We start from the raw sequence: 57,671 nt of genomic DNA, 5'->3' as shown, positions 1-57,671 counted from the left end.
ATTATTTTCTCTTCCTCTGCTCTTTCCTTCTTAGAAATAATTTCAATTTCACCTTGATTGGTAATATATAAAACTGTTAATTTTAAATGTTCATGTATTAACTGGAGAATTCTTTGTTGTGGGTTTGCCGAAAGAAGAAGCTGGTTTAACCTATTTGAGTAATCTTCTAAATCAGTCAAAATTCTATAATGCTTTTTAATCAAGAGGCTATGTAATTCCTGTGTAATGTCAATAAAGCGAACTTTTTTCTGAAAAACGATTAAGGGAAAGTCATTTGTATTGGCTAGTTGTAAAGCGGCTTCTGGTATCTCGGAGATGTATGTTCCTAACTCAATACAAAGACCAGCTGCGTTAGCATCAATGGATTGTTGAATTAATGAAGTAAAAGTATTTTCACCTCTTTTCCATCCAACCCCTGTAGATAGAATCAATTCATTCCCATTCAAGAGGCTTTCAATTGAATCTACCTCCATAACATGGACCCATCGAACTAGCCGATCAAGTCCTCCTTTGCCAGCCAAAACCTTAGCACTTGCAAAGTGTTTATTTTTTAAAATTTCATTTACAGATAATTTAACTTCAAAGTTCATTGACAACTTCCCCCTTTAGTTTTAAGCAAGCAATAACCATTCTTTTCCCCTCACTGAAGTTGTCTAAAAAACCTTTCAATATTCCTCCCACACTTTGAATAATTAGCATAAAAAGTTGGATGAAACGTAACACAATGTTATCTCTTCTTAACTATAAAAACATTATATTCTGAAAACTAAACTCCCATCAATATTCTTGTCATATTTTCTGACACCATTTTTTCAAAAATCTATTTGAGTAATCATAGAAGTGACATAAAACCTTATTTATCAACGTTTATATATTTTCAAAAAGAGAGCATCCATAATTTAAAAACAAAATATTTATCACTAATACAGACCTGTATTAAAGCGCTTACAATTATCTCAAAATAGTTTTAACGAAATACTTTGCTAACTCTTAATAGTCTTGCATTCTACCTTACAGAGTAAAATTTTCATTAAAGTAAAATTGATTACCTTAAGTATAAGAAATCATTATGAATTAGTAAATTGAATGTTTATAATAGTAAACATGAATTAATTCGATAGATGAGGGAGAATTAAATGACACTTAATCGGTATGAAGCCTTTAATGCTGTTGTGGAATCGGGAAGTCTGACAGGAGCTGCAAAACTTTTAAATTTAACACAATCAAGTATCAGCCATGCAATTTCTAGTTTGGAAAACGAATTAGGTTTTTCTTTACTTACACGAGGGAAAGCGGGGATTTTTTTAACAAGCAATGGTGAACGCATGCTTGAATATATTCGGGATATTCTAATCCTGAACGATAAAATGAAACAAGAAGCTTCAGAAATAAATGGTATAGAAACAGGCGTAGTCAGGATAGGTACCTTTACAAGTGTTGCTGCACAATGGCTGCCTTTTATTATAAAAAAGTTTCAAGATGCCCATCCAGGAATCATCGTAAAGTTATTTGAGGGTGATTACCTTACCATAGAAAATGAGGTTTCAACCGGAGGCATAGATTGTGGATTTCTCACTTCACCTATCACAAAATCGTTGGAATTTCTTCCTTTAAAAAAGGATAAAATGCTTTGTATCCTGTCAGATCAGCATCCTCTTCATACATCAAATACTATTTCTTTTGAACAAATTGAAACTGAGCCTTTGATTATGCCCAAAAAGAGCTGGGGCAATGAGATAGAGCAAATTTTTAAAAAGAATAATATAAAGCCTAACGTACTATTTGAGGTATCGGATGATCAGGCGATTATTGCAATGGTACAAAATAATTTAGGCATTAGTATTAGACCTGAAATGACTTTGTCGGGCATTCCTGCCAATATTGGTATTCTTAATTTAGAAATTGAATCTTTTCGCTTTATAGGCCTTGCTGTAAAACCGAATATGTCACCTGCAACTAAAAAGTTTGTTGATTGTGTCCACTCATGGTTAAGTGACAACAATTTACTTGATTTTTAACATTATAGCGTCTTTTCGCGAATAAAATTAAATGACTCAAAAAGGGGGGTACCCTTTTCGAGCCACTTAATTTTATTATAATCTGAGAACGTGCACGGAAATTAAGTCGTACAGACGAAAATTGGAGCAGCTAAATTTGAACTAGCTTAGAGATTTACGAATTCTGCAGACTAGAAGATTAATCTGATAGGGCCGTGATATACTGAGAATATGGAAAAAAACTTACCTCTAAGTTGGCGTTAAAGCTTACCTTAAGTGAAGAAGAAAATATTTCACGAATTACAAAGGAAATTTTTTCAAATTAAATACTATACTTTTCATTTTAGATATGTTTCAAGTTTCTCTTTATCAAAAACAGAAATCCATGGTAAATCCTGATTGACTTCATTAATACCTGGTTGGATAACGCGGCTATTTAAGAGGTCACAAATACAATCATTTATTAATTGGATATCCTGGTCTGATATTTTCCGGTTATATGTAGCGGCTCCTGTTTGTGTGTTCATCCCCCCTATCAAGCCTCTTTGATTTAATGAACTCCTGATCACTTCTCTGATAGCCTCTAGACTAGTCAACGGAAATACATCAAGGTGCTTAACAATCATTCTAAAAATATCCTCTCTAGATAAATCCTGTTCAAAATGTTGTCTCAAATAATCCACCCCCATTTGTCAAAACATTCTCCAAATGAAACGTAAAATCCTCCTTTTTCCCTAAAAAGGACGATACACAATTCCCTTTTGTGTACCGCACTGACCCTTTATTCCAAATATAGAAATTAACACATAAAAACCAGATTCACTGACGATTTTCCGCAACAAATACAGCGCCTGACCGTTTTGCAAAGGATGCTTCATTGTATAGAAACTCATCTGCCATAACTGAATTGATTTTTTCTTTGAAAATTAACATTCATATTTTTGGTAAATATTTGTATTATAATAAAATAAATATTTAATCTGTTACATTTTGATAAAGATTATTTAACGAAGGGAAGATTGCTTATCTTTAAGACCATTCTGTTCATTCACATTTGCGCTGGAGCAATATGTCTTATTAGTGGAATAGGTGCTATGTCTTCAAAGAAAAAAAGAGGTATGCATACAATTTGTGGTGAAATTTATCACAGTGCATATGTTGTAGTCTTTGTCACATCCCTGACTATGGCAATATTGAATTGGGAAAGCAGCGCATATTTATTTTTCATTGGAATATTTTCATATTCTTTCGCATTTATAGGCTATGTAGCTGGTAAGAAGAAATGGAAAAACTGGACTGTATCTCATATTAGCGGGATGCTCGGTTCCTATATCGCTATTTGTACAGCAATTCTTGTAGTAAATGTATCCAATATAACTATCTTCAATGAATGGAACCCATTAATTTTTTGGTTTCTTCCAAGCATTATAGGTTCCCCTCTGATATTGTTGGTTGGAAAGAAGTATAAAAAATCCAATTCGATCTAAGTTCAGTCCAAATACCTCATATTAACAAAAACCATTTAACAAATCCCAAAACAAAAAACCCTTCTCAATTAAGAGAAGGGCTTTTAACAATGGAGGAGTACCACTTAGGGGGTAGTACAATAATATAATTATCGCCAAACGAATACATTTATATTCACCCCCTTCCTCAAGTTGGTGAAAACGGCCTTACGTGACATTGAAAATTGACGCCTTAGTCGTTCCCACTCTGCCCTTCCATTACTTTTTTGCTTTGTTCCATGACCTTTCTTAAATCCTTCTTCAATAAGACGTTTTATTATAGCGGCTCTTTAATGGTTTCGAATGGAAAATAGCGTTTTATCTCCTTTGATCGGAGTGTCGTGATTGGCATTATATTAACGGATTCAAATGATTAAACGGATGGATGGTCCTATCTTTTGAATTATGGATGCCTCTTACACTATTTAATTTTCACCATGTTTCTGATATGCTTTTATCAATTGAAATAAGAAAGGTGTAGTTACAATGTTAAAGGAATTCAGGGAATTTATTACCAAAGGAAACGTTCTCGATCTTGCGATAGCTGTAGTAATGGGTGCTGCTTTTGGAAAGATCGTTTCATCACTAGTAGATAATATTATCACACCGCTAATTGGAATTTTATTAGGTGGGGTCAATTTTTCTTCGTTATCTATCACAGTTGGAAAAGCAGTTGTTCAATACGGTAAATTTGTCCAAGCTGTGATTGATTTCTTGATCATTTCATTTGCGATTTTCATGTTTATGAAGATAGCGAATTCTCTTATTAGAAAAAAACAAGCGAACGAGGAAGAGGTATTGGAAGCGGTACCGGCATCCGAACAATATTTAAAGGAAATCCGTGATTTTTTACAAAAAAATTCACGGCAGGATGAAACATCATAAGTATAATACTGAATCAGTAAAAGGGTAGAAATAGCCAAAAATTCACTAAAGAATTATATAAAGCCCCTCTCTTAATTGAGAGGGGCTTTTTAATGTCATAATGAACTACGTATCCGTTACTATAACAAGATAGGCGACACTTATTAAATAACAATCAAAAGAGGCTCTCTATCAACCCAATAGCAAGTATTAGCTGGAACTGCTGTAATAATTTTTATTATATGAACAGAATTATACAACACCCCTGCTTCTACATATTATTTATCGGCAATATTTATCCCGTAAGGCAAGGGTATACTTAACCGATTGTACTGTACCTTTTTCTTGATCTTCAATCATTTGTTCTAAAAGTTCTTTTGGAGGATAATAGTAATCTAATGGTTTAATGACTTTTAAATCATATGGAGGTTGTTCGACTTTGAAAGCTCCTTCTCCAACCGCAAAGACTCCGCCAGCACCAAGCTCTCTCTTAAAATTGATGGCATATGGAAAACACATTTCAACGTTGGCTCTAGTTAGGGTAGATTTCTCAACAAGTATTTTAAAACACTCTTCTGTATCAATATTGCCTGTCCCTACTGGTACTCCACATACCCTATAATCCTCGCCATCATGAATGATAATATGATCTTTAAAATGGGTTGTGAATGCATATGGCGCTAATTTTCTTACAGCTTCAACTGGATCCTCCCATGCCATCATTCCGTTGCCCACATCACAATGAGCGCTAACCCAAGGGTTGTTGACTTCATTTATTATTTGAATAACCTCATCTGTTAACTCTTCCTCATGATTTTCCACAGCTAGTTTTATCCTGTATTTCTCCAATAATGGTACAATCTGTTTAATATCTCCTGGTGCTTTTTTCAATCTTTCCGGATCATACTCTCCTAAGCATGTATACGTGCGAATCACATCCGCTCCGATTCTATGTGCTGCCTCAATGACCTTTTTTAGATGTTCCGGATCGCTTCCATTTGTGTCTATTTCAGCGAAAAATCCATACTTTTGAATTTCTTTTCTTACTCTCTCTAAATATTCCGGCTCAAATGATTCTAATGTACCCCATCCTGACAACCCTGGCCATGGAACAATATTGATCATGACTCCGTCTAATCCCAATTCAGCTGTTTTTCTGATAAAACCGAAAATATCCATTCGACCCGTAATAAATTGCAAGTGATAGCTTTCTGTTTCTAATCCAATTTTCATTTTTTCCCCACCTTTAATTAAGCATTTAGTTTTTTTTTGTTTACGATTTTAACTAAGCTGCTTATAATAAAACTTTTGACACCGAACGCAATCATTGACAAAAGACAAGTCTTTTGCCTTCTATTCCTGGTGATTGATTCAAAATGCTTCCATATAGAATAAATGAAAACATGGAAGGGGCATATCCAACTAAGCAGTCTGCTATAGAAACTGTTGCACCGCTTACATAACATTTTGGTTAATTTGCTAATCAATTTGAGAATTTATGGAAGAAAACACTTCTTTACCTATGGACCCTAAATAGAATGACTCCCACACCTTACGGGAGTCAACTATTTGTCTAAAAATTAAGGTCGTTTTTTTTAAGTTTAATGTCAAGAAGTTATTTTGATTCCTATAGCCCCTGCAATGATACACATAATGAATAGGTTTAATCTTAAACTTCTAGGTTCATTAAAGAAAATCATTCCTGCTAAAACACTTCCAACAGAGCCGATACTTGTCCATATTGCATAGGCAGTCCCGACTGGAAGAGAAGTTAATGACAAGGATAGAAAATAAAAGCTTAAACTCCCCAAAAAAAGACACGCTACAGAAGGGAGCAATTTTTTAAAGCCGTCTGCACGTTTCAGGCTTATAACACTATCGATTTCGGCAAATCCGGCAATAATAAGAAAAAACCAAGCCATTGAATCATCCCCTATATCAGTTCATTTCCTTTAATGTTTAGGCTCTGCTGGATTGACTTTTATTCCAATCATCCCCAATATCATTAATGCCATAAAAAATACTTTCAGTGGATTAATGGTCTCACCCAAAAAAAGCATCCCAGTTACTACAGTTCCCACCGTTCCCAATCCAGTGAAAATGGCGTAACCAGTTCCTAAGGGTATTGAATGTAAAGCTTTTGAAAGTAAAAAGAAACTAAAGATTATAATAACTACCGTAACAATACTAGGTATAATTTTGGTGAATCCGTGTGAATATTTAAGACCGATCACCCAGACAATTTCCAAAAGTCCTGCCATTATGATATATATCCATGCCATTTTATCGCTCTCCCCTTTGGCATTGACACTTATTTTTGAACCACGAAGTTCTCCATATATCGATGAATCGCATAAGCTACCCCATTTTCATCATTTTTAAGGGTTGTCGTTGTACAAGCATTTTTTATGACATCTTTTGCATTTCCCATCGCTACGCTGTATCCAACTTTCTGAAACATGGATAAATCATTGTTGCTGTCCCCGATTGCCATAGCCTTATCTAATGAGCCATTCATCAAGAAAGCCAATTTTTCAAGGGCAATTCCTTTTGAAGCTCTTTTACTGGTAATTTCAATGTTATGATCAGCAGATGAAACGACCATCAACTCACCAAAATTTTCGAATTGGTTCCAGGCTTCCTCTAATTTATTTTCATCAAAAGAACATGCTAAAATGTTATAGAATTCCTCCTCCTGTTTTAAGATATCATTATAGTTTTCAACTAAAACATATCCAAACTGGTCAAATTGCCTTTCCGCTATTTCAACTAATTCTTTCATATCTGGATTCAAATCTGCGCTTTTCAAACTTTTAATCTCATTATGGAACTGTTCTCTTCCTTTTTTAAGAGTATAGATGGCTTTATCAGTGAACACTTCGTAATAATAATTCCGTTCATCTAACCATTGGAGAATAGATTCAACACGATCTTTAGTTATCGTAATAGAAGAAATGCACTTTGCGCTTTTTGAATGAATGGTTGCGCCATTTGTCCCGATTACAAATGGGGATATCCCGGCTTTTTCACAAATTGTTTGAACGTCAAAATAAGCCCGTCCTGTTGAGATAACTACTTCAAAGCCTCTATTTTGGGCATATTGAATCGCCTTTATATTTTCTTCACTAATTTCATTCTTGTCGTTTAATAATGTTCCGTCTAAATCTATCGCAATGAAACTCATGCTATATAGCTCCTTTTCTCATTCTATCTATTAAATTTTCTTTCTAGCTTTTTTTCTGCTATCAACAAAAATCTATTCAAAAAGAGAGTACTCCCTCTTCCATCTCGATATATCCTTTTATGGGCTATGCTTGAATCCAATTGATTTCCTCTAATTTAGAATCATTTCTCCATTCCTCTGGAAATGGTTGCTCGCAGACAATCACATCTACTTTTTCTAGAGGACAAACTTTACAAAAGGTGTCGACACCAATTTTAGAGTAATCCGTTAGCAATATGACGTGCTTTGATACCTCGACCATTTTGCGTGAAACTAATGTTTCACGTAAATGATAATTACTAACGCCACTTTGAATGGAAACGCCACCAGCTGAAATGAACGCTTTATCAATATTAAATTGATTTAACATTTGTTCAGTGAGACCCCCGCATATGGATTGATGCTTTGGATCAATTTGTCCTCCAAGTAATAGAATTTGTCCTGTAAATTTATTTTGATTGAGCAATTCAGTCAACACAGACGACACAGGAAGAGAATTGGTTAAAATCGTAATGTCTTTTTTATTTTCAATACACTGTGCAAATTCAAGCATGGTTGTACCTACATCAATGGCAATCACATCTCCATTGGAAATGAGTTCCACCGCTTTTTTCCCAACCTTGATTTTCGCTTCTTGATTCACCGTTGTACGCTGTGTAAATGGAGGCTCCTCAAATTCAAAGACTGTTTTAATCGCTCCACCGTAAACCCTCTTTAACAGTCCTTTTTCCTCTAATATCATCAAATCGCGTCGAATCGTTTCCTCTGAAACATTAAATAGATCTACTAATTCTATAACTTTTACTTTTCCCATTTTGTTAAGTTCTTTTAAAATTTCATTCTTTCTTTCTTCAGGCAATACAGACATATTTCTCCCCCTAAATCATCAATACTTTATAAAATAATGCATTCTTTCTTCGGTACAAGAATTTGAACGCGTGCTCCTTGCTCAAACATTTCCCCACGGTGGTGAAGATAGTCTACATGAAAAGCGCACTCCTCTGTTTCTACTTCATACCTTAAAACATTACCTGCCATGGAGACATCCTTAATAAATCCTTTAATCCCCCAATTCTCTTGTAAGTCCAAGCTGTCCTCACCAACAGAAACTAATTGTAAAACTTCTGGACGAATGGCAACTTCATTCCCTTTTAATTCTTTGGTGCGAACAAGTTTTCGGAAAACTTCCATATTACAGACATTATAATTCCCGATAAATTTTGCAACAAATGTATTGACTGGAGAAGTATAAATTTCTGAAGGAGAACCGGATTGTACAACTTGTCCTTTATTCATGACAAAAATTCGATCAGACATCGTCATTGCTTCTTCCTGATCATGTGTAACAAAAATAGTTGTGATATCTAATTCTTTCTGTATTCTCTTTAATTCTTTTTGCAAACTTTTTCTAATTTTAGCATCTAATGCGCTTAACGGCTCATCCAGAAGCAATACTTTTGGCTCCATGACAAGCGCGCGGGCAAGAGCAACCCTCTGCTGTTGTCCACCAGATAACTGATGAGGATAAGACTCTTCTTTTCCTATTAAATCAACCATATCAATCATATTTTTCACTTTTGACTTAAGATTTTTCACCTTTTTCATTTTAAGGCCGTAAGCGATATTATCAAAAACATTCATATTCGGGAAAAGCGCATAAGACTGAAACACCATACCGACTTCACGCTGACGCGGTGATAAATCAGTAATATCTTTTCCATCAATTAAGATTCTTCCTACATCAACGTCTTCAAGTCCCGCAATGGAACGTAATAATGTACTTTTTCCACACCCGCTTTGCCCAAGAAGTGTAGCAAATTCACCTTTTTTTAATGTTAAAGAAATATTATTTAAAACTAATTGACTGTCATATCCCTTAGTCACTTGTTCGATGGTTACATAGCTCATTAGTTTTCACCTTCTAAAGTAGTATTTTATGACGGTATTTTTCTTAAAAAAATGAAGGAATTCGCTTCTTATTTTGACCCGACAGGATTTCTTTTGTTTCTAAACGTAAGCTTTAATACAGTCCCAGTTAAAAGTAAAATCATTGAATAATAGGTTATAACAATTGCACTTGTTAAGTGACCACTGCTGTTTAGTTTGTCGGATAGATAAATTTGAAGGGTTTCGAATCGGCCCCCGACAAGCAAATTGGCAAAAGCAAACTCACTAAATAAAAGAGAGACAGATAATAAGGTAGACACTAAAATTCCAGATATAATATTTGGAAACACCACCGTACGAAAGGCTTGGAATTTTGTGGCACCAAGTAATTCAGCTGCATCAACAAGTTGTACAGCATTAAGCGTACGAAGACTGTTACGAATTCCTTGATACATAAAAGGTAGAATGGTTATGAAATAAGCACCAATTAAAATCCAAGGTGTTCCGGCAATTTGAATCGGTCCAGCAGAATATAGCTTGATTAATCCAACGGCTCCAACAATCGGAGGAACTCCATAAGGAAGCATGGCAGCGGCTTGGAGTAATCCTTCCCATTTACTGAAATATACCGTGATAATAAAAATTGTCGGAAGCATAATAACAACACTAAGACCTACAGACATGACAATTAAAAACAGTGTTCGTCGGAAAGCATCATAAAACCGTTCATCTTGAAACAATTCAATATACCATTTCAATGTATAACTCTCAGGTAAAATCGTATGATCCCATTTACCAGCAATCGAGAATAAAAGTGTTCCTACAAGCGGAATTAATAAATACATAACTAGTAATCCAACAAACAATTTATGAAATGTCAATGAAGACTTCATCGTAAATCCCTCCTAACTTTACGCATCATTCGTTCATTGAACCACATCGCCCCTATCATGGTCGTTGCTAGAAGGACTCCCAATGCACTACCTAGCTGCGGCTTTAATGCAACATCGCTAGCAACTAGAGAAGCAATTTGTAATGACAATATGTTATAGTTGCTGCCGACCAATGCATAGGCTGTAGCGTATGCTCCCATCGCATTAGCAAACAAAATACTGAATGTACCTACAATACTAGGTAAAAGAACTGGAACCCCTATACGAAGCCAAAATGAAAATGTTGTCCCTCCTAATAATGAAGAGGCTTCTCTCCATTGTTGCTTAATTCCTTGATAAGACGGGTAAATGAGCATAACGGCAAGCGGAATTTGAAAATAAATATAAACAAGAATGAGGCCTGTCCAGGAATATAAATTAAAATCTGCAAACAGGTCCCAACCAATCTTGGCAAAAAGTAACGTAAACAACCCATTGTTTCCTAGTAAGATAATATATGAAAATGAAAGGGGAATCCCTTCAAAGTTCGAAGTCATATTGGTAATCATCAGTAGTCGGTTTTGTATTTTTTGAGAGAACTTTGTAAATGAATAGGCTGCAATGACTGCTACAATCACAGAAGTTATAGCAGAAAATAAAGAAATGACCAGGCTATTTTTAATGGCTTGTAAGTAAAATTCACTTTTGAATATGGTTAAGTATTGATTAATCGTAACTTGAATTCCATCATCTGCATAAAAACTATTTTTAATCATTGCCACTAATGGTCCTATCTCAAATCCAATCACAAACATAATAAATGGCAGTAAAAGAGCTAGTAAGTAAACTTTTTGTTTTTTTATTTTTCGCAAGACTTCTCGCTCCTCTATATTCTCTAACAATTTGGGAATTGGTCTAACAGTACATTCGTTCAACCAATTCCAGTCAATCTTCAATCATCATTTAATGTTTTTACAGGGTGACTTTTCCTTTCAGACCTGGAAATTGATATGAAATCATTTTATCGGACGGCTCAATATTTAATAGTTCACAAACGAGTGGTGCAAAAGCTAATTGCGGAACCACTTCACCATAAATGCCAGGCTCAACTTTTGGACTAATGATAAAGAGCGGTACATCACGTTCACCATCAGTTATGCCGCCATGGTTGCCATATTCACTCATGCCATGATCCGATGTAATTAATATGTGGTAACCTTCTTTGATCCAAATTGGCAATAGTTGTGCCAACAAGCTTCCCATTTTTAGGATTTGCTCACGATATTCTTTTGATTCCGAACCAAAAATTTCTCCTTTTACATCTACACCGAGCGGATGAATATATAAAAAGTGAGGGTCATACTTTCTGCGTAAAGCTTCTGCATCCATTAACACATGGCTATCTGGATAGTCATCGTCCCAATAAAATTTTCCGTATTGAATTGGATTGGATTCATCTTCTTGCTCACGGTCTTCAATAAAATGGAATGGCGCACGATTATAAAGTTCGCTTACCCAGTAATAGGACACTGTTCCGTTTCTTAACCCGTTTTCTTTCGTAAGATGAAAGAGACTTTTCTCAGTAGATAAACGAACGGCTTGATTGGACGTAATCCCATTTATTGAAGCCGGCGTACCTGTTAACAACACTTCATATAATGGACGGGAAAGACTTGGAAGCTCCGACTTAACTTTGTAAAGTGACGCTTGATTCGTTTCGACTAAATGCTGAATAAATCCCAGCGCTTCGCATGCTTTATCGTATCTCATACCATCAACAACAATTGCTATTACTTTATTTGACATGGACTAACACCTTTTCTTGCCAAAGCTGCGGTAAACCTTTAGCCGTTTCTTCCCAAGCTTTGTAATCTTCAATTGGTTTCGCATTTTTATACTGTTCTTCTGGAACCATTTTTTCAGCTACTTCTTTCGGAAGTTCTACATCGCGAATAGGTCGGGCAAACCCTTTAGCTAAATTAATTTGTCCTTCATCACTTAAAATATATTCTCTAGTTGCCATTGCCGCATGCGGATGCTTGGCAAATTTGTTAATAATGGTTGCGTAGCCGCTTACGACTGAACCTTCACTTGGAATGATCACTTCAAATTGATCGCGGTCAATTTGGTCAGCGTAACCAAGAGCATTAAAATCCCAAACAAGTGCAACTTCCACTTCCCCTTTTTCGATGTTAGCCGGCTTGGCATCAGTCAAGCTAAGGCGGCCTTGCTTGGCAAGCTTCGCAAAATAGTCAATTCCTGGTTGGAGATTTGTTTCATCACCGCCGTAAGCGATAGCGGCAGCAAGTACCGCCATTTGATTCTGTGTACCACGCTGTACATCTCCAACTGTTACTTTATAATCCCCTTTTAATATGTCATCCCAAGATTTAGGCGGGTTTTCTACTAATTCTTTATTAGTAAAGAATGCAATCGTTCCTTGGTAGCCAACAACCCAATCTCCATTGTCATCTTTTGCCCACTCAGGTACCTCGTCCCAATAGGAAGTTTTATATGGCATCGTTAATTCTTTTTGTTCCGCGATTGGCCCAAAGGAAATCCCTACATCGCCGATATCGGCTGTTGCATTCTCTCCTTCAGATTCCATTTTGGCAATCTCTTCGGCACTGGACAAATCTGTATCATTGTGTTCCAATGAATATTTTTTCATCACTTCATTCCAAGTTTCTCCCCAGTTAGCCCATGAATCAGGCATACCGACACTATTAATAGTCCCCTCTTCTTTTGCCTTTGTTTCAATTTCTTTCAAGGTTAACGAACTTGGATCCTTAACCACTGAAGCAGCCTCCTCATTAGTAGCTCCACAAGCAGCTAATCCCAGTACACTCACCCCTGACATCAAAGCTTGAATAGACTTGTAACAATTCTTCTTGAATGTGCGATTCATAAAAAGTGCCTCCATTTAGTGTGGAATCTTTAATGTTTATTACTGTTTATTACGGTTTAATCATAATCAGAAAACATTAATCCCACATAAACCAAATGTTAAGATTTTGTAAACCTGCTCTTTATTTCTCCAACTCATCAGCTTTTATCTTCATAAGCATTAACAACAGTCCGCAAACAGGACCAAGTAAAGACAAGTCTATAAAAGAGAATGTGAAAAATTTTCATTAAAAACATATCATCCTTTTCCCCTTCTTTTTAGCTCGCCGTTAACAAAACTCCATATTAGCTAAATACCTTTTCATGCAAAAAAAATCTCTTGATACAAGAGAGTTTTACATAGATATTATTAAACAGATAGAATTATCAATGTTTGGCTATAAATAATAATTGGTATCCCGCTTCCTCCCTAACTCTTCACCTGAGACGAATCTCTGATAAACCTTAATTTTTGAATTTTTTTGCAAAATCTCCATAAGGGTGAAGTAGATTCAACGACTGTTCAAAAAAAATTCAATTGAATAAACGCCAATAAAGCGCTCCAAAAATGGAGCGCTTTATTGGCGTTTATCTACCCAAGCACTTTAATCATTGCGTCCCCCTAGCCACTACCTGAGGAAGGGACTGAAATTCCTATAACATGGAATGTTGTATACAATACATATTCTATCGTGGTCTATTTCAAAATATTTAAAATCCTTCCGACCGTGCGCAGAAACCTACTAGAAAGCTTAGATAAATTGGGCTGAAACCACGGTATTTCAAATTTTCATAGCTTTTTGAAGACAAAGATTTTGCTTGATTAATTATACCCATTTTCTTTATTCCAATCACCATTACAACTGCTGAAGCAAGATCGAATTTTCCTCTCTCCTTACATTTACATTTATTAATATAAGGAGGAGGCTCATTTTAGGTTTTCTTTATTTATTTTCACTTTTAAACTTTATGAATTTCGTTCTATTGAAGGAGAAAATTTTAGATACGTAACATTCGATCAATCTTCAAAAGGATGCAATTACATTGATTCATAGTCTTTTATTTCAAATTCATTTAAGGGCCGATTAATCGACTTACTCAATTTTTTAATAAGCTCTTGGTAATCCTTAGTATCATTTGGATCAATACCTTCTCTGACGTTTAGTATCTCGTATCGGTCATACTGTTCTGGAATAAGTTTTCCGTCTACATGGATATAAAGCCTATATTTAATCCTCAGATTCATATTACCATCTCCTTTACTATCAGTTCGATATAGGGAGCTATTTTCCTGCAAGAAAAAATGCCTATATGTGATGCTCCATTAGCTATTCATTTAATAATCAATGTTCGTAGTTCGTATTATCTCTTATTTTTATACATTTTACATTTATGGTGAGCACATATACCGGGAGAATCTTCAGGAGGAATTGTTATATATATTAGAGAACAACATATTAATGAATGTACTGGATTGAATTCACCTGTATACTTTTGTTCTCACTGCATGAATTGTTCAAAACGAAAAAACTATGGAGGTTTTTTAAATGAATCACCCCGAGCAAGAAATGTATAACTATCACGCGTGGGCAAATGGAGTCATCATCGATCGGTTAAATGAACTTCCACAGCACATTTACCATAAGGAAATTCAGACTGGTTTTTCGTCGGTATCAAAAGTGTTGTCTCATATTTATCTCACAGATTTTGCGTGGTTTGACATTATCTCAGGTAAAAGTATGAATGAAGCAATGGCATCTTCTAATCAATTAAAAGAAGCGGTGGAAAAGAAAAGCATTGAGGAAATGAAAAAAACATTTATAGACTTATACGAAAGAAACAAAGTACTTCTGAGTACAGAGGATATGGAAAAGGTAATTGTCGTGGATAACCCGTATGCCGGATTGCTTGAAACTACCATTTCCGAATCGGTATTACACATTGTCACTCACGGATCATATCATCGTGGCAATATAGCTACCATGTTACGGCAAATGGGGCACACTTCCGTTATGCAAGATTTTGGCCTTTATCTTTATGCAAAATAAAACACCAAACTATACCCGATTCCTGATTAAGGAGATTAATAGATGGATGAACTAGTTGGCTCTTGTGTTCGCTGTGCAAGTGATGTATATTGTACGGCTGGTTTCCTGAACGGCATTCTGTTAGATAACAAGAAAATCTTATGTTTTAATTGTAAGGATATTTTAAATGCGATGACCGAAGAAGAAAGATTGGAGGAGGAAAATCAAAACTAGATATTTAAATAGGTCATGCCAAATTATTGGCATGACCTATTTTGCCCGATGAACGGTCAGATTGACCTTGTTGGTTTCACACATGAAGGTTGAGAGATGAACAGGTTCGTCGTTTGCATCGAAAGCAATCTTCACTATTCTAAATAAATTTGCGCCAATATCGCATTCTAAATATTTAGCATAGATTTTTGTAGCACCAATCACGTCGATAATTTTATCGTTACTGACTATTTCTGTATGGTAATCTTCCAAAAGGATCTTATAAGTTGATTCATCCCTTGCAATCTTCTTTTCTAAATCCGGAAAACGAAGTAACGAATAATGAGCGGTATCGTAGAAAAGCGGACGCTCATCTACATACATGAGTCGCTCAAGTTCGAGAACGGGGCTTCCTTCTTCAATGAGGAGATGACCTGCAACTTCTTTTGGTGCGGCTATGACCTCACTTCGTAAAATCCGGGAATTCGGTATCTTCCCCAGCTGATGACTAAACTCTGAGAATCCACTTATGGATAACAACTCATTATGAAACTTATTAGATGCAACAAAGGTACCCCTGCGCGGAATACGTGTCAGTGTTCCATCCTTCACCAATTCCTCTATTGCTTTTCGTATGGTAATGCGGCTAACGTTATAAGTTTCACAAAGCTCTGCTTCGGTTGGGATCTGATCATCTGGTTTGTATTTACCGTTCTGAATATCATTCTTCAACATTTGCCTTATTTGCATATATAGTGGCTGGGGGGTTGAAGGATTTAAATTCATATTAGATTCATCCTTATCCGTCAAATTTTATTATTTATTACCTATTATACATTATTTCCATTCCCAGTCACCACGCACCGAAATAGCTAATTGTTTTCGCAGCAGACTCTGTGCCCAATTCTAAACAATTGCCGATGGAATGGCCTTTCAATATTCCATAAATAAAACCGGAAATGAAGGAGTCCCCCGCCCCCATCGTATCCACCACATTCGCTTCAACGACACCGCATTGATAAAATTGAATGCCGTCATAGGCAAGTGAACCATTTTCACCTAAAGTGGCGACCGCAATTTTAGGTCCTTGATTTTTTACATCCTTTAAAAATTTGCGGATAAAAGCATCGTCCTTCGTATAAGAGAAAAAAGGATAATCAATAAACTGCGGTAAAGTCTTCACTAAATCGTGATCTAGCTGATCTGAGAAATCAAAAGACGTGAGCATTCCTTTTTCTTTAAAAAAGGAATAGTACTTATCCGCATGTCCCCAAATCCCTGAATGTATAAGCTGATATGTTTGAATGTAATGGAGTTCTTCCGTCGTTAAACAGAAATGTTCCATGACACCTTCGTCGTATTCTCCAAACCTGCGGTCATTTCCTACCATTTCAACAAAAGTAACAGCTGTTTTTCCTTCTTTCCGCGAAAGATGGGAAATATCAACACCTTTTTCCTGAATCGCTTTAACCATCTTTTCACTGTATTGATCGGAGCCCACCCAGCCAATATAAGCAGATTCAGCACCTAACCCTTTTAAATAGACAGCCACATTTAAAGGATTACCGCCAGGATAGACCTCCCCGCTCTTTTGATAGACATCCATACAGTTATCTCCGACTGTAACCGTTCTCATCATTTTCCCCCGCTTTCTTTAAAATTAAGAGCACTACTAAGTAGTGCTCCACATATCTTAATATTCCATTTGGCGATAGTATCTTCTAAGTGTTAATGGATGATTTCTTTCACGCTCAAGGTAAACGCTGATTCGACTTAATACCGACCAGTTAATACTAACAGAAAAGTGCTTTCTGAATTCTTCGCTGATACCGTCCATTTCAAAGCTTTTGGTATCAATAACCGTTAAATTTTTAGAGATATTTTCTACAAATCTCTCTACACGGTCCATCAGCGGTCTAGTTTCATCTTCTCCTTTTAGTAAAATAACACTTGTATCTTCTACAACAAGTTCAAGCGTACCATGGAAAAACTCTGCCGCGTGGATGGATTTCGCCTGGATCCATTGCATCTCCTCTAAAATGCACATGGCATATGAATAAGTGTTTCCCCATAGGTTACCAGAACCGACCATCATGTGGTAATCCGTGTCTTTATGTGCAATGGCAAATTCCTCTGCCTTTTTGTCAAAAGATTTAACGGCATCTAGAATTGCACGCGGAAGTAGAGAAACCTCCTTCGTGAATTGTTCATATTGCGGGAATTCATTATTGTTATGCATGAAACGGAAGACGACCATGTACAAAAGCATAAAGAAAGTATCAAAAGAGTGCGTTTCAGAACCTGTCGTTATACAGTAATCTGCAATTTGTGTTAACGGAGTATTTGGCTCTGCAACTAAAGCTATTGTAGTGGCGCCTTTTTCTTTACAATATTCAGCCGCTGCAACTGTTTCTTGAGTAGTCCCGGATACAGATGTAAAAATACAGACTGAATCTTTGCTGAAATGCTTATGATTCATCACCATGAACTCAGCAGCAATTTCTGCATGGACATCGATGGTAGAATTTGACTTTAAAATGTATTCATACGGATACATCATGGCTATGGTGCCACCAGCGCCGATCAGAAAAATATTGCTGTAGCCCCTTTTGGTGATTCCATCTACGATTTCTTCAATCTGGCCTCTAAAAGCAAGGCCCTCTTTTTCTACAAGATTTAGAAATAACTCTTCATCAAACTTTAGCATCAACAGCTTCCTCCCATATCCCTGTATATTTGTTATGTCTTGTATTATATCTAAACATAATAATTTGTACAATTGTTTTATTTTAAATTTTAGTGCGTTTGACAAAAGAAGGCCCAACTTCCCTTAACACATTCTGCTAAGCCACGATATCGCTGTCGTTATTTTTCTTGGATCCATATTTCCTTTCCCAATAATAGTAAACCGGCAGACCTGTTGCGATGACGATCAATGCTGCAATCACTCCTTGAATAGGCGCCCAAGTAAAAGTTCCCCAAGCCAGCCATGATGCTCCAAGAATAGCTAACACCGTCGTTAATCTCCACATTGGCATACGATAGATTGGGTTATAATCATCCCTCTTACGACATTTATAAACAGCGGCAAAGTCCATAATGTTAATAACCAATTGAATCAGTGTGAAATAGCCAAGTAACACCGTTAAATTACTGAAGCACACAAGAATACATGCATACGTAACCTGAACGATGATGGAGAAGCTTGGAGTTTCATATTTAGGATGGACCTTCGCAAAGCGTTGAAAGAATAGTCCGTCCTTTGCCATTGCATACTCAAGGCGGGGCTGAAACATTATGCAAGAGCTCAACGAACCCAAGATAACAATAATCGCTGTAATGGCCACAAATGATGATGCAATATCCGATAATCCCGGAATATATTTTACAGCTTCGGAAACAGCCGCATTGGAGTTGATTAATTCTTCAAATGGCATCAAGCCGATGACACAAATGGCTAGCAGCGTATATAAAGCCAACACGATGAATACCGAACTAATAAGAGCTCGGGGAAGTATTTTCCCTGGATTTTTGAACTCCCCAGCCATGAAACAAATCGCAGCCATTCCCGTATATGCCCATGTGGTTGCAGATACACCGCCTATCAAACTTGACTTCTGAGCACCAGGAGCTGGGGTATAAGCAAAGTTTTCAGGGTTCATATACATTATTCCAAGCACAATGACGATCAGGAAAGGAATGATCTTGATAGCCGTGATAATGACCTGGAAAAGACCTCCTTCTTTTACACTTCGATAATGAATCGATGTGATTAGCAGGATGATTGCAATACCCAATAATTTTCCGGCAACTCCCGAGAAAAATGGGAAAAAGGTTGCTAAATAAGAAACAAGCGCTAAAGCCATTATCGATATGGATGGAGGATCCAACGCCCAGAAAGTGGCCCATCCATATAAAAATGCCAAAGGCCTCCACCCAGCTTTATTTAAATAAACGTAACCGCTTCCATTTTGGGGGTATGCGGTCGATAACTCGGCCAGCACCATTACTTGAGGTATGGCAATCACCCCGCCTATTATCCAGGCTAGAATAGAAATGGAAGGAGTACCCGCAGCCCTTGCAACATCACCAGATGAGACAAAAATACCCGATCCTATAGTAGTTCCAACAGCAATAGCTAGAGCAGACCAAAAACCCAGTTTTCGTGTAAGTGTGCCATTACTCATAAAGAGTTCCTCCAAATTAGATGATTAAATTCCCAATTCCCTTACTTTTTCAATAGATTTCATAATTGCATCGCTTGGATTTTGATAATAATTTGATCCCATAATCTCTAGAGTACAACTTCCTTTGTAACCATGGCTTTTAAGACTCGTTAAATATTCTCTCCAATTTAAAACACCATCATCTAGTGCCAAATGCGTATCTGATTGACCATCTCCATCGATTAGGTGAAAATGGCTTAATTCGGGAAGGAAGGAAAAGTACTCATCAGGTGTTTCACCTGCCAGTTGCATGGAAACTGTATCTATCATTCCTTTTAGCGAAGGAGATTGGATTTCCTCTAACATTTTCTTTAACCCCTTAGAGTCAATTACCAGATTGGATTCATATTTTGTCAATGGCTCTAAAGCAAGAATCAAACCTTCCTTCTCAGCTACTTTGGTTAATTGAAAGATTGAGTCACTTGCATACTTCCATGATTCCTCCTGTGAAACAGAAAAGTCCCCTATTCCAGAAGTGATAAGCATCATGTTTGTGTCTAACTCCAGCGCGGCGTAAAGATTCTCCATAAAATATTCAATGCTTTTTTTTCGCCAATGAGCATCCGAGGATGCAATGTTATAAGGATAGATACATTGTTCTGGAGTATAGCAGATGATTTTCATATTTCTAGATTTAAGTTCCCTTCTCAAACACCTTATATTTCCTAGTATGTTGCGATAAACATACAAATGCGGCTCCCCACCCCATAATTCAATGCTTTTAATCTCAAGTTTGTCCATGCATTCCAAAAAATAATGAAAAGGGAAATGCCTAAAAGTGATATTCATCCCTGCAATATTCAATTCTTTCACCCCCTCAAAACGACTTTTTATTTGTTATGTTTTGTATTATAATTAACCAATACATTGATTGCAATATATATTTTGAATATTTAAAAAATAAACATTCGGAAAATGCGGAAAAGTCGTGATTTTATTGTTCATCACACCTTTTTATAAATTATCTATTTTTTAGTGACTACGAATGATAGAATGTTAAAGTATTTATACCTAGTGCAAAAATTTCTCTGGTACATTGTAAGTATTATGTTGGTGATTATTGTTTGAAATATGATATACCTGTAGAATGGATGTTAGCCTGGGGGATTTCCATGAGAATGTATCCTGAAATATTGTCAAGTTAGTGGTTAATAAAGAATAAACACCTCAAAAAAAGCGTAAATTGAGATTCCTTAAATGGTGTATTTTATTGGAAAATATAGGTTAGTTTTTACACTAATACTTCGTGAGACGAATTAGTTTCTTTAAAAATAGCAGACAGTACAATTTGTACTATCCTAGCGGAAAGGACGTGCCATAATAATGAATCACGAAAAAACAGCCATCACTAAAATTCGTACAGGCCCCATGTTTGCGGTGATGCTGGCTGGTGCTCTAGTCGCTTTCTTAAATCAGACCTTAATCAATATCGCATTGCCTCAATTAATGACTCATTTTGACATATCAGCTGCAACAGCTAATTGGCTTACTACAATCTTCTTATTGGTCAATGGGATTGTCATCCCGATTACCGCTTTCTTAATGGAACGATTCAATACAAGACAATTATATCTTGCTTCGATGGGACTCTTTGCATTAGGAACATTTTTATGTGGGATTGCCCCCAGCTTCTCCGTCTTATTGATCGGACGTGTGGTTCAAGCTGCTGGTGCGGGGATTTTGTTCCCGTTGATTACAAATGTAATTTTCACTTTATTTCCACCTAACAGACGCGGTTTTGCAATGGGCATATTTGGTATCGCGATGAATTTTGCCCCAGCTGTAGGACCAACATTATCAGGATGGATTATCCAAAACTATTCATGGCGGGTTCTGTTTTTTATCATTTTCCCATTCGCCCTGCTTGACTTCATCTTTGCCATTTTCATCATTAAAAAAGTAGGGAAAACCAGCCGGCCTAAACTCGATAAACTGGGTGTAATTCTATCCACTATCGGATTCGGCGGAGTTCTATATGGATTTGCTACAGGCGGCACCAAGGGCTGGGGCAGCCCTGAGGTACTGATGATGTTCCTTGTTGGAGGAATCAGTTTAGCTTTATTTGTCTGGAGGCAATTCACTGTATCTCATCCCATTTTGGAGTTTAGAATTTTCCGGTATCGGATGTTCACTTTAACGACAATCATCAACATCATCGCAACTATGGGTATGTTCTCCGGAATGATCATCATGCCAATCTATATGCAGAATATCCGTGGGTTTACTCCGATGGAATCCGGTCTCATGCTATTGCCTGGCGGGATTTTAATGGGGATCATGTCTCCTATCACCGGAAAGCTGTTTGATCGATTTGGTGCAAGATGGCTTGCGGTGAGCGGACTTGCCATCACTATCATTACAACGTACCTTTTAACGCGGCTTGAAACAGATACGTCCTATTCTTATGTGGTATGGGTATATACGATTAGAATGTTCGGAATGTCGATACTGATGATGCCTATCTTCACAGCTGGATTAAATGAATTGGCACTTAGCCTAAACAAATATGGAACAGCAATGGTCAATACATTGAGAATGGTAGCAGGCGCTGTTGGCATGGCATTCTTTGTGTCCATCATGACAAACCAGGGAACGAAACATGTACAGGAAATCTTATCTCAAAGGAATATATCACCAGATAATACATCACAAATGGCGATGGCCATTAAACAAGGCAGCGTAATGGGAGTGGATGATGCATTCATGATCGCAACAGGTTTGACCATAGTTGCATTCATACTTGCCTTTTATATTCGGCAAACATCACCACAAGAAGATACCATTACAAATCGCCTATCAAAAAAAAGCTTTTAATAATCAAGGCTAAATCAACCTATTTTCCAAGGTAAAAAAATTCTTATATTATTAAACTGACTTGCCCCATGAAGACATATAAATGCAAAAAAAAGAGACACTTTTTAAGAGTGTCTCTTTTTTTTGCCCAAATTACTTCCTGGCCTCCAGGAGACGGCCTTTATTATGACCCAGTGTAATCCCATGTCTCTTCAGAATATCTTCTGAAGAACAAAGCCAACAATTCACAAATTGTACCGGTACTTTAAATATGCTGAGTATATATTTACATTCCTCTCATATATTTTAAGATAATGATTTGGACAAGGGGAATGTATTAATGAAAAAGTTAGTTACTCTGCTTTTTTCAAGTTTTTGCATTGGAATTGGTATTAACCTGTTTATCGTTCCCATTCATCTAATAAATGGCGGGATATTTGGAATAAGTTTGTTAATCAAATATGTGTGGGGAATCCAGGTTGGACATACCATGATTATGATCAATATTCCCATATACCTTCTATCTCTTCTATACGATAAATCTTATTTCTTTAATGCCATCCTTGGGTTAGCTTTTACATCAACCATTATCGATTGGTTAACACCACTAAACGGTTTGATTCATCTACCGATCATAACAAGTGCCATTATCGGTGGAATGACGATTGGGATTGGTGTTGGTTTTATGCTGAGACAACATATTAGCCCCGGTGGAGTGGATTTACTAGCACTATTAATCTCTAAAGCTACAGCAACTAATCCTGGAATTATTATTTTTATCATTGATTCTCTCATAGTAATTGCCGGAATTATTATATTGAAAGACTTAAAGTTAATGTATTCCCTCATCACGATTTCCTGTGTCGGGTTATGCGTCATTTTAATCAATTCTTTTAAATCAATAAACTTTTTTACAAGATAAAGCCATACCTGCATGTGTCAAATACAGTGTTGGCAATGTTCACTATACATATCGACCAAAACCTCAGGAATAAAAGCAGCAAAGCTAATCATGGAATATTCTTGAAATTTTTTATCAAAATGCAGTGGTTAAAGCAGCCACTGCCTTTTACATTAAAGAAAACTCCAAAATCACCTTCAAGCAGTAGACTTTTGGAATAGAACAATTGGGCAAACGATAATCTTAATTCATGATTTTGTGATCAACTCTTTCTTAAGGATGTAAAAGATCAAACGGAGGAAATCCTCTCTAATTTTAAGAAATTTGCGGCACTCCTGCCGTAAAACTGGCTAGCCGAGTACCGTAGACGCTTGCTTTGATGCGGCTTGGCAGACAGTCGCTCGTTTACTCGGATTTCGTGCTACACTGGTGATTTCGCGCCGTTTACTCGTGAATTTTGCTGTTTTACTCGTGAATTCAGCATATTCACTCTTGATATTACCGTTGATGTTAATAATTTGTTACAGAAAGCATTAATAAAAGGAATGTGGAATATGATTAGAATGTCAATCTAAGGGAGGGAATGAGAATAGATGAAAAAAACAAAAATTATATATTGGATTTTCACAGGGCTTTTAGTGGCACTAATGGTTTTGGGTTCTATTCCGGATATAATGTCTGTTCCCGATGCAGTCGCCTTATTTAATCATTTAGGTTATCCTACCTACCTCCTACCCTTTATTGGAATTGCCAAATTATTAGGTGTCGTGGCAATACTTATTCCTGGCTTTCCGAGAATCAAGGAATGGGCTTATGCAGGTTTTGTATTTGATTTGACGGGTGCCATGTATTCAAGCATATCAGTGGGCGACCCTGCCAGTGGATGGCTGCTTTTCATTATCGGATATATTTTGATAGCCGGCTCTTATATTTATCATCATAAAATATTAAAATCCGCTTCAGTGAGTAATAAGGATAACCTAACAATATAAATAAATTAGCAATGAAAAAACATCGATATCGGTGTTTTTTCATTTGGTTATAGTGACTTTCACCTTCGTTTTCTTTTCTAAAAAGAAATTAAAAGAGTCCCAATAGGTTTCCTTATTGGGACTCTTGTTTTTAGAAATTAGATGATTAACTTACTGTTTTTGAAGTCAAATAAGCGACAAGTATATAGCGTTCAGGTGCTGACCCGATATAATCAAAGGGGTAACAGGTACTGACGGTTAGCGTTGCCCGTGGCTTTGGTACGATTACGGTTCGATCATCCTCATCCACAATTCGAACTTTTTTGATTTTGTATGTGAACTCTCCTGCCGATGTTGTTACTATCAACAAATCTCCTTCGCCAACTTGCCCGAGTTTACGGAATACCGTATCTCTATGACCGGAAAGAACGGAATTGTCATTTTCACCAGGTAGCACACTTCCTGCAAAGTGACCAACGCCTTTTTCCAATTCATCCTCGTTTGTGCCATGGAAAATAGGGAGTTTTGTTTTTAGTTTGGGTATATACAATTCCCCGATTTCTTCACCCGTTTCAGGGCGGACAGGATATAGCTCTTTCTTTGTTGTTTTATTACTTGCTGGCTTATCACTTGGTGTTTTCTGTACTGTTTCATTTACTTGACTACTTGGAGCATGAGTCTTGTAAAGAAAGTAGCCTTTTGCAAACTTATACATATTGGATGTGGAAAACCAAATCCCAAATAAAATGATGGCAATAGTACAAGAAAGCAGCAGGAGCCGCTTTTTCTTTAATTGTTTCATATTAAGCTTTCCTAATTTTTCGATACATCAAGCTTCCGATCAAGACAAGAAATAATCCTAAAAGGGCGCTAGGTAAATAATCGGAAGCGGTATTTGGCAGTTTAGCCCCTTTTACGGTTTGTTGTTCTGAAGTAGTATTGGTACTGATCTTTTGTTTTACTGGTTTAGCAATTGGAGCCTTTTCAATGGTTTTTTGCACCTCTTTTGCAGATTCCTTTATTTGCCCGCCTGCATTGGTAAGAGTATCAGAATCGACCATTTCACCTGTTATTAAAAGATCAGCCAAGAACTTCCCGTCAGTATTATATATCATTATTTTCAGGTTAGCACCCTTCAATTCTTCCAATTTCATTAAATCTAAAAGGGATACAGGCGATTCCGAGCCACTTTTCACAAGGGAATAGGAAACATTAAGCTTAAAGATGGAAAGTAACTCTTCATAGATTGAGGCCATTTCAGCTATCTGTTCAGCTGTAAGCTCGGTTGCTACATCAAATTCCTCGAAAGCCATCATGCGGTTGCCCAATTCTTCAAGTTGCTTGACTGTTTCCGGGTTGGAAAGATGGTCTTCCAAAGACATCAAGTGGTCTTCAAGCCGCTCTAATTCCTCTTCCGTTAGACCGAGTTCCTGCTCGAAAATAGGAAGAAGATCTTCAGCAACTTCGCCATCAATCCCGCCACCAGTAAGGTTCCAAACAGTTTCTTCAAGATTATCTATGTATATATAATCGTTAATATTTTCACCATTTTCTTCTAACATTTGAAGCAAGGCTTGTTTATCCAATCCATAATTCTCAATAAAATAGTCTAAGTTGCTTAGATCTGCCTTTATGACGTCACCTAGGAATTCGCTAAGCTCTTCGACAGATTCAAATTCTTCCAGGCTAAAATCATAGAGTTCCAATGACGCTTCGATATCTTCCTTTGTTACTTGGAAGCCTCTTTCCTTGCTAACCTTGGCTAAATAATTGACTAATTCTTTGTCAAAGTTCGGATCGCGTTCAAAATCGCCCTCTTCTGTATAGAAATAAACAGCTTCATCGAGGTCCCAGATAAAGATATAATCGTCTAGTTCTTCACCATTTTCGTGTAATAGATTAATCAGGCTCTCATTGGTTAGATTATAATCATCATAGATGGCATCTAAATTACTTAAATCTGCCTTAATGACTTCGCCCAAGGCTTCTTTAAGATCACCAATAGATTCAAAGTTTTTAATACTTTCGTCGTAAAAAGAAAGAGATGTTTCAATATCATCCTTTGTCACTTGAAACCCCCTGACAAGGCTTACCTCTTTTAAATACTTTGTAAGTTCCTGCTCAAAATTTTTGCTTGGTGCTGCCGATGCTAATTGCGGGAATAAGCTAATTAACAACGTAAATGAAACTAAAATCGTCCACAGTTTTTTCATACTTTTCTCCTATTCATAACATTTCATATGTTTCTAGAAAATTATAAGGTAATAACAATAATTTAACAATGAAGTTATTTTTTCCACTAACGGAAAATTGCTATTTTACTTGCTTTGTAAACTAGCTTTTGCAGCATTTATTTCATATAAAGACGTATTTCTTCCTATTGATATATCGATTACAAAGAGAGGGATTAAAGCACTCCCGCTACTGTGACTCCAGATAAAAGAATTATTAATATTGTATGGGAAACATAACTTAGCTGAAGCAAAATGAATATAAATTCACCACCGGGCTACATCAATTTCAAGTAAAGTAGTCAGTCTATAAGTATCAGACCTCATATCCTATAAATATGCACTTTGACAAAACAAAAAAAAGACATAATCAACCCTTGAATGGTAGATTATGTCCGAGACACCTAATGCTCCTTCTTTCTATATCAATATCCTCAGCACATCGGAAACCCAAATTCCTGATGAACTATCCGGGGTATTGGAGCTTCGGGCAGCGACACGATATCTGTTACAAAATGATTTATGGCATAGGTAAGATCCCCCCTTTCATCACATGTGCTGTGCCTATTTCAGGACCAGCAGGATCATTGCTGATTTTTGCCTGTGAATGTACTTTTGAAAACCAATCCGAACACCATTCCCACACATTTCCGGATACATTGTATAAACCAAACCCATTCGGTGAAAATGCATCTACAGGAGCAGTTGAAAGATAGCTATCTTCCACTGTATTTTCTACTGGAAACTTTCCTTGCCAAATATTACAGTGGTGTTCCCCATTATAGGTAAGTTTATTTCCCCAGGGATATTTCTTCTTCACTAGGCCATCGCGTCGTTCCATGATATGTGGACGTCCGGGTGATCCATCCACTCCACAATGGATGAATCTGGACCTTCGGGATGCTTCCAGTAAGCTCCCTCCACCGCAAACCACCATGGCGCTTCCTTTGGTGAATGAAATACTCGTTTCTTCATCTCCTTAGAAAGCAATAAGTGAAACACAAAAGATCATCCATAACGTTCTGCCTCCGTAATATATCCTGTATCTTCTATAAAGTCTTGAAAATGTGCATTTGTGACAGCATAACGGTCGATCGCAAAAGGTTTTACGTATACTTTACGAATCGTCCCTTCCCCATGGCTATAGAGTGTTTATTTAATGAGGTCCCCGTATCATATCTAAGACTACTTAAATAAAAAAATGAATCAGGAAGTTAAGCAGCATTACCTGATCCATTATTATTATTTTATTTCCTTTATTGAATTCCTTTTACCTTGTTAAATAAAGAATATAGATATTTTACGCAAAGATAAATTGTTTACCATCTCCCACTCCTTTGAAATTATCTAGGTGTACTCACCCGTACAAACCTCCTAGGGCCGATACGTTGTTTAAAACATAAAAGGAGACCGACAGCCCCCTTTGCAAGTTAATTATTTTGTTCGCTAATCCAATCATTTAACTTCATCTGTAATGATTCCTGGTTAGTTAATCCATATCCAGCTTGTGAATTATAAGAGTAGTCACCATTTTTAATCGGCTAAAAAACTACTTATTGATAAGTATCGTCCTTCAGGGTTTTTGCAACAGATTATTTAAAAGTAATGAGTTCAGAGCAAGCGTTCAGCATTTTTTAAATTACCAAAGCCGAATTCATTGCTGAATCCAGCTTTGGCTAATTCTACTATTTTTCGAAAATTGCATTAGATAGAAGACGGAACAAGTAATCCGGGTGGTCGCGGAAACCTGCTTCTAACCCAATAAGAGTTACATCTTTATTCTGTTCTTTTACGATTACGGCTTGGCCCTTGGCGGTTATGTTATTTTTCCAGTGACCAGCTACGAAGAAATTATCTGAATCTGCAAGGGTCGCGACAATTTCATCATTATCAGTATCCGTGAACCATGTTGGACGATAGACAAAGCCGATATCATTTTCTCCATAACCTGCTGTTAAACCAGTTCCCTCATAATCGACTTTTACGATACCATTACTGTTGGAACCTCCTACATTAATGATGTCGTCTGTAAGACCGAGTGTCTTAGTTGCTCTAGATGCACCAGCACCTACAGCTATATATTTGCCTCCTTCATTTAAGAAGCTTGTCACATTGTCTTTAAATGCATTAAGTTGCCCGGCGTTGTGTAATCCAAATTCTTTATTAGCTTCGGAAAGGTTAGTAGAAATGAGACTTTCCGTTCCACTATAGACAAAAATATCAAAACCGTTAAGGGGATTTTTAGCCACTTCGACTGGCGTAACTTCTGTCACATCAAATCCTAGTCTTTTCAAAGCAAGCTTTGTTCCTGCGTGTGATTTCTGTTTACCCATACCTCCATCCTTTAATATAGCCACTTTTAAAGACGTAATAGCCACTGCATCTGCTGGTACATCAGCAGTTCCAACCTGTAACCCAGATTCTTTCACCGCTGCTGATACCTGATTAGCTACTGTTTTTGCAAAGAAGTTACCTTGTGCATCACGTACAATAGGTATTCCTTGCTTAAGCAATCTATTTACTAAATTTACCGATTGGACAGAGCTGTTCGGAATCATAAACGGTCCTTTTCCTGAAACCTTCCCTTGACCTGTAATCTGGTTTACTTTCGTTGCATTGACTTTAATAGGATTTTGTGTGGCTACTGCCTCGAATCCCCAAAGCTCCGGTAAGCTCCATGCGGAAATGTCGTACATTGCTGGGGTATCGTTCGTGATGTCTTCCCCATCCCAGAGCATCGTGTTTGCTAATCCAGCTTTCGCCTGATCCATCTCAACGAGATAAGTTCCTTTTGGATATAACACTCCATCCGCTTCAAATGCATTCACAGCTTGAACAACTTCAATATCATTATTGATCAAATGATTTACAGCCTTATTCGTAACAGTCGGATCCTTAGGGTCTAGTGGAAGTATGTAGGCTTTTGGAAATAACCCTTCCTTATGTAAAGGATGGTCAAAGTTAATTCCTCTTTTAAAAACTTCAATTTGATCAGTAATCATGGATTGCTTGTTAGCTGTTGCAAATTTCAGTGCTCCCATAATTGAATTATACATCCATCGTACGCCATCCCAATCATTTGTTGGAGCTTCTAATGTATGACCGTAAGCACCATGATACATCGCATACATTGGTGTGAAAATTGGTGGGTAATCATCCCAGCCAGCGGAGTCATCGCGCAGCGGAATATAGGTACCTTTCATGTTTTGATACAAGGATCCTGAATAGTTCTCATGATCCTTCATTATTTCCGCTTCCATCGCTTCTGCCTGTTTATAGGCCCATTTTCCGTATAAGTCATACTCGTAATTAGGATTATGCGGTGGCGTACAAGGCTCAATTAACCCCTGCAGATTTGGCTGATAATTCTTCACATAACCATGAGTATCAAGGAACACCATCGGGTTCCATTCTTTAATGAGCTCAACCATCTCTTTTGTTTCTGGCTGCGATTGGGTGATAAAGTCACGATTTATGTCAATTCCTTCGCCATTAAAGCGGGTGGCATCAATACGTCCATCAGGGTTTTGTACGACATTGAAAATAAGAATATTATTCTCTAAAACGTCTTTGGTTGTTGCATCATTTTGGGTAGCAAAACGTTCAATTAATTGAAGGATTGCATCGCTTCCGACAAATTCAGTCCCATGAATAGAACCATTAATCATGATTGGAACTTTAAAGTCAGGATTATTGGCAACCCATTCTTGAGCTTTGCCTGGATTCTTAAACATTTGCTTTCTAAGTGCCTTCACTTTTCCGAACTTCCCTTGTGTTGTTGGGTCGGCAATCGTGACAACATAGAGTGGGTTTCCATCAGCTGATGTTCCACGGACTTCAACTTTCACACGGTTTGAAAGTTTTTCAATCTCTTTTAATTTGGAACCAATTTGTGAAAATTTCACAAAGTCATAGTTTTCGCTATTAAACTTGCTTCCGTCCTGTTCCTCATATGTATTCACATTTGTCCATTGAGGTTTCTCAGCATGTCCAGAACTCCACGGAATTACTGTTAGTAAACTCACAGCCATCAGGCCGGATAATGCTTTTTTCTTTTTCATCCTAAAACCTCCAGTATGTATATAGTGATTTTTTTGTATATATCCCACCAAGTCGTTCAATGTTTATTTTATTGGGATTCGCTCTCCTATTGCAGCACTAGTTTCGGAAGGTCAAATTTATGTAGTGTTACTTGCTGGGGGAGCTTATCAAATTTTATAAAGAATATTTTTAACGATGTGGTTTGTTCAACGTTATAAAATTAAACCGCTTTCAACAGGGTTTGTTCAGCCCTTTAGCGAGTCATTTCTTGTTGTATTCAATTAAAATATGTATTAATTAACGCAATACCTAAACCCGCATTGGCTACTGTAGCTGATTAAATTCCTTTCTAGACTAATAAATTTCTCCTTTTCTGCACCCTACTAATATTTTAAATTTCCATACATGTTTAAGAGTATCGCCTCCTTATTAAGAAATAGTAACCCACAAACTTAGATAACTGTTTTATAATATTATACACTTATTTTTGTGAGGATTAAGAATTTTCAGTTAATAATAATTGAATTTTTTATCCTATTTTCATACTTCAGAAACATAAAATTATTTACAAATAATTTCCATGCGCTAAATTAGTAAAAATCTGTATAACTGTTTTGAAGTTTGTCCCCAACGGTCAAGTTACATGGGAAATCCCTCGAATCCTATGAAATTCATGTGCTTTTTGATATCCTCTATTCAGTATTATGTAAACTAAAATGAGCTCACTTTTCTGATAACCTTATATTGAGCATAGTAAATAGAGCAAACCACAAATGTTGAACTTCCGTACTTGGACCTGTAAATACATATTCAGTATTGCACCCTGCGAAGGAACCCCGAGAGGACTATTATAAAACTCCTAGGCCACAGTTTATAAAAAAGCAACCGTTTTATATCCAAACGGTTGCTTTTTTTCATTGCTATAAACGTTTCCAAATTCTCTTTAAATCTATTGGTACGAATACTTTATCCCCATGTATTTCCTTATGTATGATGAGATGTGAAAAGTATGGTTCTAAACTTAACCCTTCTGTTTTATGTCTAGCTGGATTTATTGATAATAAGAGCCCATTCATTGCACTTACACCATTAGATTTAAATCTCCACACACATAACTGACAAAGAACTTGAATATCATTTACAGGCATCGTACTCCATGAAATTTAATTGATTGAAGTAGCAATACAGAAAAAAATATCCTGAAAGTAGGGAAACTTACTAGAAGAACAGTGATAAATTGTTTCTACCTTTGTACTTGTACTTGATCAGGTTTTACTTTCCCATCAGTGAGATAATGAAATGCAGATGAAATAAACAACTTCCCAATTTGCAGCATAGATTTTTCTTCTACATCAAACATCGGATGATGATGCGGATACTCATGTCCCCCGCCAACATGGAAGAAAGTACCCGGCACTTTTTGTAAATAATAAGCAAAATCTTCACCACCCATTGCCTGTGGAATATGGATTACTTTTTCTTGGCCAAAAAGATTATTCGCGAGTTCCTCCACTCTTTCCGATTCTTCTGGATGGTTCCAAAGGGCAGGATAACCTCTACGATAATTATATTTTGAGGTTGCACCAGCCCCTTCACATGTTGTTTTAGTTATTTCTCCGATCGTTTTTTCTATTAAGTCTCTAACATCTTCATCAAATGTTCGAACTGTTCCAGTAATTTTTCCCGTTCCAGGAATAACATTAAATGTTTGACCACTATTAAATGAACCGATTGTCAATACAGCTGGTTTTATTGGGTTCACACGGCGACTTACAATTTGTTGTAAGTTCAACACTAGCTGGCAGCCTGTTACAAGAGGGTCCACACTTAAATGCGGCATTGCCCCATGTGCGCCTTTTCCATAGATCTCAATTTCAAAAGAATCGTAAGCAGCCATCGAATAACCCTCACGTACACCTACTGATCCTGTTGGAAACGTGGCTGCTACATGAGCTCCATAAATGACATCCACCCCTTCCAGACAACCGTCTTCAATCATGAATTTCGCTCCTCCTGGAAGCTGCTCTTCAGCAAATTGATGGATAAATACAACATTTCCTTCGATTTTGTCCTTCACTTCACTTAATACTTTCGCTACTCCAAGCAAAGCAGCTGTATGAATATCATGTCCGCAAGCGTGCATGACGCCAGGAATTCGAGATTTATATTCTACTTCTTTTTCATCTTGAATTGGAAGAGCATCAAAATCTGCCCTTAATGCTACTGTCTTGCCCGGTTTGCCTCCTTTTAGAAACCCGACTACACCTCTACCACCTACACCTGTTTTTACTTCTATTCCTAAAGTTGATAAAAAGGCAGCAATCTTTTTTGGTGTGTTTTCTTCCTTAAAGGATAGTTCAGGATACATATGTAAATCTCTTCTAAAGTTCACTAGGTCTGGATACAGTTCTTCCAATCTGTCAAATAAGTTTTCTAGCATGTTAAAAGCACCCCTTTATATCATAAAATTAATAAGACGGTTTTATTACTACCATTTTGAATGAAAAAATATTATGTTTAAAAAAAAGCTGACTTATGAAATGGGCTGGATCGAAGCCATTTTCCCTTGCTTAAAAATGCTATTCCAGCATATTTTTTCAATTTGCTAGGGTTATATTTCACGTTGCTTTAACCCTTTTCCTTATTAATAGTTATTGGACTGTTGCATTCCTATCTGGGTATTGTTTCGAATGATTATTGGTATTAAGCGTTAGTCCGACAAGTCCTGCAAAAATAGTTGATGCAATCAAGAACCAGAATGCCGCATCATAGGAACCATTGAAAGCACCAATTAAAAATCCAATAGCAAGAGGAGCTACAAATCCTGCAATCTGACCTCCAAAATTAATGGTTCCGATCGCCGTTCCAATTACTTCTGTTGGAAGCAATTTATGAGGGAGAGCAAAAACTGTCGCTAATACAAATGATTTAACGACACTTATCAAGATTGAAAAAGTAATGACAAGGGAAACTGTTGGAGCCTTAAACATAAAATAAAGAAAGACAGCCGTTAAGACGGAACTTGCAACTAAAAAAAATTTTTCACGCCCAGTTATCTTATCTAAAATCCAACCGCCCATAATAGTTGCAAATCCTCCAACAATGGCAGGCAATGCCAATAGCATACCTGATGACATCAAATCAATATTTCGTACCGTAACTAAATAAGTTGGCATCCAGGAAGCAAGTCCCCAGTTAACAATACCGATTCCAAACCAAATGACGATTAACTTCCATACTACTTGCATTTTTAATAAGTCTCTTACTGGTATTACTTTATTTTTAGAAATTTGCACTTTTTCCACTTTTGCTTCTTTTAATTCTTTTACTTCAGACCGTGGGCGAATAAACAACCAAAATAGAACAGCAACGACAATCCCAAGTACACCGGTAATAAAAAACATGTTTCTCCAGCCATGTGCAACAATTAGTGGTGTCGCAAGTATCGGTGCCAGCGCCCCGCCAAAGTAATTCGAAGACATAATCGATGACGATGCCCTTGCCCTCTGCTCCTTCGGAAACACTTCAGCAACTGTCTTTTGACTGGCAGCAGGATAGCCTCCTTCACCTAGTCCAAAAAGAAACCGGATCACGATTAGAGAAAGCATCGACCACGCAAATCCTGTTAAAATGGTGAATAAAGACCATAAGACGACCGACCAAATGAGCACTTTCCTAGAACCGAACTTATCTGCCAACCAGCCGCCAGGAATTTGCATGAGTGCATATCCTGCGAAAAAAATGCTAAGGACAGTCCCGTAAGCTTCTGGGCCCAACTGAAACTCTTCACCAATTTGTACCATTGCAATGTTAATTGAAACTCGATCAAGATAAGAGACCATCCAACCAAGAAATAAAAGTGCAAGAATTATTATTTTGTTTTGTCCTTTTCCCACTAACCGTTCCATTTTTGACCTCCCATTGCTTTTTAAATAATAGTATCCTCTGGTTACAATCTAAGAAGAATCTATTTTGAAACGGTTGATTTGCGACAAAGTGCTAAATAAAAATTCGCAGCACAACTCACGTATTGAAATTTTATATTATTCAGAATATTATTACAATGTAGGTTTTTAACGTATATATTTATGATATGTGTAAATTTTTACACTAAAGGAAGGAAGGAATAAATTGAATATATATGAAAAGATACTTGCATTTTTCAATACTAAATATATAGACTCTTCTTATCAGATTTGGATACGCAAACCACTAGAGGAGAATTTCAATTTAGCTTATAAACAGGGTAAAGAGGATATTGAAAAATTGCCATTAACTGAAATAGATTATGAGCAATCTACGCTTTTGTATGAAGGGGGAGATACATATCTATCATTTTCCTATTTGGAAGATTATCAGGTGATCGTTTGTGTGTTAGATAAAGAATGTTTTTTCAATGTTAATGAGCTCGACCATTTATATCTGCTTTTTTACTGTTTTTTTACACATGAGATGTTCCAAGTAAGAGAGAACGAACTTGAAAAACTAATGGAAAGCATGCAATCTATTAGCTCATCTCTTGATCTGGATGAATTGCTGACAAAAATAGTCGGGAATGCTCTTGCAGTTATTACTGCTGTAGATGCAGGATATTTACAACTTTATGATGCTGAAATTGAACGGTTAGTTCCAAGTGCATCGGTTGGTTTTAACCAGCAGATTCAATATTTTAAAACAAAAATTGGTGAGGGAATTACTGGAAAAGTCTTTATGGATGGAAAAGCCAGAGTTCTCAACTCTAATGAAGAAGTTATAAACGAAATGTTTGTTAACAATATGTCAAATGAAAATTTATTCTACATTTCTTCATCCGCGATAAGCTTGGATGTGAGAGCAATCATGTGTGTACCCGTTTCAATTGGAAGTAAGCGAATTGGAATAATGATTGTTCATCAATACGATACAAAAAGAAGATTGACAGAGCGTGACTTGAATTTACTACAAGGATTTGCGGATCAAGCAGCGGTCGCCATTGAAAATGCGCGCCTATACACAAAAGTGAGAATGAGTTTAGAAGAAGTTACTAAATTGAGTAATCAATTAAAGGAGAGAAATCAATTTCTTTTAAAAAGAAATGAGGTTCACGAAACGTTAACAAAGCTTTCACTGCAAAATGAGGGAGTACAAGCTATCATTATGGAATTAAATCGAATGTTAGATACCCAGATTGTTTTTGCTGATTTTTTAGGAAATGAGTTTTATTTCAATAAGCCAGATCAAATTCCTCCGTTAAGCATTGACGAAATATCAATTTTGTTCTTTAAACGTCAGTACCCTGTTTATATTGATGTATATGATCAACAAGCATACAGATATTTTATATACCCCATCATCAATAGAACCGTTTTTTTAGGCTGCTTGATCATTACTCTTCTTAGACCTCTTTCACATCTTGAGCGGATTACCATTGAGCAAGGGAGCTCAACCCTTGCATTAGAATTGGCAAAACAGCATACATTGACTGATGTGTATTACAAAAAGACACATGAATATTTTACCGAGTTATTAGAATATAAAGAGCCAGAACTACTTTTAACAAAAGGGAAAGAACTTGGTTTAAATATGAATTCTATCATGTTTGTCACCTTATTTAAAATTAGATCCTATCAAGATTTGCAAGTTTTAGAAGCTATCATTCATCGATTGGTCTCGATTATTAAACAACAAATGGCTAGAACCGAAAAGATCGTTTATGGCTTTCATAATAAAGTTACACTTCTAATTTCTTTATCAAGTGCAGATCATATTTCTTCAATTACTAAACTGCTTGATTCAATCATTAACGAATGGAACAGAAAAGACGGACCGTCATTGAGTGCCGGAATCGGTAATTCTTATTATGGTGTTGAAAATATCCGGAAAAGCTATGATGAAGCTGGTAAAGCTCTTTCGTATTTAACAGAGCAGAACAGGCCTGGTATGATAAGATATGGAGAAATTGGACTTAATCGCTTTTTCTTAAATCAAAAGCCCGAAGAAATAGAAAGGTTTTTGAACGAAATATTTTCACCATTATGGTCTCATAAAGCAAAGAAAAATGAATTAGAAAAAACATTGTTAGTCTATACAAATTCAAATCGTTCTGCAATACAGGCAGCTGAAAAATTACATATTCATATTAATACACTGTACCAACGTCTAAAAAAAATTGAAGAAGCCTTAAATCTAAGTTTCAATAATACTGAAGATATGTTGAAAATTGAGTTAGCCTGTCACTTGAAGAGAACTTTTAATGCATAGAGATGAATTTATTTTAAAAGTTTCCTTTTAAAGTCTAAGCTTAAAACAACGTTCAAAAGGTCGGTGTTTTTCATTATTTACATTAAGGGGTCCTACCGATGGAATTACCCCATGCCCTTAAAATCATACCTCATGGGGTTCCTGTATCAAGCTAAGTTAAAATTATACCTTCAAAAAGAAAAAATGCTATGCTTATCGTAAGAAGTTTACGAGAAAGGATGGTGTTTTTTTATGAATCCTATCATTTCAAATGAACTGAATCTTTTCGCACAAGATCTACAATACTTTTTATGGTTCTGGTGCAAAAACTACTCGCTAGAAACATAGAGTATCAATTTCCTTTGAATGGCTCTAACTTATGAAGCTAATCCAAATTATCTATGGATGAATTTTTTTGATTTTGGGCAGACTTCTCCCCTTGATGAACCTGCTTCTTTTTAATCATTGCTTCGCTTCTATACCACTCAATATGTAAGTAGCTGTACGAAATGTTTTTTATCCTAACATCGAACGAACTTATTTGTATGCCTTCAGGCATATGTTTCTCTTCTTTTAACTCTTGAATCGCTACGAGATAGGCTGGGTTTTTGTCCACTATTATGACACGTGGTTTACAAACATGAGAAGTAGCCAAGGCTTTCTTGAAAAAGCGCTTGGCTGCTTGTTTATCTCTTGATTCACTTAGATAAAAATCAATGGTAATCCCTTCTGAATCGACTGCACGATATAAGTACATCCATTGACCCTTTACTTTGATATACTTTTCATCGACCCTCCAGGAATCATTTGTTGGCTTAAGATGAAGCCTTACTCTTTCATCTAAATTAGGTCCATATTGATGAACCCAACGCATAATCGTTGTATGAGCCATGGGTAAGCCACGCTCCTCCATCATTTCCACCAAATCACGAAAACTTAAGTTGTACCGTAGGTATCATCTCACTGTTAACAAAATAATGTCAGGCTGATAATGTTTCCATTTGAATAAATTTTCATTTTTCATACCAATCACACCCCTTTTTTAGAGTAATAGTATCAGTATGTCCAAGATTTATAGATTACTGGCAATTGTCTTTTTTTGCACCAGAACCGAACTTCTTATGACGCATAGTACGGCAAGATACAGAGAATGACGTAATCTGCTCGAACCTCTTTTAGTAATACGATTAATGGTTGCCGTAAACTTACCCGATGAGTGAACACTTGGATCTACTCCAGCGAAGGCAACCAGTTTTTTCGGATGATTAAATCGACCGATTTCACCAATTTCAGAGATTATCGTGGCTGCGATTTTTTCTCCGATACCGGGAATCGATTGGATGATCTTATATTCTTCCAGTTCATTTGCCAGGGCCACTATACGGTCTTCCAAATTAGAAAGGTTTCCCTGGTAATGAAAAAGCAACTCCATATACATAAGAAGATTGATTACGTGACTTTCATACACGTTTTATTGAAATGGATTTTGAGATGCGAAGTCCATTATTTTTTTTGCTTTTTCCCATGCCCATTGACCCGATCGGCTAGGACAGAACTCTATAACACTCTCTGCTAGCTTACTTTCCCCGGCTGTCAATACCGCCTCTGAAGTGGGATATTCCTTTAATATCAATAAAAAACCCTTGAATATAGATCCCCGAAAACCTTCCGATATTCAGGAAACACCTGATCTAAAATGGTGTGAAACTGAAGTTTGGCTTCCACATACATATTCGTTACGATTTCCTGTTGTCAGACAAATTCCGAAGGTCTAATAGATGAATTCCTCTAATTTTATGAGGTTCACCTTTGTAATACAGCACACACAACTGGTACGCATCGATAGCGTCTGTTTTTACCTTCCGTAAACTGGTCTTCTTTTCCTGATAAGAAATAATCGGATTTAGTAAGATATATAGAATCCCTTGTTCCTCCAAGTATTGAATAACAGGAGAATGGTAATGCCCTGTAGTTCTAAAATGACCATAGGCATCTGCCCTGCCACCTCTTCAACTTTTTTAGAATGTCTAAAAATTGATCCAATTCCTCCTTGGTATGCTTCATTGAAAAGATCTTCCCATACGGTTTAGATTGGTCTAAAAATGCCTGTACTTGGCTCTCTTATTTTTCCACATTCAGACCAACAACTGGATTCATTGTTTTTTCCTCCTCTACTTACTAACCAGTACCCCTAGTCCTCCATGTAGTGTCATAGTTTCGCTTGTTATACGAGATCTGCGTCCCAACCAGTCTCAAACATGTTTCTACAAGTAGGGGGCGGACAGTTTAGTTCACGGGATCAAGTCCCACGCACCCGTTAGTTCTATAACATATAGTTGAGTTGACACAAACTGTGAAATAAAAAAGTTACCTTTCAGAAACTTAGGAGTAGAAATCCATTATTTATATTTAGTAAGCCAGTCATTTAATTGGTCATAGTTACTTGAGAACATTGCGTTGTCTTTAGTATTAGGCTGTTCAAGTGAATTAGAATATCCGTTTGTACAATTTGAACGTTGCCTCCAGCCACTCATCTCAACTTACCAGCTAAATAGGGTGTCATCTCCTTAATCAGTTCTTTTTTCCCATGCCAAAAACCCTTTCTTTCAAAACTCTTTTGGAAGGGTTTTTTCTCTATATCACAAAACCGTTATTTGGCTAAATCCAAAAGTTTTTTCAGCCGTTTTCATTTCCTTAAATTAAAATTAAAGTCATTCTACCTTAACCTTAATTTTATCAATAGCATTATACCCATAACCTTTCTTATTCCAAAAAGGTAAATTAGGTTGAATTTGACCAAATGAATCTGTTGCTCTGGATTTAATCGTGTACTCACCTTTTTCTGATATTTTCCATTCGAATGACCAACTAACCCATCCATAACCAACATTCTTACCAGGTAATATATCGGCGTTACTCCATGTATTGCCATCATCAATACTAATTTCCACCTTGGTAATAACTCCTTTTCCTGTCCATGCAATCCCTTTTATTAAATGCACACCTGTATTAATTTTTTCCATGTCCAGCGGTTTTTGGATAGTCGAATTGATATTTATTGCAGTGACCGGAAATGCATTTTGATCATTGTCTTTATTTGGATAATACATATAATCAATAGTTTGAAAAGGTCCAGTGAAAGTAGTATTAATAACACTTATCTGCTTTATCCACTTAACAGATGCCATTGCATACCACTGCGGAACGATTAATCTCATTGGATAACCATGTTTAAAAGGAATTGGCTGGTTATTATACTCATATGCAATGATTGTATCCTGATGCAGCGCCTTCTCGATAGGCAAACTCCTCGTGTAGGTGTAAACCTCATCCAGATCGGTCCTAAGGCCATAATCATACCCCTCCACGACAACTTCTTTTGCCCCTTCTCCTATTCCAGATATTTCAAGTAATGTCCGTAACGGTACACCTTTCCACTTCCCTTGACTAATGGCCCCCTTTTCCCATTGTTCTCCAAATGTTTTAGGTTCGAAGAGATTACGCTTGTCTCCTGAGCATTCAAGGACAACTTCAACCGTTTTGGATGGATATTGAAGAATGTCTTGCATGGACAGCAGTAATGGAGCTGATACCAACCCATTTATAGGAAGCCAATAGTTTGAATAAGAAAGTGTCGGATAAGTAAAGTGGTTCCTTCTAAAAAATAATTGGTGTTCTATACTATCATTATTGATGAATTGAATGGGTGTCTCCTGATTTTCCGGCAGCAAACTACGTGTAGTTAAATAGGGTCTCACTTTTTGAGGTTTTGTCATGATTCCCTCCTTATTAATATGAATCATTATAGATGTATACTTCGTTACTGCCCATTTCAGCCTACACACCATTCTGTTTAAATCCAGTTTGACTTATCCTACGGCCGAAACCATTGATTCATATTTGAATGATATTTACTGTGAATTTTCTCGCAACAAGTAATGTCAGGAAGCATTTAATCTCCAGGCCTTAGGATATTAATCCAATTGCACTTTTTAGTACTTTCGGTGCCTTTTTAATTCCTTCCGTTCCAACAAAACTGCTCGCACTCGCTATTAATATGCTTGAAGAAATGAATTTGACCACATAAAAAATTCCTGATCCAATAATTAGATCTAGGATTAAAAACCTTTTAATTGTTGAACCTTTTATTATATAAATAACGATTTGGTCGTTTTTCTTCATACTCAGAATGGTCACACCCTTATCTTTTTCTAAATGTTATGACAAAGGGGGGTTGTCATATTCTTCTGCAGCTTGTCTTTACTATTTAATAAGAACTGCTTTCTGTTAGCGTTGGGCATAACAAGCTTCTAAAAAACATATCTTTTGTGCTGCAATTTTGTGACGACTCCACATCAAAAGGTCGATATGAATGTCTTTCATTCCACCAATCTAAAATCCTTTACGAACTGAATGAGTTCTCCAGATGTGACCCTCTTCTTCTCATTTGTTCGGAATTGTGTTTTATTGACAATTAAGTCCTTTCGTTATATTCCTTAATACAAGAAACGCTCATAAAAGGTCTCTGGGTTGCTGATCGTTCTATGATTTTTGAAGGAAAAAGCTTTAGCAACCTAATCCAAGTACAAAGTAGAATTCTCACTATGGAAAAAAAACAAAATGAACAAAACTACTCTACCCTAGTTAATAAAGAAGAGCTATAGTATAAACTTGATTTATCCCCCGGATAACGGACACCTAAAAAAGTGTCCCTTATCCGGATTTTTTTCACTAGATGTAATTGGATAGGGGATTTTCGTGGACCCTGCCCTTTAATTAATGCGGTAATCTACATAAGGAGACAACCATGTATATTTGGAATATTAACAAACTTGTCATGGCGTTACAGGCAGGAATAATAACTGGCAAACAAAAGTAAAGATATCGGATAACTTTTTGGGTACTAGTTGCCCTTACAGTGTTTTCACTGCCAAGAGTTTATAACCCTTCATCTATGAATGGATATAATGTTATTGATCTAATTTTATTTTTATTATCAATGTGATTGCAATCTATCTTTTAGTCGGTATTTATAAAAAGAAAAGTAGGAAAGAATTAGATTTCTTCTTGCCCTTTTTTGGCTTACTGATTCCACTGTTTTTACGTAACAGCTTATGGACCATACTTTTACTATCATTGGCTCAATTTATATTGTCTTATTTGCTCCTTATCATTCACTTGAGGAAACTAATAATATCGATGTAAGTATTAATGCTATAGTCGAAATTGTCATGAATATTATGTTTGTCCATTACTTTAAGAAGATATATAACTAGGAAGCACCTTTTTTGGTGCTTTTTTTAATTTGACTTCACACTTTCACTTCTTCCTAACAGCTTCATTCATTCCTTATAGGTATCACGTTTCATTCCTATTAATTAAACAAACGAGAATCAGAAATGAAAAAATTTTGCCTATTAACAGCTTCTTAGTACTAATCTTTTTTTCTCCTAATAAACTTAATAAACTAACTATTTAGGAGGGGTGCAATGTTTAATCAAAAACTGGATAGTAACAGTCCACTTATAGGTAAAATTAATGACGTCACTTACCAAAAATACAAACTATATAAGAAGTCATATGAGCGGGAAGTATTCATCATAAAAGATTACGGTGAAAACCGCGGTGTTACGAATAAAAGTATAGAGTTATTCGAAGCAGTTAAAGATCATTTTGACCGTTTTAAAATAGCAAAAATTGTTAAAGAAATTAATAAAGATAATAATTTGCTTGATAGCGATCTCATCCTTATAGACAAAAAAGGAAATGAGCTACACCTATCAGGTTGTAGCTGCGGGTATGCTGGCACAGGTTCGCATGGAACTGTTGAAATTTTGAATAAGGCTGGATTCGAGATAGATAGAAGGTTTGTATTTTGTTCCAAAGGGTTCACTCTTTTTCATCCAATTGAAGAAAGAGAACTTTATGGCGAACGTTTATAAATTATCTACACTCACCTCAACTCATGCAGTTTTGCAGATGGACGCCTGTAAAGAGGATACGGTAGCATGCTAATGACAAGAAAAAAGTGAAATGGTTATTCAAATACATGGATTATGCAAGATAGAATATGGAAATCTATGAAATGGATCAGCCAGTTGGCTCCCTTTCATTAAATAATAATAAAAAAAAGCCTTGGTAACTGAGAAATCAGTAATACCAAGGCTTTAAAGCTATTAATACATTGACATTAATTGAAAATTATCAACGAAAATCGGTATATATTTCCGAAAACAGCAATATATCTACGAAAATCAGGATATATCTCCGAAAACTATAATATATCTACGAAAATCAGGATATATCTCCGAAAACTATAATATATCTACGAAAGACGAATATCGAGGTATATCTGTCTCTATTGTTTATAAAACATGTTATTCCTCAAGCATGCCTTTAATTCGCTTTACTTTGTCTTCCATCCTGCGTTCTTTATCACGACGGTCATCGATTCGGATATTCGTACAGACTCTAGCAAGACCTTTTTCAAAAGGTACTTCGTGCATCGCTTGGATCACTTCAAATAATTTAGGCAGATCGCCTTCAATGATTGTATTCATGGGTGTCAGTTGAAAACGGATTTCTCCCTTCTCTTCATATTGCTTTAATACTCTTTGAATATCTGCCACATAGCTGCTAACACTTGGAGTTTGTGTACCGACAGGAATAACCGTTACATCAACAATTGCCATTTTTATTCACCAATCCTTTTTATGTATTAATCAAGAAGCTTACTAACATCCATCCTAGTATAGTCGGGTGTTTTTTACTATTATAACTCAAACTTCGAACCTGGGAAATTTGATATGAGTTTTGGAGCGTGAGATTCGTAAATCAAAGCACTTCTACTGGCAAGAAAATTACTGTAGAATCAGCCAAATAAACAAGTCCACCTCTATTAAAATAGAGGTGGACTTGTTTTAGATCGATTTCTTATGCCTTATCTTTTCATTTATATAATCCTTATAGACTAAAACAGCAACAACAATAAAACTTAGACTAACAAACCTGAAGATCATCTCTAAACTGATCCATTTAGCTAAAATACCTAATACAAATGCGCTAACTCCAACACCAACGTCAAAACTGGAAAAAAAGGTTGCGTTGGCTGCTCCTCGTTTTTCTTCACTTACCTTTTGAACAGTCCATGTTTGTAAACATGGCATAACAGTTCCATAACCTGCCCCAAATAAAATCGCCGCAATGATAAGTTGAGAATCATTTGTCGTATACGATAGGATAACAAGTGAAAAAAATCCTAACACAGCTGACATAATGATAATAGACCAAGGTCCTTTTTTGTCATACCATTTTCCGGTAAACGGACGTAGTAAAGTTGAGACAGTTGCATTGATAAGGAAGAATAGAAAAATATGATCTACTTCCCTTTGTTCACCAAAAAGAACCAAAAATGTAATAATAGCCCCAAAACCAAGTGTTGTAATAACTGTAAGTAATGCTGGGAACCAAACGTCTTTTTCAAAAATCATATCCAAAAAATGAAATGTTTTCTTCTCACGCTTTACAATAGTAGGTGAATATACAAATTGAAGCGAAATTACTGCCAATAAGCTCAGTATTACTGATGACCATATCAAAATATTGAAGGAAAAAGAGTCATAGATTAGGATACCTATACTCGGTGCAACGATAGCCCCGACTGTCGTGGATATAGAAAAATACCCTATTCCTTCTCCTAAGCGTGTCTTAGGAATCAAATCCACTACTATTGTACTATTAGCTGTAGTTGATACCCCCCACGCTGCACCATGGAAAAGTCGTAACAATAGAATAAGCCATATAATACTAAGAAAAGGATATAGTATCGTAATGATCATTAAAGCTGCACTTGCACAAATGGCTAGACTTTTCCTCTGGTTATCAATTAAATAGTAACCTACAAAAGGCCTGATGAAAACAGCACCTATCGTAAATAATGATGTTACTAGACCAACCTGAATGGAAGATGCATCCATGCTTAACAAATAGGCGGGCAAAATAGGAAGCAACATTTCAAACCCAATAAAAACTAAAAAGTTGCTTATAAATAAAAAAAGAAATGATTTATTAAAGATTCTTTGATTTTTCATATAATTATTCCTCGCTTCTAAATTATTTTTCTAAGTTAGAAGCGTTTGGAACACTGAAACGTTTTTCAATTGTCTAAGGTTTTTAGTCAATTGACTCACCCTCTCTAAACCCTTTAAAAAATTCATCAAACAATCATATCAGAACCTCCCCTTATAAACAAGCTCTTATTTTACAGCTTTATATTAAGGAACTAAGAGAAGGACAAGTAAAAACATTTAAGGAAATTTACATTATTTTAAATAACTATTGTGGTTATATATAGGTTGTGACGGGAAAAACCCGACACTTTCTAAATGAGTAAAAAGTTATTTGGAGTAATATGGTTTTTTCTACTATCAATTAAAGCAATACAGTGAGCCAATCGTTCTACCCCTAGTTTAATTTGATTCTCGTTCACTTGAGAGATGCATAATCGAACGAGATTTTCCTTTTTATATTCTGCTAAAAACATTCTGGAGGCATCATCAACATATATATGCTGCTCGTTTAGCATATGAACCACCTGTTTTGCTTTCACATTCTCGGGCAAACTGATGGAAAGATAGAATCCGGAATTCGGTTTAGAAAAAGATGTATTAGCCGGCAGCAATAATTCACATGCTTCTTGAAGGATTTGCATTTTAGTACGGTATACCTCTTTTACTTTTTTGAGATGACTATAAAACATACCGCTTTTCAAATAGATTTCTAGCGCACCTTGAGAAAGTGCTGAACTATTAAAATCAGAACTGAATTTATATCGCAAAAAATTGTTAATCATTAATGCAGGAAGAACGACAGTACCAATCCTTAATCCTGGGAGAAAGATTTTCGATAGGCTTTTAATATAGATCACTCTCCCAGAAGGATCAAAAGAAAATAAAGGATCAGATTTTGGATTTGGATCAAGGTCTCCTAAAATATCATCCTCCACTATATATACATCGTATTTTTCAGCTAACTCAACGATTTTTTTCTTTTCGCTATTCGTGTAACTATGTCCAAGTGGATTGTGAAATCTCGGGATAATATAAAAAAATTTTATATCATTATTTCGAAAAATGTATTCCAGCCGATCAAGATCAATCCCTTCCATTGATAATTCAATACCAAAAGTAGTAGCTTGATGCAGATTGATCGACTCAATGAATCCGAAATAAGTCGGCTGTTCAATTAGAATATTGTTTTTTCCATTCGGGAATGGCATAGAAACTAATAAATTAAGGGCTTGCTGCGAGCCAGAAACAACCACTAATCTCTCCGGTTGAGTGAACACCTGTAAGTTTTGCAAATATTTCACCAACTGTACTCGCAGTGAGTAAAGCCCTTGTTGATCAGAGTATGTAAAAAGCTCTTCTTTATAATGGTCGATTGCTTGATTCATACAATGTTGAAATTCCACATAAGGCATAACATTTTTATCTGGACCGGCAGACAAAAAATCAATCACCTCATTTTCTACCGACTCTTTTTGATATTCATTCACAACATAGTAGCCGCTTTTAGGAACAGAATAAATTAAATGCTCCTTTTCAAGTTCTACGTATGCTTTAATGACCGTATTTTTGCTACATGAAAAATACTCAGATAACTGACGAATCGAAGGAAGCTTACTGCCTGCAATTAGCGAACCATCTTCAAGGCGAAACATAATGTCTTCCATTATCTTTATATATTTTGAGTTCATATATTGATCCCCCTTCATCTGTACCAGGACAGATAGGTAAAAAAATGGTTTATTTTTATTAAGCATACTCATAGTATGTTAATTATATCAAAACTGTTTTTAAGTTAAATAAAAAATGGTACAGATGTGGTACAAAGTATAAAGATTGGGGTTGGAACAGATGCGGGGAGAAAAAAGAGAAAAATTCGGATTATTTTTGGGATTAGTGGGGGTCATTTGTTTTAGTTTAACGCTCCCTTCTACAAGTATTGCAGTAGAATATTTCGGGACTACGATCGTTGGTTTAGGAAGAACGGTTGTTGCCGCTATTTTAGTAGCCGTGGTACTAATTGTTCGAAAAGAAAAGCTACCATCTCTTCGCCAATTCAAACGTCTACTTATAGTTGCTTTTGGTGCAGTTTTAGGATTTCCTCTCCTCACTTCCTGGGCAATGGAAACCTTGCCTGTTTCTCATGGAGCTGTGGAATTAGCTCTGTTGCCGTTAGCAACAGCCGGATTTGCTATATTTAGGGCAGGTGAAAACCCATCTCTCAAATTCTGGATTTCAAGTATAATCAGCTCTTTAGCGGTAGTTATGTATGCACTTCATCTTGGATTCGGCCAATTGCAATTTGCCGATTTAGCTTTACTGGCAGCAGTGATCATACTGGGACTTAGTTATGCAGAAGGGGGTGAATTAGCAAAAGAAATAGGCAGCTGGCAAGTGATTGCTTGGGCAATTATGATCGGTGCTCCATTTTTCGTTATTCCAGTTGGGCTAAACCTCACGAATGAAATGCTTCATGCCCCAATACATGCTTGGATCAGTTTCATTTATCTCGCAGTCGTTAGTCAATTTCTAGCATATGTTGCTTGGTATAGTGGAATGGCTATGGGCGGGATAGCAAGAGTTAGCCAGATTCAATACTTACAACCATTTTTGATGATTCTATTTGCAACAGTATTTCTAAATGAATCCATCACAATTTTCACTCTTATAATAGCAGTGATTGTTGTCTTTTCTGTTATATTAGGCAAAAATGCTCCTGTATCAAAAAACAGAGCTGTATCGGGGAAAACCTAACTGCATGTTCAATTGAGATTTCTGTATAATCAAATAAAAAATGTATATTCCTGCACAACTCAACACTTGCCTTCGACATTATGAGGGAACATAATATTGCGAACCTTTTTTCTTAAACATTATGGATGGCTTACGGGACTCATTTAGCGTTAATATTAAACATGAACATTTGAAGCGAAAGCAAAGATAAGTCAAAATCATCCATTACTAAGACAAAAGTTAATTGTTTAGCAACTGGAAAAAATCCCAAACACTAATGAGCAACAGTTTTCATTATTAATGAAATCAAACCTAAAAAAACAAAGTGAATGCTACTGCCCTAACGGGAGTGTTGATCAAATAAGGATTAACACTCTTTTCCTTCTCATTGAGTGGTGTGTTGAAATTCTATAATTTTTTTAAGCTAATGCATCCTATAGTTTAAGTATTTGCTATCATAAACGTTTGTAATTGGCTTGAACCCAATCCACAAAGGCTTCAATGCCATTCACGACTGCTTCGGTCCGTATGGAGTGATACAAATCAAAATTGTGCACAGCACCAGGAAGTTTGACATAAACAACCGGATTGGATGAGGAATCACGCAGCTGCTCCGTGAAGCGTCTGGAATTTCCACGGACACTAACCTGTCCTGGTCACCATTCGCCACGAAAAATGGAGGTGCTTCTTTTACCTTTTGCCACTTTATGAAATTTCACTTTTTACTATACGTCTCCAATTGGATCAACCCGGACTTGTGTTGTCCCATGAGTACAATTTATTTCTTATTCTTATTATTTTACAACTAAAATCAATTTACGGGATTTATTGGAAAATATTATTATCTGGATTTCGGATTTTTATGTTGGTCATAGGCAAATCCGCAGGAGTCACACACACCTGTTCCAATCAACTTTTTTAACTTTTAATAGAACACTTTTGTCTACAAACTGAAGAGTTTATCCTAGTCTATTGGCTTAACCTTATATCTCAAAACAGTTTTTAATTTTGCAGGTTCGACTTTTCTAAAATCTGAAAGATATATTTCTCTGTGTTGTAATGAAGTTCTTTCAAGATTATTATTTTTTATGAATTCATTCATTAATTTAAAACTTTGAGGTTCATCATCATATGGACCTACATGAAGCATTTGGACAGATAATCCATCATGAAATGTACCGAACTTTACATCATTTAGAAATGGATGTGGTTTCTTTTTTCCTACATGTTCAAATGCTCTCTCCACCACTTCTTTTGTTACAAAATCTGGTTGTCTAATCATGATCGTATATAATAATTCATCTTTATTTAAAGAATCTTTTTTTCTTCCCTCTTCTGTTAAATCCCATATTCCTTCCAATGGATATACGGTATATTCAAAATATCCATCTGGAGTGTATCCCTGCTTCGGCATCATTCTGACCGCATAAGCCAATGAATAAAGAACACCTATCTTTTCAGCGAATTCGTGCTCATTTGGATTTCCTTTTCCCTTTATCGAAAAGAATTTCTGTTCAGGAATTGTTACAAGTTCAGATTTTTGTTTTGGGATATATAAATTCTTCTCTTGTTTTCTCCATTCGTACTTCATAAGTTTTTGTTCCCCTTCTCTATAACTTTTCATTATGTTTGATTACTGCTTCAACGTCCTTTTAATTAAACCTTCATCAACAATTCCTTCAAGCCCTTATTGTTTCACTAAATCAAAATAAGCTGGGCTATTCCCGTACATCCATCAAGTATCTTTTGTGTTACCTTTTGACCAATATGATAGATAGAAAGGGTGGTACATATTTGTACCACCCTTCTACTTCTTCCACAATCGCACCTTTAATTTTATACAAGAAAAGCTTTACTCTCATATAACAATTACTTCTATATCGTCATGAAATTACTGCTGCATTATTTGAATGAGGTTGCCGCATGTATCGTCGAAGACAGCTATTGTGACTTCGCCCATTTTTGTCGGCTCCATAGTAAACTTCACACCGTTTTCCAATAATCGTTCGTACTCTTTACGAATATCTGAAACGCCAAACATTGTTGCTGGGATTCCTTCGGAAAATATCTTATTTTGATACTCCTTTGCGGCAGGATGCTCATTCGGTTCAAGTAAAAGCTCGGTACCGTCATGATCATCGGGAGAAACAAGCGTAATCCACCTGAATTTCCCCATGGGAACGTCATGCTTTTTTTCAAATCCCAGCTTTTCTGAATAAAATTCCAGTGCCTTGTCTTGGTCTTGTACGAATATACTGGTAACAATGATTTTCATAATGTTTTGCCTCCTTAGATATTTGCAAAGTATGGTGATCTGCTGACAATCTGGCTGCAAGCAAAACAACCCATATTCGTCAGAAGTCCTGTTCCAAAAGATTACTCTATCCATCCTTTCAACAAGTTCTTAAGTGGTTCGTTGTTGAACATAAGTACACGATATTTTCCCTTTCGTTTAGATTTTACGAGCCCTGCATCTTCCAAAGCAGAAAGATGTTTAGCTATCGCCTGTCTCGAAATGGAAAGGTCATGCTTCATAATGAGACGTACCGTAAGTTCATACAACGTCAACTCATTGCGTTCGGATAGTTCGTCTAATATAAGTCGACGAGTCGAATCGCCTAGTGCTTTGAATATAGCGTCTTTGTCCCAATTCATATATCGATTATAAGCAACTCTACGGTTGCTTGTCAATCATAGGCAACTGTATAGTTGCATGACAAAGGAACCGTATCATGCAATCTTATCAAGTTAAAGTGACATAATTGTAGTTTGAATCATTATAGAAATTCAAACTGTTTTTCAACTAAAAAGTAACACACTAGCATCTCATATGAAGTGTTACTCCATTGTAGTGTTTAAAATCAATTACAATCATTTAACATAGAAAAAAATCCCTGATCAAAAAGCAGGGATTTTTAATGGTCTTAGAGAACACAAAAATGATTATTCGATAATAATTTCAATATAACATCCTTTATACTGTAAGGTATTCAGCAATTACAATATTTCGATATACCCCTCTGTCCCATGCACTCGAATTCGTTGCCCATCTTTTATCAGTTCAGTCGCATGTTCCACCCCAACAACTGCTGGTAAGCCATATTCACGTGCGATAACTGCTCCATGGGTCATCAGTCCACCAACTTCGGTGACTAAGCCTTTTATGGAAACAAACAATGGTGTCCAGCTAGGGTCAGTAAAGGAAGTGACTAATATATCTCCATCCTCTAGATTAGCTTCTTCCATGTTTAAGATGACACGTGCTCTTCCCTCAATAACACCGGAGGAAACAGGCAGACCTACAATAGCTTCGGCTGGGAGATTTTCTCGTTTGTACTCACCTACAATGATTTCACCATCAGACGTGATTACACGTGGGGGAGTTAGTTTTTCAAATAATTTGTACTCGTCTTTACGTTTGCTGATGATCTGGTAATCCAGTTTGTTTGTGCGTACTACTTCGCCAAGTTCTTCAAAAGTGAGAGAGTATATATCTTCTTTTTCATGAATGACGCCTATTTGTACGAGTTGGTCGGCTTCTTTCAGTAAAGCCTGCTTATAAACGAAATAGCGACTAACCATGCCGTATTTGGGATATTCACGATAACCGATGAAATTCCGGATTAGGTCGATCATTCGTTTTGTTTCCTTGGCTTTTTGATCACCATCCGGTAATCGCTTCAATCGATCTAATAACTCTTGTTCTTTTTTCAAAGCTGCCTGTCGCCCTTGCTCAAATTTCCGTTTACTAGCATTAGGCTCAAAGTTTTTGATGTTACCCAGAATCAACGGGACAAGTGTAATTGGTTTTTCACTCCAACGAGTTCTAGTAATATCGATTTCCCCGGCACCTCGCATACCGTATTTGCCGAGATAATCATAGATAGCTTCTTGCGTTTTTTGTCCACCTTCGAACTTAACCAGTTCATCCAAAAAGTTATCATCTTTTACATGTTGTAAATAATTAATGACTTCCGGATAAGGACGAATCACATCTGCGACCTCCAGTAGCGCCAGACCCATTTCCGAGGTAATATTGTTTGGTACAGATTGAGAAAGCGTATCTGCTGCGTTTTTTTCACCTAACCACTCGTTCATTTTTTCATTGATCCATGATGAAGCATCCATAGCAGCCATAAACACAGCTGAACTTTGTGGGTCAAATAAAATCTTCTTTAATATCTGGATATCTTCCAGAATAAAATCAAATAAATCCGACCCCGATTTCGTTTGGATGTTTTGTTTTAACTCTTCTATCGATGTTTGACTGTACTTAATCAAATCAGAAACGATTGTCGGGTCGTTTTCGATTTGTGCCCTAGAATTCGCAGACGACACACTTTTATTGCTTTTACCGGAACTCTGTTCTTGCTTATCATTTGGTAAAGATTTTATAAAATCTCCTCGCTCTATTATGGTAATGAGTGCGTCTTTCATGAGCGGATCATGTTGTCCCATGGCATCTAAAAACATTTTTCTGCTGTCAGGTGAAGCCAGCATATGTGTGACATCAACAAACAGCCTCCCGCCAGCTTTACGCATAGGTGCAGGAGTGGTTAACAGGAAAAAAGACAATCCCAATGGTTTCATGGGGTCGGTCATCATTTGTTGATGACCGACAGATACATAAATGTGATTTACTTGATCATTCGCTTCAGGGATCGGGTATAAAGTAGTGATTGGCCGACTCTGGACTATATAAAATGCATCATCAACCAGACACCATTCGATATCTTGTGGGCGACCAAAACAAGCTTCGATTTGTCTTCCGATGCGTGCCAGTTGTAAAATCTGTTGATCAGTAAGTGTTTGGGTCTTTTGCTGATCCGGATCGATCTGTTGTTTCACTGTTCCGCCTTCTTTTAGTCCATGGATAGCCAATTTCTTGGTTGCTATCATCTTATCGACGATTTCCTCTTTCTGCACTTTATAACAATCGGCAGAAACCAAGCCAGAAACCAGTGCTTCTCCAAGTCCAAAACTGGCATCGATTGATAGCAGCTTTCGGTTAGAAGTTATCGGATCAGCTGTAAATAAAATCCCTGAAGCCTGTGGAAAAACCATCCTTTGAACGATAACGGATAAGTAAACTTCACTGTGGTCAAATCCATTTTGCATACGGTAAATTACCGCACGATCCGTAAATAGGGAAGCCCAACATTTCCTGATATGCTGCAAGATGGCATCGACGCCGATGATATTTAAATAAGTGTCATGTTGACCAGCAAAAGAGGCATGTGGTAAATCTTCCGCAGTCGCACTGGACCGGACTGCATATGCATGTTCATCACCAAACTGGGAGAGAAAGTGAATAACGGCTTTCACAACATCGGAAGGAATTTCTACATCCTTAATGATTTGTCGAATCTTCCTGCTGATTTCACCAATTTGTTCACGATCTTCTACTTTTAGAATTGTCAGTCGATCCAACAAAGCTTGGTACGTTTCGTTTTGTTCGATGGCTTTTTGATATCCCACGGTTGTAACACAAAATCCTTCTGGTACTTGTATTCCTTCAATTTTTGATAATTCCCCTAAATTTAATCCTTTTCCGCCAACGAGCAATAGCTGTGTTTTTTCCATCTCCTGAAAACCGAGAACCAATGAACCCATTCTATATCCCTCCCACAAATCTCAATAAAGGTCTATTGTATTTTAGCAGTAGCAATTAAGAATAAATAGTCTATATTTACCATTTCTTATATGCTATAATTAAATTAGGAAGAGTAAGAGTTCAACTATCATACAGTAACCAAATGCCCCGGTTTATCCCCTTGAAAGCAGTTTATATACCTTTTAGCCCACAATGAATATGATTAAAATTAACTTTTTTTTCATCCGTTTTGTTTATTTTTACCAAAAACACCTTATATTAATATGAGATTTCAAGCTCTTATTAAACTAACCTGCGTAGTTAGTGTAAGTACAATATTTAATTTACCATAGAATTCCTGAACCAAAATAAATTGGCCCTGTCAGAACTATATCACGATTTAAACCTAGTTCTTTGCAGGGATAATCGCAGCTACATGCCAAAGTCTACTTATTTAACGCATTCAGTCGCATCTTAAAAAGGGCTGAGTTGCCATCACTTCCCCCATCCATTCCCTCCGTCATACACATGCAGTGCTCCAGCTAGAAGCTGGAGCAGATATGAAATATGTTCACACTCGAAAAGAAAAACATGGATAAGTTTGAGGAATATACCAAAGGGATAATCGATTAAATTTTTTTGCTAAAGTTTGTGGGTAAATGGTGGGTAAATCTATTTCATTTCATTTAATTAATTTAGATTTGCCCACAAAAAAAAACCCCTGACACCAGAGGTGTAAGGGGTTTGAGGTCAGAAGGGTTGTGAAGGTTTGTACTTAAACTAACGGGGCAGGTTAGTTCATCAAGCATAGTTTGTTCCCAATTGTGAAGTCTACAATTTTAAAATAATTGTGGTTCCATATTATAATACTTCTTTAAAATATCATTAATCATCTGTACGTTTCCATCTTCATTCTGAGCTTCCATCGAAAATTCCTCACTGCAGTTATCCTTTTTTAGCTTAAATCCTGTATAAATAATATCTATATTATCCTCCAGAGTAGTTCCACCTGTTCCAAATGTACTTACACACTTATTATCTATAGGTGTTCTATGTCCTTTATCATCAACATAGAAGTATTTGTCCGTTATTGTACCGTAGTCCAAGTCCTTAGTCCTGGTCGCATAATAGCCCTTTTCATTGATCTTATGCACCTCATAGCCATCTTCTTTCTCGATTTCAGGAGCTCCTTTAACATTGTAAAATACAAAAACATCACCTTCATATCCTTCAGGTATTAGATATATATCATTTGTCTTTCTTTCTTCACTTATCGCTAAAGTAATGATTATTCCTAATCCAATTGCAACCCCTAAACTAACAATCACCTTAACCCATTTTGATAAACGCCTATTCTTACGTAACGATGAATAGACTACAAAAGAACTTACACTGAGTATAATCAACACAGGAGTTACATAAATCACACCGTAAATAGTACTTTCACCTATTGAAGGATAATATACATCTGGATCTCTATCTAAATATGGATTATAGGCCATTATTGATCCAATAATAGAGATAATGAAAGATAAAATCACTGCTGCTAATATCACTTTTAATAAATTCACAACTAAATCAGCTTCCCCTAATAACCTGTAATAAAAACAACTCAATTTTAACAAACTAAGATTTGGAAGAATACCCCCCTACTGATTATAATATTAAATAAAAAAAGAGGAATCCGTTTAGAGTCCTCCAATTGATTTATTCAATTTTGCTTAACTGACAGTTTGTGTAAACTCTACAAAAAGTCTTAATGAACTAAAGGGTGCGTTAGCTTAAGATTGGAGCTGTCTTTAAGGCAGCTTTTTCTTGTGGCACTAAAGGCGCAGATTAGTTCTATAAGGGGCAACGTCAGGAAAATGCGGATTTACAACGATAAGGAAGTCTCGAACATTAAAAAAGCGATTTACAGTTTCTTAAGAAATCGCCTTTTTATTTGTTTTACTAAGCTACCCGTTCGTGAAATTTTTTTTTGTTTTCGAACTTTTTTGATATTTACTCCTTTCGTAATTTCAATAATTTAAATTGATAAGAAAGGTATGGTAGGCCGGGGAAGATAAGAATGATAAGGAAAATTATCCCTAATACTCGAAAAAAGTTCCCAATACTTTCAGATACCCATCCCCAATTACTAAAGACACTAAGCAACCAAAATATAACGGTAGAAATGAAGAATGGAAGAGAAGCTTTCCCCATTTGATTCTTTTCTCGTTCATATTTTTCAACAGTAGTGGGTCTGTCTGTATAGATTGGCTTGGTTCCTGTAGGGGCACTAAATATATGAATTTCATTACCTACAGAACATACATGTGACCATCCAGCAACTTCAAAGAAGGCTAAATATTCATCATCTACTTCTTTTTGATAATCCAGTGAATACTCAATGTTCTTACGTTCCCCTTTTCTTAGCTTGTACCCTAGCCCTGCAAAATTTTCTAAAACCCATCCCTCTTTTGCATATTCGGCAAGCTTTTTCATCTCTTTTTCTTCAAAAAAAGCTAAACCACCACTAGGAATATATTTAACCTTATTCATGATAACTGCTCCCCTCTTCGTTTAAATACTTCTTCTGCATGTAATACCATTTCCCGTCTTCGCTTTACTTCTTTTTTCAAAAGTTCAATACCCTTTTCTGTTGCAATATAGGTTTTTCTTTTCTGATCATGATCATCAAACAGTTGAATTAATTCAGCAGCTAACAGTTTCTTGATTGTTGTATACATAGAGGCAGGTCCAATTGAAAATCGCTGATCAGTCATTTCTTCAATAGTTTGCATAATGAGGTAACCATGCTTCGCATCAACTAAAGACAATAAAATATAGTAAGCTGTGTCCGTCAGTTCACCTATTTCTAATGAGACATTTCTCCCCATGATCTTCCTCCTTTTTATATCATTAAACGATATATCATTAAATATAATATATCGTTTAATGATATAAAATTCAATGGGTTATCGCAGATTATTAAAACTATGGGAGTTAAGATTTTATTTTTGTTTTTTGATTATATAAATGTTTGGTTCTATAAAAGCATAGTTAAAAGAATATAAAAAGTTATTCGATTATAGGGCGCGATTCTTTAATAAGAATCGATTTTCTTAATGAACTAACGGGTGCGTTAGCTGAAGATCGAAGCTGACTTTAAAGGCAGCTTTTTCTTTTGGAACTAATGGGTCAGTTTATCTCAAGAAGGATTCCACAAACTTAAGGAGAATTTTTCACATATACTTTTAGATGATTTGGAGAGGAAGGGTAAACATGAGTTTTTATTTTAAAGAATGTGAACAAAGTGACGTTAGAAACTTACTCCGGGAATATGTAATTGCATTAAGTTCTCCTATTGATTCCTTCTTAGAGGATCAAATTTTTAATTCCGCATTTTATACTATCAGTTACAATTCTGAAGTTGCAGGTTATTATTCCGTTCACAGTAATCACTGCCTTACACAATTTTATTTAGACTTATCATATTTTAATGAAGCCCAAGAGATTTTTAAAAATGTTCTGAGCAATCATTCAATCCAATCTGTACTTGTTCCAACATGCGACGAACTTTTTTTAAGTTTGGTATTAGATCATGATTATAAAATCGAAAAACAAGCTTACTTTTTTCAAGATAACAAAGTGGAAATTCCAAAAGAAAAATTATATAAAGGTGGGGATTTCAGAGCTGCCGTTCCTAATGATGCTATAAAAATAACCCAGGTATGTCAGGACTTCATTGATAAAGTGGAGGAACGTATTAAAAATAGAGAAATATTTACCTTCACTAAAGGAAATATACTACTTGGAATAGGGATTGTAGAACGAAGTAAGTTACTCGACAGATATGCAAGTATCGGCATTTTTACAAATGAACAGTTCAGAAAACAAGGAATAGGTAGAACGATAATACATCACTTGAAGGAATGGTGTTATGACAATAATCTAAATCCGATTTGTGGGTGCTGGTATTATAATATTCCGTCTAAACAAACTTTAGAAAGTGCTGGTATGGTCTCTAAAACAAGATTATTGAATATCAAAGTCCTCTAAGTTATTGATTGTAGTGGTTAGGTTGTTGATCTCAGGAAGAAAAAGGAGAAAATATCGTATTAACTATAAATGATTCTGTCTTAAATATCTAAGCACAGAACTATATAAATAGAATAACATTCGTCGAAATCATTAAGCAATTATCTCCTTTAGATGCTAAAAATTCAGAAACAAAATCAATCGCTCCACCATGACCTTTTGTATATGTTGGGGCTTTCATGTTCATCAGCTCTTCTAGATCCCTGCGACTAAACGTCTCTGGCTTCTTAACAGGTTTCTTCTTCTCATCACGGTTCATTGTTCTCACCCCAATAAAAAAAGCACCCAAATTAATGGATGCCCCCTCCTTTTATTCACTACTCTTGACGTTTTTTATTAAATC

At 36.3% G+C, this 57,671-nt stretch carries 48 protein-coding genes and 4 pseudogenes (2 of these 52 cut by a window edge); 13 read left to right on the top strand and 39 right to left on the bottom strand.

What is annotated here, in order from left to right:
* Positions 1-590 carry the beginning of a PucR family transcriptional regulator gene (locus ACYP5M_RS00565; RefSeq protein WP_434169192.1) on the bottom strand. Its footprint begins 1,054 nt before the window's first position, so only the first 590 of its 1,644 coding nucleotides appear in the window; the start codon lies at positions 588-590; the stop codon falls past the left edge of the window.
* Positions 591-1,136: 546 nt separating this feature from the next.
* Between ACYP5M_RS00565 and ACYP5M_RS00560 the strand changes: the two genes are divergently transcribed.
* The gene (locus ACYP5M_RS00560; protein ID WP_434169191.1) at positions 1,137-2,018 is read left to right on the top strand and encodes a LysR family transcriptional regulator; all 882 of its coding nucleotides are present in this window, start codon (positions 1,137-1,139) and stop codon (positions 2,016-2,018) included.
* A gap of 317 nt (positions 2,019-2,335) precedes the next feature.
* Here the strand turns inward: ACYP5M_RS00560 and ACYP5M_RS00555 are convergent, their stop codons facing one another.
* Positions 2,336-2,671 (bottom strand): hypothetical protein, encoded by a 336-nt coding sequence (locus ACYP5M_RS00555; protein ID WP_434169189.1) that lies wholly within the window; start codon positions 2,669-2,671, stop codon positions 2,336-2,338.
* A gap of 420 nt (positions 2,672-3,091) precedes the next feature.
* On the opposite strand from ACYP5M_RS00555, the gene ACYP5M_RS00550 reads away from it, so the two are divergent.
* Together ACYP5M_RS00550 and mscL are read left to right on the top strand one after the other, a co-directional pair.
* Positions 3,092-3,484 carry a DUF2306 domain-containing protein gene (locus ACYP5M_RS00550; protein ID WP_397314553.1) on the top strand — a complete coding sequence of 131 codons (393 nt, stop codon included), beginning with the start codon at positions 3,092-3,094 and terminating at the stop codon, positions 3,482-3,484.
* Between the two features lie 504 nt (positions 3,485-3,988).
* Positions 3,989-4,387: a large conductance mechanosensitive channel protein MscL gene (gene mscL / locus ACYP5M_RS00545; RefSeq protein ID WP_459734473.1), complete on the top strand. Its 399-nt coding sequence runs from the start codon at positions 3,989-3,991 to the stop codon at positions 4,385-4,387.
* Positions 4,388-4,648: 261 nt separating this feature from the next.
* Here mscL and ACYP5M_RS00540 read toward each other — a convergent pair whose 3' ends face one another.
* The 11 genes from ACYP5M_RS00540 to ACYP5M_RS00490 form a co-directional block, all read right to left on the bottom strand.
* Positions 4,649-5,599 carry a sugar phosphate isomerase/epimerase family protein gene (locus tag ACYP5M_RS00540; RefSeq protein ID WP_459734472.1) on the bottom strand — a complete coding sequence of 317 codons (951 nt, stop codon included), beginning with the start codon at positions 5,597-5,599 and terminating at the stop codon, positions 4,649-4,651.
* A gap of 374 nt (positions 5,600-5,973) precedes the next feature.
* Positions 5,974-6,288 carry a DMT family transporter gene (locus ACYP5M_RS00535; RefSeq protein ID WP_459734471.1) on the bottom strand — a complete coding sequence of 105 codons (315 nt, stop codon included), beginning with the start codon at positions 6,286-6,288 and terminating at the stop codon, positions 5,974-5,976.
* Between the two features lie 30 nt (positions 6,289-6,318).
* Positions 6,319-6,648, bottom strand: coding sequence for a DMT family transporter (locus ACYP5M_RS00530; protein WP_101221540.1), 330 nt, complete (start codon positions 6,646-6,648; stop codon positions 6,319-6,321).
* Between the two features lie 29 nt (positions 6,649-6,677).
* Entirely contained in the window at positions 6,678-7,550 is an 873-nt protein-coding gene (locus ACYP5M_RS00525; protein ID WP_230178322.1) for a Cof-type HAD-IIB family hydrolase, read from the bottom strand.
* Between the two features lie 124 nt (positions 7,551-7,674).
* Complete coding sequence (locus ACYP5M_RS00520) at positions 7,675-8,457, bottom strand: DeoR/GlpR family DNA-binding transcription regulator (RefSeq protein WP_101221538.1); 783 nt, start codon at positions 8,455-8,457, stop codon at positions 7,675-7,677.
* Between the two features lie 26 nt (positions 8,458-8,483).
* Positions 8,484-9,497 carry an ABC transporter ATP-binding protein gene (locus ACYP5M_RS00515; RefSeq protein ID WP_459734470.1) on the bottom strand — a complete coding sequence of 338 codons (1,014 nt, stop codon included), beginning with the start codon at positions 9,495-9,497 and terminating at the stop codon, positions 8,484-8,486.
* A 68-nt stretch (positions 9,498-9,565) separates the two neighbouring features.
* On the bottom strand, positions 9,566-10,369 hold the full coding sequence (locus ACYP5M_RS00510; protein ID WP_252269337.1) for an ABC transporter permease: 804 nt from the start codon (positions 10,367-10,369) through the stop codon (positions 9,566-9,568).
* Positions 10,366-11,220 (bottom strand): ABC transporter permease, encoded by an 855-nt coding sequence (locus ACYP5M_RS00505; RefSeq protein ID WP_459734469.1) that lies wholly within the window; start codon positions 11,218-11,220, stop codon positions 10,366-10,368. The genes ACYP5M_RS00510 and ACYP5M_RS00505 overlap by 4 nt, the downstream gene beginning before the upstream one ends.
* Before the next feature lie 100 nt (positions 11,221-11,320).
* Positions 11,321-12,154, bottom strand: coding sequence for an alkaline phosphatase family protein (locus tag ACYP5M_RS00500; RefSeq protein ID WP_101221535.1), 834 nt, complete (start codon positions 12,152-12,154; stop codon positions 11,321-11,323).
* Complete coding sequence (locus ACYP5M_RS00495; RefSeq protein WP_459734468.1) at positions 12,144-13,256, bottom strand: ABC transporter substrate-binding protein; 1,113 nt, start codon at positions 13,254-13,256, stop codon at positions 12,144-12,146. Before ACYP5M_RS00495 ends, ACYP5M_RS00500 begins: the two co-directional genes overlap by 11 nt.
* 1,017 nt (positions 13,257-14,273) lie before the next feature.
* Entirely contained in the window at positions 14,274-14,480 is a 207-nt protein-coding gene (locus ACYP5M_RS00490) for a hypothetical protein (protein WP_101221533.1), read from the bottom strand.
* A 301-nt stretch (positions 14,481-14,781) separates the two neighbouring features.
* Here ACYP5M_RS00490 and ACYP5M_RS00485 point away from each other — a divergent pair, with 301 nt between their 5' ends.
* Both ACYP5M_RS00485 and ACYP5M_RS00480 read left to right on the top strand, forming a co-directional pair.
* A complete protein-coding gene (locus ACYP5M_RS00485) occupies positions 14,782-15,282 on the top strand; it encodes a DinB family protein (protein WP_434169181.1) in 501 nt (166 codons plus the stop codon).
* Positions 15,283-15,324: 42 nt separating this feature from the next.
* Positions 15,325-15,495: a hypothetical protein gene (locus tag ACYP5M_RS00480; protein WP_434169180.1), complete on the top strand. Its 171-nt coding sequence runs from the start codon at positions 15,325-15,327 to the stop codon at positions 15,493-15,495.
* Between the two features lie 36 nt (positions 15,496-15,531).
* Here ACYP5M_RS00480 and ACYP5M_RS00475 read toward each other — a convergent pair whose 3' ends face one another.
* From ACYP5M_RS00475 to ACYP5M_RS00455, 5 genes are all read right to left on the bottom strand, one after another.
* Positions 15,532-16,260 (bottom strand): GntR family transcriptional regulator, encoded by a 729-nt coding sequence (locus ACYP5M_RS00475; protein ID WP_459734467.1) that lies wholly within the window; start codon positions 16,258-16,260, stop codon positions 15,532-15,534.
* 67 nt (positions 16,261-16,327) lie between these two features.
* Positions 16,328-17,110, bottom strand: coding sequence for a fructoselysine 6-kinase (gene frlD / locus ACYP5M_RS00470; protein WP_230178315.1), 783 nt, complete (start codon positions 17,108-17,110; stop codon positions 16,328-16,330).
* 57 nt (positions 17,111-17,167) lie between these two features.
* Positions 17,168-18,181: an SIS domain-containing protein gene (locus ACYP5M_RS00465; RefSeq protein ID WP_101221529.1), complete on the bottom strand. Its 1,014-nt coding sequence runs from the start codon at positions 18,179-18,181 to the stop codon at positions 17,168-17,170.
* Between the two features lie 136 nt (positions 18,182-18,317).
* The gene (locus ACYP5M_RS00460; protein WP_260357176.1) at positions 18,318-19,661 is read right to left on the bottom strand and encodes an amino acid permease; all 1,344 of its coding nucleotides are present in this window, start codon (positions 19,659-19,661) and stop codon (positions 18,318-18,320) included.
* A 24-nt stretch (positions 19,662-19,685) separates the two neighbouring features.
* Positions 19,686-20,504, bottom strand: coding sequence for a TIM barrel protein (locus ACYP5M_RS00455; RefSeq protein ID WP_459734466.1), 819 nt, complete (start codon positions 20,502-20,504; stop codon positions 19,686-19,688).
* A 519-nt stretch (positions 20,505-21,023) separates the two neighbouring features.
* On the opposite strand from ACYP5M_RS00455, the gene ACYP5M_RS00450 reads away from it, so the two are divergent.
* The 3 genes from ACYP5M_RS00450 to ACYP5M_RS00440 all read left to right on the top strand — a co-directional run bounded on the left by ACYP5M_RS00450 (position 21,024) and on the right by ACYP5M_RS00440 (position 24,386).
* Positions 21,024-22,514 (top strand): DHA2 family efflux MFS transporter permease subunit, encoded by a 1,491-nt coding sequence (locus tag ACYP5M_RS00450; RefSeq protein ID WP_230178311.1) that lies wholly within the window; start codon positions 21,024-21,026, stop codon positions 22,512-22,514.
* 319 nt (positions 22,515-22,833) lie between these two features.
* Entirely contained in the window at positions 22,834-23,415 is a 582-nt protein-coding gene (locus tag ACYP5M_RS00445; RefSeq protein ID WP_459734465.1) for a YitT family protein, read from the top strand.
* A 572-nt stretch (positions 23,416-23,987) separates the two neighbouring features.
* On the top strand, positions 23,988-24,386 hold the full coding sequence (locus ACYP5M_RS00440; protein ID WP_434169175.1) for a DoxX family protein: 399 nt from the start codon (positions 23,988-23,990) through the stop codon (positions 24,384-24,386).
* Between the two features lie 145 nt (positions 24,387-24,531).
* On the opposite strand, the gene ACYP5M_RS00435 is transcribed toward ACYP5M_RS00440, so the two are convergent.
* The 6 genes and pseudogenes from ACYP5M_RS00435 to ACYP5M_RS00410 form a co-directional block, all read right to left on the bottom strand.
* Positions 24,532-25,167 (bottom strand): class D sortase, encoded by a 636-nt coding sequence (locus tag ACYP5M_RS00435; RefSeq protein WP_230178309.1) that lies wholly within the window; start codon positions 25,165-25,167, stop codon positions 24,532-24,534.
* A 1-nt stretch (position 25,168) separates the two neighbouring features.
* Positions 25,169-26,578, bottom strand: a complete 1,410-nt coding sequence (locus tag ACYP5M_RS00430) for a processed acidic surface protein (protein ID WP_459734464.1) — start codon at positions 26,576-26,578, stop codon at positions 25,169-25,171.
* A gap of 388 nt (positions 26,579-26,966) precedes the next feature.
* Positions 26,967-27,733 (bottom strand): annotated as a pseudogene (locus ACYP5M_RS00425) (SUMF1/EgtB/PvdO family nonheme iron enzyme); the annotation flags it as partial.
* A 548-nt stretch (positions 27,734-28,281) separates the two neighbouring features.
* Positions 28,282-30,657: a M14 family zinc carboxypeptidase gene (locus ACYP5M_RS00420; RefSeq protein ID WP_459734463.1), complete on the bottom strand. Its 2,376-nt coding sequence runs from the start codon at positions 30,655-30,657 to the stop codon at positions 28,282-28,284.
* A 1,223-nt stretch (positions 30,658-31,880) separates the two neighbouring features.
* Positions 31,881-33,077, bottom strand: a complete 1,197-nt coding sequence (locus ACYP5M_RS00415) for a M20 metallopeptidase family protein (protein WP_459734462.1) — start codon at positions 33,075-33,077, stop codon at positions 31,881-31,883.
* Positions 33,078-33,288: 211 nt separating this feature from the next.
* On the bottom strand, positions 33,289-34,545 hold the full coding sequence (locus ACYP5M_RS00410; RefSeq protein WP_098187026.1) for an MFS transporter: 1,257 nt from the start codon (positions 34,543-34,545) through the stop codon (positions 33,289-33,291).
* Between the two features lie 223 nt (positions 34,546-34,768).
* On the opposite strand from ACYP5M_RS00410, the gene ACYP5M_RS00405 reads away from it, so the two are divergent.
* The gene (locus tag ACYP5M_RS00405) at positions 34,769-36,877 is read left to right on the top strand and encodes a helix-turn-helix domain-containing protein (RefSeq protein WP_459734461.1); all 2,109 of its coding nucleotides are present in this window, start codon (positions 34,769-34,771) and stop codon (positions 36,875-36,877) included.
* Between the two features lie 364 nt (positions 36,878-37,241).
* Here ACYP5M_RS00405 and ACYP5M_RS00400 read toward each other — a convergent pair.
* From ACYP5M_RS00400 to ACYP5M_RS00390, 3 genes and pseudogenes are all read right to left on the bottom strand, one after another.
* Positions 37,242-37,880, bottom strand: a pseudogene (locus tag ACYP5M_RS00400) (IS6 family transposase).
* Between the two features lie 93 nt (positions 37,881-37,973).
* Positions 37,974-39,013: pseudogene (locus ACYP5M_RS00395) on the bottom strand (IS110 family RNA-guided transposase); the annotation flags it as partial.
* Between the two features lie 554 nt (positions 39,014-39,567).
* Entirely contained in the window at positions 39,568-40,632 is a 1,065-nt protein-coding gene (locus tag ACYP5M_RS00390; RefSeq protein ID WP_459734460.1) for a sulfite oxidase, read from the bottom strand.
* A 1,713-nt stretch (positions 40,633-42,345) separates the two neighbouring features.
* On the opposite strand from ACYP5M_RS00390, the gene ACYP5M_RS00385 reads away from it, so the two are divergent.
* Positions 42,346-42,798 carry a hypothetical protein gene (locus tag ACYP5M_RS00385; RefSeq protein WP_101221506.1) on the top strand — a complete coding sequence of 151 codons (453 nt, stop codon included), beginning with the start codon at positions 42,346-42,348 and terminating at the stop codon, positions 42,796-42,798.
* Positions 42,799-43,233: 435 nt separating this feature from the next.
* Here the strand turns inward: ACYP5M_RS00385 and ACYP5M_RS00380 are convergent, their stop codons facing one another.
* The 3 genes from ACYP5M_RS00380 to ACYP5M_RS00370 all read right to left on the bottom strand — a co-directional run bounded on the left by ACYP5M_RS00380 (position 43,234) and on the right by ACYP5M_RS00370 (position 46,613).
* The gene (locus tag ACYP5M_RS00380) at positions 43,234-43,548 is read right to left on the bottom strand and encodes an MTH1187 family thiamine-binding protein (protein ID WP_230178269.1); all 315 of its coding nucleotides are present in this window, start codon (positions 43,546-43,548) and stop codon (positions 43,234-43,236) included.
* Positions 43,549-43,776: 228 nt separating this feature from the next.
* Positions 43,777-44,946, bottom strand: a complete 1,170-nt coding sequence (locus ACYP5M_RS00375; protein WP_459734459.1) for an MFS transporter — start codon at positions 44,944-44,946, stop codon at positions 43,777-43,779.
* Positions 44,947-45,236: 290 nt separating this feature from the next.
* The gene (locus ACYP5M_RS00370) at positions 45,237-46,613 is read right to left on the bottom strand and encodes an aminotransferase-like domain-containing protein (protein ID WP_459734458.1); all 1,377 of its coding nucleotides are present in this window, start codon (positions 46,611-46,613) and stop codon (positions 45,237-45,239) included.
* 160 nt (positions 46,614-46,773) lie between these two features.
* Between ACYP5M_RS00370 and ACYP5M_RS00365 the strand changes: the two genes are divergently transcribed.
* The gene (locus ACYP5M_RS00365) at positions 46,774-47,676 is read left to right on the top strand and encodes a DMT family transporter (protein WP_459734457.1); all 903 of its coding nucleotides are present in this window, start codon (positions 46,774-46,776) and stop codon (positions 47,674-47,676) included.
* Positions 47,677-48,619: 943 nt separating this feature from the next.
* On the opposite strand, the gene ACYP5M_RS00360 is transcribed toward ACYP5M_RS00365, so the two are convergent.
* From ACYP5M_RS00360 to ppsA, 4 genes are all read right to left on the bottom strand, one after another.
* Positions 48,620-49,246, bottom strand: a complete 627-nt coding sequence (locus tag ACYP5M_RS00360; RefSeq protein ID WP_459734456.1) for a GyrI-like domain-containing protein — start codon at positions 49,244-49,246, stop codon at positions 48,620-48,622.
* Positions 49,247-49,546: 300 nt separating this feature from the next.
* Positions 49,547-49,930: a VOC family protein gene (locus ACYP5M_RS00355; RefSeq protein WP_260357158.1), complete on the bottom strand. Its 384-nt coding sequence runs from the start codon at positions 49,928-49,930 to the stop codon at positions 49,547-49,549.
* A gap of 101 nt (positions 49,931-50,031) precedes the next feature.
* Positions 50,032-50,310 (bottom strand): ArsR/SmtB family transcription factor, encoded by a 279-nt coding sequence (locus ACYP5M_RS00350; protein ID WP_101221498.1) that lies wholly within the window; start codon positions 50,308-50,310, stop codon positions 50,032-50,034.
* A gap of 342 nt (positions 50,311-50,652) precedes the next feature.
* Positions 50,653-53,268: a phosphoenolpyruvate synthase gene (gene ppsA / locus ACYP5M_RS00345; RefSeq protein ID WP_459734455.1), complete on the bottom strand. Its 2,616-nt coding sequence runs from the start codon at positions 53,266-53,268 to the stop codon at positions 50,653-50,655.
* A 338-nt stretch (positions 53,269-53,606) separates the two neighbouring features.
* On the opposite strand from ppsA, the pseudogene ACYP5M_RS00340 reads away from it, so the two are divergent.
* Positions 53,607-53,829, top strand: a pseudogene (locus tag ACYP5M_RS00340) (site-specific integrase); the annotation flags it as partial.
* 258 nt (positions 53,830-54,087) lie between these two features.
* Here ACYP5M_RS00340 and ACYP5M_RS00335 read toward each other — a convergent pair.
* The 3 genes from ACYP5M_RS00335 to ACYP5M_RS00325 form a co-directional block, all read right to left on the bottom strand.
* Positions 54,088-54,819, bottom strand: a complete 732-nt coding sequence (locus ACYP5M_RS00335; protein ID WP_434169161.1) for a DUF6843 domain-containing protein — start codon at positions 54,817-54,819, stop codon at positions 54,088-54,090.
* Positions 54,820-55,249: 430 nt separating this feature from the next.
* Positions 55,250-55,789, bottom strand: a complete 540-nt coding sequence (locus ACYP5M_RS00330) for a DUF2812 domain-containing protein (protein WP_459734454.1) — start codon at positions 55,787-55,789, stop codon at positions 55,250-55,252.
* A complete protein-coding gene (locus ACYP5M_RS00325) occupies positions 55,786-56,127 on the bottom strand; it encodes a PadR family transcriptional regulator (protein ID WP_434169159.1) in 342 nt (113 codons plus the stop codon). The genes ACYP5M_RS00330 and ACYP5M_RS00325 overlap by 4 nt, the downstream gene beginning before the upstream one ends.
* Before the next feature lie 385 nt (positions 56,128-56,512).
* On the opposite strand from ACYP5M_RS00325, the gene ACYP5M_RS00320 reads away from it, so the two are divergent.
* Complete coding sequence (locus tag ACYP5M_RS00320; RefSeq protein ID WP_434169158.1) at positions 56,513-57,289, top strand: GNAT family N-acetyltransferase; 777 nt, start codon at positions 56,513-56,515, stop codon at positions 57,287-57,289.
* 100 nt (positions 57,290-57,389) lie between these two features.
* On the opposite strand, the gene ACYP5M_RS00315 is transcribed toward ACYP5M_RS00320, so the two are convergent.
* Together ACYP5M_RS00315 and ACYP5M_RS00310 are read right to left on the bottom strand one after the other, a co-directional pair.
* A complete protein-coding gene (locus ACYP5M_RS00315; protein ID WP_434169157.1) occupies positions 57,390-57,587 on the bottom strand; it encodes a hypothetical protein in 198 nt (65 codons plus the stop codon).
* A gap of 51 nt (positions 57,588-57,638) precedes the next feature.
* Positions 57,639-57,671: the 3' end of a hypothetical protein gene (locus ACYP5M_RS00310; protein WP_434169156.1), read on the bottom strand. The gene runs 183 nt beyond the window's last position; only the last 33 of its 216 coding nucleotides appear in the window; the start codon falls outside the window, past its right edge — the gene reads right to left on this strand; the stop codon is at positions 57,639-57,641.

The sequence above is a fragment of the Peribacillus sp. N1 genome (assembly GCF_054600815.1).
The sequence above is the reverse complement of the archived record's forward strand: the minus strand, read 5'-3'. Positions and strand labels throughout refer to the sequence as shown.

Coding starts and splice junctions, on each gene's coding strand:
- ACYP5M_RS00445 (WP_459734465.1), top strand. CDS start 22,834: ATGAAAAAGTTAGTTACTCTGCTTTTTTCAAGTTTTTGCATTGGAATT.
- ACYP5M_RS00540 (WP_459734472.1), bottom strand. CDS start 5,599: ATGAAAATTGGATTAGAAACAGAAAGCTATCACTTGCAATTTATTACG.
- ACYP5M_RS00560 (WP_434169191.1), top strand. CDS start 1,137: ATGACACTTAATCGGTATGAAGCCTTTAATGCTGTTGTGGAATCGGGA.
- ACYP5M_RS00315 (WP_434169157.1), bottom strand. CDS start 57,587: ATGAACCGTGATGAGAAGAAGAAACCTGTTAAGAAGCCAGAGACGTTT.
- ACYP5M_RS00420 (WP_459734463.1), bottom strand. CDS start 30,657: ATGAAAAAGAAAAAAGCATTATCCGGCCTGATGGCTGTGAGTTTACTA.
- ACYP5M_RS00330 (WP_459734454.1), bottom strand. CDS start 55,789: ATGAATAAGGTTAAATATATTCCTAGTGGTGGTTTAGCTTTTTTTGAA.
- ACYP5M_RS00410 (WP_098187026.1), bottom strand. CDS start 34,545: ATGGAACGGTTAGTGGGAAAAGGACAAAACAAAATAATAATTCTTGCA.
- ACYP5M_RS00350 (WP_101221498.1), bottom strand. CDS start 50,310: ATGAATTGGGACAAAGACGCTATATTCAAAGCACTAGGCGATTCGACT.
- ACYP5M_RS00530 (WP_101221540.1), bottom strand. CDS start 6,648: ATGGCATGGATATATATCATAATGGCAGGACTTTTGGAAATTGTCTGG.
- ACYP5M_RS00415 (WP_459734462.1), bottom strand. CDS start 33,077: ATGCTAGAAAACTTATTTGACAGATTGGAAGAACTGTATCCAGACCTA.
- ACYP5M_RS00510 (WP_252269337.1), bottom strand. CDS start 10,369: ATGAAGTCTTCATTGACATTTCATAAATTGTTTGTTGGATTACTAGTT.
- ACYP5M_RS00325 (WP_434169159.1), bottom strand. CDS start 56,127: ATGGGGAGAAATGTCTCATTAGAAATAGGTGAACTGACGGACACAGCT.
- ACYP5M_RS00320 (WP_434169158.1), top strand. CDS start 56,513: ATGAGTTTTTATTTTAAAGAATGTGAACAAAGTGACGTTAGAAACTTA.
- ACYP5M_RS00525 (WP_230178322.1), bottom strand. CDS start 7,550: ATGAGTTTCATTGCGATAGATTTAGACGGAACATTATTAAACGACAAG.
- ACYP5M_RS00355 (WP_260357158.1), bottom strand. CDS start 49,930: ATGAAAATCATTGTTACCAGTATATTCGTACAAGACCAAGACAAGGCA.
- ACYP5M_RS00490 (WP_101221533.1), bottom strand. CDS start 14,480: ATGAATCTGAGGATTAAATATAGGCTTTATATCCATGTAGACGGAAAA.
- ACYP5M_RS00500 (WP_101221535.1), bottom strand. CDS start 12,154: ATGTCAAATAAAGTAATAGCAATTGTTGTTGATGGTATGAGATACGAT.
- ACYP5M_RS00535 (WP_459734471.1), bottom strand. CDS start 6,288: ATGGCTTGGTTTTTTCTTATTATTGCCGGATTTGCCGAAATCGATAGT.
- ACYP5M_RS00485 (WP_434169181.1), top strand. CDS start 14,782: ATGAATCACCCCGAGCAAGAAATGTATAACTATCACGCGTGGGCAAAT.
- ACYP5M_RS00515 (WP_459734470.1), bottom strand. CDS start 9,497: ATGAGCTATGTAACCATCGAACAAGTGACTAAGGGATATGACAGTCAA.
- ACYP5M_RS00520 (WP_101221538.1), bottom strand. CDS start 8,457: ATGTCTGTATTGCCTGAAGAAAGAAAGAATGAAATTTTAAAAGAACTT.
- ACYP5M_RS00385 (WP_101221506.1), top strand. CDS start 42,346: ATGTTTAATCAAAAACTGGATAGTAACAGTCCACTTATAGGTAAAATT.
- ACYP5M_RS00375 (WP_459734459.1), bottom strand. CDS start 44,946: ATGAAAAATCAAAGAATCTTTAATAAATCATTTCTTTTTTTATTTATA.
- mscL (WP_459734473.1), top strand. CDS start 3,989: ATGTTAAAGGAATTCAGGGAATTTATTACCAAAGGAAACGTTCTCGAT.
- ACYP5M_RS00495 (WP_459734468.1), bottom strand. CDS start 13,256: ATGAATCGCACATTCAAGAAGAATTGTTACAAGTCTATTCAAGCTTTG.
- ACYP5M_RS00360 (WP_459734456.1), bottom strand. CDS start 49,246: ATGAAGTACGAATGGAGAAAACAAGAGAAGAATTTATATATCCCAAAA.
- ACYP5M_RS00450 (WP_230178311.1), top strand. CDS start 21,024: ATGAATCACGAAAAAACAGCCATCACTAAAATTCGTACAGGCCCCATG.
- ACYP5M_RS00460 (WP_260357176.1), bottom strand. CDS start 19,661: ATGAGTAATGGCACACTTACACGAAAACTGGGTTTTTGGTCTGCTCTA.
- ACYP5M_RS00430 (WP_459734464.1), bottom strand. CDS start 26,578: ATGAAAAAACTGTGGACGATTTTAGTTTCATTTACGTTGTTAATTAGC.
- ACYP5M_RS00370 (WP_459734458.1), bottom strand. CDS start 46,613: ATGAACTCAAAATATATAAAGATAATGGAAGACATTATGTTTCGCCTT.
- ACYP5M_RS00480 (WP_434169180.1), top strand. CDS start 15,325: ATGGATGAACTAGTTGGCTCTTGTGTTCGCTGTGCAAGTGATGTATAT.
- frlD (WP_230178315.1), bottom strand. CDS start 17,110: ATGAGAACGGTTACAGTCGGAGATAACTGTATGGATGTCTATCAAAAG.
- ACYP5M_RS00380 (WP_230178269.1), bottom strand. CDS start 43,548: ATGGCAATTGTTGATGTAACGGTTATTCCTGTCGGTACACAAACTCCA.
- ACYP5M_RS00550 (WP_397314553.1), top strand. CDS start 3,092: ATGTCTTCAAAGAAAAAAAGAGGTATGCATACAATTTGTGGTGAAATT.
- ppsA (WP_459734455.1), bottom strand. CDS start 53,268: ATGGGTTCATTGGTTCTCGGTTTTCAGGAGATGGAAAAAACACAGCTA.
- ACYP5M_RS00435 (WP_230178309.1), bottom strand. CDS start 25,167: ATGAAACAATTAAAGAAAAAGCGGCTCCTGCTGCTTTCTTGTACTATT.
- ACYP5M_RS00390 (WP_459734460.1), bottom strand. CDS start 40,632: ATGACAAAACCTCAAAAAGTGAGACCCTATTTAACTACACGTAGTTTG.
- ACYP5M_RS00440 (WP_434169175.1), top strand. CDS start 23,988: ATGAAAAAAACAAAAATTATATATTGGATTTTCACAGGGCTTTTAGTG.
- ACYP5M_RS00465 (WP_101221529.1), bottom strand. CDS start 18,181: ATGCTAAAGTTTGATGAAGAGTTATTTCTAAATCTTGTAGAAAAAGAG.
- ACYP5M_RS00365 (WP_459734457.1), top strand. CDS start 46,774: ATGCGGGGAGAAAAAAGAGAAAAATTCGGATTATTTTTGGGATTAGTG.
- ACYP5M_RS00475 (WP_459734467.1), bottom strand. CDS start 16,260: ATGAATTTAAATCCTTCAACCCCCCAGCCACTATATATGCAAATAAGG.